Source organism: Pseudomonas sp. F01002, from assembly GCF_004402115.1.
Lineage (GTDB): Bacteria > Pseudomonadota > Gammaproteobacteria > Pseudomonadales > Pseudomonadaceae > Aquipseudomonas > Aquipseudomonas frigoris.
Window position 1 is genome coordinate 420 of sequence record NZ_SOPU01000030.1, and the last position, 57671, is coordinate 58090.

The window sequence follows — 57671 nt, forward strand, 5'->3', positions numbered from 1 at the left end:
AGTTAAGGATCGATACGACGCTGTTGATGAATAAAATCAACAATATCGCCGTCGGGTGTATACCCACTGACGGTCTCTCGTAAGATTTGGCGAACCCGCGAATAGTCGTCATCTCGAACCGCGTTAAGAAGTTCATTGAGTTTCGTCTTAAGCGCTTCCCAAGGGAGATAGTCTTCGTTTGCACTCATTATCATAGGGTGTTGTGTCGCGACGACGTTATCACCAATGAGGAGCTCTTCGTAAAGCTTTTCACCAGGACGCAAACCCGTAAACTCGATTGAGATATCACCTTGCTGATTTTTCTCCGAGCGCACACTAAAACCAGATAAATGAATCATCTTTTCAGCAAGTTCGACAATCCTTACTGGCTCCCCCATATCCAAAACAAATACGTCACCACCTTGACCCATAGATCCAGCCTGGATGACTAACTGAGCGGCTTCAGGAATAGTCATAAAATAGCGAGTGATTTTTGGATGGGTTACCGTTAGCGGCCCTCCGGATTTAATCTGTTTATGAAAAAGCGGTATCACTGAACCAGAGGATCCTAATACATTGCCAAATCGGACCATGGTAAACCTTGTTTTATTCACTTGAGAAACGTTAGCGACATCACCAAACATTACTGGCGCTACTTCTTGGCTTAGCGCCTGAAGAACCAACTCCGCAAGACGCTTTGTACTACCCATGACATTTGTAGGGCGCACAGCTTTATCCGTGGAGATAAGCACAAAATTGGAAACTCCCGCCTGGACAGCCGCTTGAGCAGTATAGAGAGTCCCGATGACATTATTTAGAACTCCCTCTGCGATATTATGCTCCACCATTGGAACGTGTTTATAAGCTGCCGTATGGTAGACCGTGTCGACACGCCAGCTTTTCATCACATCCAAGAGCTTTTCCTGACTTCGAACAGAACCCAAGATAGGCAGCAATTTTATGGGCAATGACTCACGAGCAACTCGTTGCTCTAGTTCAGACAAAATACTATATAGATTAAACTCACTATGTTCGAACAATAGTAAAGTGGTTGGTCTTAATGCTACTATTTGGCGGCAAAGCTCTGAGCCTATAGAACCACCGGCACCTGTGACAAGAACCGTTTGATTTTTTATACATTGCTCGAGTAACCCGCTCTGCGCGGGCACTGAGTCACGCCCCAACAAATCAGCAACATCAACTTCTTGAATATCATCTACTTTTACCCGACCACTGGCTAAGTCCATAAAACCAGGAACACTACGAACGTGTAATGGAAAACCTTCCAAAAACCCTAGAATCTCGCGACGCCGCCCCCTGTTAGATGATGGGATAGCCAACAATATTTCCTGCGCCCCCGTAACATCAATCATCTGTTGGATATGTTTTGGTTTATAAACGTGAAGGCCTGAGATAACTCTATCTGCGATAGTACTGTCATCGTCTATAAAGGCTACTGGTCTCATAACCCGCCCCATACGCAGGGCAGCTACAAGTTGATTTCCCGCGGCCCCCGCGCCATACACTGCAACCCTAGTTAAACCATTGTCCCGACTAGTAAATGGGACATGTTGAGCTGCGGAAAACCAATCCCCCAGAAAATATTGACGCATCGCTAAACGCAAACCGCCTACCATCATCAGACTTAACCACCAGTAGTTAAAAATGATAGAGCGCGGGACAACGTTTTCGTGGTTGCTATACCAATAAACTACTATACCGAGAGTTAGCGACGATAAAGAAACAGCCTTGACAATCGCAATTAAGGCATCGTTTCCAAAATATCGCATTACAGCCCGATACATTCCGAATCGAACAAATAGAGGAATAGCGATAATAGGCGCGCAAATAAAAAGCCATATGTGGTATATCAGCGGATTGATAAACTCATCCAATCCCAACCTTACAACGAATGCCATCCATAGGGCTAGCCAGACCAACACCGTATCGGTCAAAACTTGAATTAGCCTCTTCTGGCGCCGCGGTAAGCCTAGAAGGAACTCTCTCAATCTATCCATATATCCTCCGAACACCTTACTACCTCTGCCAGCCTACATGATTGCTAATATTTAGATGCCCAAGAGAGCTGTTGAAAATAACCTGAACATAATTAGGTTAGCGGGCTTCTACCGCACCTGCATTATATTTCACAGCAATGAAAATTAATGGCACGTAGGCAAACAGTAACGCAACCACTCCATCAAAAAAATCGATTACCACAAGGTACGCCAAAGGGAGCAGCCAAAAAATATTGATCAGCCCAACGGCCAAAGTCACCGAAAAATGATTGCCAAAACGACGCGAAGCGAATTGGTAAGCATGGCTACGGTGTGCTTCATAAACTTTATCTCCTCTTAGCAAACGACGAATCAACGTGAAAGTCGCATCAACGATAAAGACACCGAGTAATATCAGCCAGCACCAAAAAAAATTTGAAAAAACGTTGGCTGCCTGTAAAGAGAAAATTGCGAGCGTTATACCCAAGAAGCCGCTCCCTGCGTCGCCCATGAATATTCGTGCAGGTGGAAAATTCCAATATAAAAAACCTGATACAGCAAAAGCTAATAACAAAGGTCCCCATATTAACTGCGGAAAGCCACTTACAAAGTACAGCAAAACAGCGCTTAAGCAGACAGTCACCGCTTCGATGCTAGCAATTCCGTCGATACCATCCATGAAGTTATAAAGATTCAACATCCAAACCAGATATATTGCTGCAATTATATAAGCGAAAGGGCCGATGTTGACATCGACTCCAAATATAATTAATGGTGGCAAACTAGCCACCCAATATAACGCCCAGCAAGCGGCTATGAAATGTCCAAGCAATCGCCAACGCGCAGCCACATGCCCATGGTCATCGAGAAATCCCAGTAGCGCAACCACTCCACCTGCTCCGATTAATCCGAAGGCTTGTGCCCAGGAGAGATAGCCTTCAATAGAAAGGAGAGGAAGAAATAAAAGAAAACTCAGAACGATCGCTACCCCACCACCCCGCGGCGTAGGATTCAAGTGCGAACTGCGAACATTAGGAACATCAATAAGGCTGTGTGACAACGCATAAACGCGAAGCAATCTAGTTAGAAAAAGCGAACAAATAAAAATAACAGGCAGCAAATACCAGGCGTTCATAGTTTACGGCTTCCTTGGAAATATTTTGCTGTTTTTATTAATGCGTCGTCAATGCTAATTGGCGGCACCCAGCCCAATAATTCTTTATTTTTTTTAATATCGACCTGAAGGGAACCACAAAGGCGATCAGCCAATTTCTGCTGACCAAAAATCCGTGCAATCAACCTGAGTAACCCGACAGGCACTGGCAAAAGCCTGGATTTCTTACCCATTGCACTGGCAATTTTTCTTAACAGCTCAGTTGTGGAAAGGTCTTCTCCGTCACTGACTAAAAACACTTGATTCGCTGCTGCAGGGTGGATCATACAATGAAATATGAAATCGACGAGATTATCCAGCGACAAAAAGCTTCGCTTATTGTTAATTCGTCCAAAAGGTAGCGGTATACCTTTTTCCACAACTCCCATCATACTTAAAAAATTCGCTTTAACGCCCGGACCGTAAACTAGCACCGGTCTAATGATTACAACTTGCATAGAGGTTTTGGCTGCGATTTCCAATAAGCCCGTTTCTGCTTCAAGTTTCGAAATACCATACTCATCCACTGGTGAGGCGGCTGAATCTGCAGTATAAGGAATACCAAGGGGTGTACCTTCACCATTTACTTTAACCGAACTTATGAAAATGAATCTTTTTACGCCTGCTGATGCGGCTTGCAATGCGAGATTCAATGTGCCATCGACGTTCACTCTACGAAACTCAGTCATAGAATCAGCAGCTAGATCCTTCATAATATGCACTCGAGCTGCAGAGTGAACAACTAGAACCACCCCTTCAAGCGCTTGAGTCCAATTCTGTTCCGCATTCAATCCGTTAAATAATACGGACTCAAACGCCATACCAGAGAAGGTATTTGGATTGCGAGTCGCCACACGTAGATCGAATAGTCCACGACGAGAGAGGTCATGCAAAACTGCATCCCCCACAAACCCCGAAGCGCCTGTCAATAGTACTTTTTCCCGATAAGAATCCATTTGTTCACCGAAACCAGCATATCAAAGAACTATTCATTGAAAATAGCTCATCAATCGTTCATTGACCAATCGAACATCAAAATTTTTCTGGGCAATTTTAAAACCCTGCAATCCCATTGCCTCAATTTGCGTGGGATTGTTTATAAAATGCATCATTTTTTCCGCAAGTGCCTCCGCAGACCATGGCGGGACTATAAAGCCGTTGAGCCCATCAATAACTGTCTCTCTACAACCTGGTACATCGGTCGTAATTACCGGACGACCAATTGCCATTGCTTCCTGCGTGCTTCTTGGAACTCCCTCCCTATACGAAGGAAGGACAAATACACTGGAACTGGCGAGCCAACCAGCAACATCATCGACATGACCGCGATGATCCACCAACCCTTCACTGATAAGTGCACTGACACCGTTAGAAGTCAAACCGCCAGGGTTAGACTCATCAAGACCACCTAACATTACAAACCTAGTACTCGGAGACTTACGTTTTACTAATCTTGCCGCTTGAATGAACTCATTAACACCTTTTTCCGCAAGTAAGCGACCAACAAATATGAAACTTATGGGCTCTACTGGGGGAACAGTATAAGGATAATTTGACAGATTCAAACCTATACCACCAAGCACGCTGACTTTAGACACTTTGATTTTATACTTTTCTACCAAGTCAACAGGATCATCTTTGTTCAAGAAAATCAGCCGTTCCAAAAAAGGAAAGGAAACTCGATAAAGAAAGACTTGAATGAACTTCAACAACCTTCCTTTGAGTGCCACTCCCTCGGGTCGCTCTGTAAAGACGTATCCGAGCCCCTCAAGCATACCTATCCGTCGCTTAACTCCAGCCATCACAGCGGCTAAAGTTCCAAAGATTACAGGCTTCGAAAAATAACTAAATACTATATCAGGTGAGATGACCTTTAACAACTTGACTAACTTGTAAGTGTTAATGATATCGCCTAGAGGGTTCAATCCTGTACGACTAAACACATAATCAACAGGCAAGGCTCCTAAAGCCCTCACTTTCGCTCGAGTGTCATCGTCAAAATCAAGCGCAAATGCAAACACTTGATTCCCTTTTCCTACAAGGGTTTTAATCAAGTCAGCTCTGAATCCTAGGACACAGGCCGCTGTAGTCCCCATTAACACTATCTTCATTTAAACAAACGTCCATAAAGTCATCGCAGGCGATCGGAGCTCATCGCAATGTGCTCCACGGCTGCTGCCACTACATTGAAGTGTAATACAGTACCCGCATACACTGAATTAGCATCGATACAAGATACCACGCATTAAGCAAGAGGTGCGATAATGGGTGCTTTTTGAGCCTCTAGCCTGCGTCATGGTGCATACAGATTCGCCCAGGTGGTTACAACGGCATCTAGCGAATAGTTATCAATTACTCTCTGCCTTGCGCGTCGACCGAGTGCTCGGGCCGCTGATGTATCCATATCGAGTGCTAATCTGATAGTAGCTGCCAATTCTTCCACCTTGCCCGGCCGAACTATAAGCCCCCCTTCCTCGCCAACAACCTCCTTTACACCACCACAGTCCGTGGCGACAACAACTCTTTCGGTTGACATCGCTTCAGCTACCACAAGACCAAACCCTTCCCATGCAGACGAAAGGACATAGACATCTGCGGCACTATAAAATCCTGCAACATCTTCCCGGATTCCGAAAAATTTGACGCGATTAAAAATTTCTAATTCTTTGCATAGCGCAATAAGTTCGCTCTTTAACTCTCCGTCACCAATAATCCAAAGCGTTATGGCCTTGTCAACTCTGCATAAAATTTCAAATGCACCCAACAAGCAGGGATAATCTTTTGCGGTAACTAATCTTCCAACGGCTAAAATCACTTTCTCATTCGCAGAGATCCCTTCAGCGCTTCTAATATTAGAGCGAGACAATTCATCGAAACTGAATTTATCCGTATCAATTCCGTTCGGTACAACAAGCATCTGACCGTGCCTCACTGCCCCTTTAGACTCAAAAGCTTCAACCGCACCGCGACTGACGTTCGTAGTTACATCTGCGAGAAAATTTGTCATCCTATAGGCATACATCCTGAGCCTACCACCTTCATTATTACTGTGAGCTGTGCATATAAGTCGCGGAACATGAGTCACTAATCGGACCAGACGCGCTAACAAATTTGCATGAACCATATGAGAATGCACAACATCTGGTTTGAAGGATTTAATTAAAGCTCTTAACGACAAAAAGCTTCGAACCCCCCCGCAGATCGATTTCGTACTCCCCAACCCTATGGCCCTAACAGACTTATCAGACGATATCAATCGTCCAGAACCAGTTAGATAGACAATCAATACATTATGATTACGGGAAATAAGCCGTCGAGCCAAATCTAATACCTGGCGCTCGGCTCCGCCTACATCTAAACTAGTGATAAAAAATAATATATTCATGAAAACCTGTTAAGCAATGTATATAAATAGCACTGTACGGAACGAATAAGATATTTTGCTTTAAAAAATATACTTGTTTCCCTTCCTATTTGCGACCAGTAAAAAACCAGGAAACCCTTAGGGTTTTTGCGCAAATTAGAAGAAAAATTTCGAGAATAACCATCATCAAGGTAATCACAGAGATATAAAATTTCATTTGGAAAAAAATATATTAGCCCCTCGTCACCTATCTTATTCCAAACATACAGTTCCGGAACAAACTTCTCTCCTGGAAAAACGGGGAATTTATGCCTTATTAGCATTTCGGTTTTAAAGACATAGGCCAAATCGCCTTTGAAAAGATGTCCTGCTCCAGTAGGTGTCAATATAATTGGCATATCGCCAACATTTAATTTAACGCCTAACAATTGCATATCAAAATAGGCTTTCCGATAGCATAAGCCGACCGTACCTTCATCACTTGGTTGATCTATCGAGCTTAAAATCGTTGCAATCGCTTTTGGGACTAGAGCATCGTCACTATCAACTATGAACAACCATGGTGTACTTACGTGAGCGGCACCACTATTTAATGCAACATGCTTTCCACTATTTAATTGTTCAACAACACGAATTTTGAACGGAGCAGAACTAGCGAAGCCCGTTAAAATACTTTGCGTGTCGTCTAGACTACCGTCATCAACGATCAACCATTCAAATTCCATGCAGGTCTGGGCACATAGGCTCTCAAAAAGCCGTGGAAGTGTTGTTGCTCTGTTATAAGTTGCTGTAAGCACAGTAATCACAACTTTACCTCGCCCGACGATTTAATCGTTATATCTACAACCACAAATATTAACGCAAGCAGCAAACATGCTTCAGTGATAACGAACCCCATCACTATCCCGTTAACGCCATACCAAATTGATAGTAATGTTGCAAACAACATGGACATTATGGAAAAAAACATCATGAAACCACTGGTTATTTTATCCCGGCCCATCGGTATTAATATGCAGAGCCCGATCGCTTGATTGGCTAGCCTAAAAGGAATAATCCATACAAATATCTTTAGTATGCTGCTTGCTATTATAAAACCCGAACCTAAAACTGCTTGAATTAAAAAATCGCCTACGAAGAATATTGAACCAGCGGCAAGGATACCCATCGCAAACATACCAGCCACAATCATCAATGACAGCCTAATCGTATTATCTCTAGATGATCGATATTGGCGATTTAAATACGGAAAAAATCCTATAAGAATTGGATTTACGAACCCTACAAAACCACGAATTATTTTTTCAGCCGGGACGTAAGAAGCAACAGCCACATGCCCAGATGTTGCTCCAACTAATGATGGGCCAGCACTAAGCAATATATTGTTTGAGCTTTTATAAATAAAAACATGAAAACCGACTCTTAACTGCTGTATCCCCCCAAATAAACACAGGCGTATTTTACCAACCCTTTTGATACACATAACATTACCGACAAATGTATTCAACAGCCCAAATCCGGCCATTATTCCAAGCGCTAATTTCGCACCACCCTCATCTTTAACAAACCAATATAAAAAAATCAAACTCGCGAAACGTAAAATCACCTCCAATATCACCACCACACTAATTTTTTCTAATCCTTGGAAAAACCAGAACGGGCTAAAACCGAAAGCTAAAAAATATAGAAATCCGAAAAATACTAGCGGACCGTCAAAAAATAAAGAGCCATTTAAGATATATAGCACCGCGCTACACAGAAGAACAATTAACACGATGATCAATTTGGCAGAAAACACCTCTCCATAGATTCTGGATAGTTCTCCCTTGTCATCGCGTGCGATTGCAACCTGGCGCGACCCACTTAAAGAAAAACCGTATTCTACAATTAACGATGACATGAGTGCTATAGATTGAATAAGTACTACCTTTCCATATTCTTGAACGCCCAACGCTCGGGCCAACACCGGAATTTCAAGTATTGGAATTAGATAAGCACAAAGTTGAGCAAAAAATAGAAAACCCATATTCTTAATTAGATATTTCAAAATCAGACTCTCAACTCTGTATCAGCGCTAGAACCCCTTCTAACACTTGAATGTATATTCGACAGGCGAGACAGCCAAGACAACATAATGGCCCAGTACCCCCACTCTGACATTTCCGAACTCAAAGGATGAAAGAGTAAGATAAAGCAATAGCACGACGCACCAAGACAAGCAGCCAACTTGTAATGTATAAGAGGTCCTTGATTAGGTCCACCAATCGACTCCCGCATTGCAAACACAACCATTGGACTCATAACCATTATCAGCAGTCCAATTTCACCTAATAAACCAAAGTCACCTAGGATTGCCAAATATACGTTATGTATCACCATCGGAGTTCCGGTAACCAATGAAGTCGAACTTTGAAATCCACAACCTAGTGGTAAACATGCTTCCGCGTTAACGATACCATCACTAATCATTTGCGACCTAATAGGGTCTCCTTCAAACAATCTATTGAGTACTAAAATTGATTTACCATCAAGAAACCCATATATTAAATCTAAATTAAAAACTGCAAATACACCCACCACCATTAATACGATCGACAAAACGGATAAAAATTTAGTTGTATTGATTAAAAATACCAGCATAGCAAATACAGCTACGATTACCGAAAACCACAAAAAACCCGTACGACTTGAATCCTCTAAAAGTAGATACACTGATGCCAACAAAATACAAATCGCTGGAATCATTTTCTGAAAAGAACTACTGAGAATTCTTGCCACTATAAAAGCTGCAAAGAACGCATTGGTTTTCCACAACACACCTGGATACGCAATCATACTTCCTTGGCGGCCATCCCCAAGTAAAATGTAATAACCGACGAATACGTACTTACATAGCAGAAAAACAGAAAAACCAACTAAAGTTGAGATTGCGGCGATATAATAAAATTGATTCACTTGAAGAAATTGCGAATTTGAATAAACTACCACCAGCAAGGCATAAATCATCAAATATTTTATCCCTTGATAAGCCGTATAAATATCAGCATTAACTAGACCTACGATTAACAGCGCGAAAACTAACACCAAAAAACCACAGGTAACACCAAAAAAAGCGGCGTCAAAATACGTTTTTTTTATACAACCAGAAAAAATTCCAACAATGAAAACCATCCCCCAGAGAATCCAATAGCCTAAAGGAGAAATAACATTTCGCAGATCCCCAAGAACTACCAGTAAGCACGCAAATAGAACAATATAGAATGGCATTTTTCTTTCGCTAATCATATTAGCCACTTCCCGACCACTCATTGATACCAATATCAAGTCTCTTTACAAATACAGCTATGTAAAGTTATATAATACTTCCCAAAGGTCACAAAACCTAATACCTCACTCATACCAATAAAAGCCGACTATTCAATTGATATTTGAGCGTGCTAACATATTAGGCAGTACTGTTGTATATGCCGTTTATGGTATATAGTCCAAGCCGAAATTCAGATTAAATTGAAATCAATCAGGCTTGTGACCTCATATGATTCCTATCGGAAAGATATAGTATTAGCGCGAGCATAATGCCTGCCAACAAACCCGATATTAACCCTAATGCTAAGATTAATGATTTTCTTGGTTTTATTGGAGCGTCAGGACGATCAACTTCGCCATCTTCCCTGTAAACCCAAACATTAGATGGATTGACATCGAGGCTCTTATAAAACTCGTACTTTGACTGAAGATCACGTAAATGCGTTACAAATGGATCATCTGACTTGCGTTGTTCCAAGTTTTGAATTTCCGCCTTCAACGCCTTTGAACCACGCATGTAGATAATTTGACCATCCAAGCTCCCCGCCACCTCAACCGATGGGTTGCCCGTAATTATTGGTGGTTTTTCTAGACCTATAGCCTCAGCAACACGAAGTGCTTCTCGTAATTTCGTAATAGAGTCTTGCCGAAGCTGTATACCGCTTTCTCGCATGGAGTTGATTTGCTGAAGAAGATTACGAGCTCTCACTTGGCTTTCGGTGGAAATGTTCTTTATCATTTCCTCCTTTGCCAGTACTCCCGCACGGTCAACATAAGCTTGGACCCACGTAGAAGCTAAGTCAGGATCATTAGCTTGTGCAGTTACAGCAGATTGATCACCCGCGTCTTTAACCGGAAGAGTAACTGTCAACACCTTTGAAAATCGAGAATATAAAGCGTCTTTTGATCCCTTCTGCTCTTCGTCTGACAGACTCGGCACGTATACTGTGTTAAAAAACTCTCTACGGAGGGATTCAGAGTTGAGTACTCGAAGGAAGACCGTATAAATATCCTTAATAGCTAGAGGCGTAAGATCGGACTCACGCGTACGCCCGTAATTGAAATTAGCTATGTCGTTTTGCGTAGGCGGAATAAGGAAGAGTTTAGCTTCGAAAACCGGCTTAGCCATAAATGCATACGAGGCAGCTAATAGCGTTGCCATGAAAGCAACGCCCAATATTAGCCACTTTCTTCGCCAAATCGAGGTGATCAACGCCTGAAGATCGATCTCAGAATCTCTATATGATTCGGATGAACTGCTCTGCATACCCCACTCGCCCTTTTCCTGTACGGGCACATCACCGTAGTGATGCGCTCGATTTGCTCAAATACTTTCTATGTATTGATAAAGATAATTTTTTCAAGACCAGTTCTTCATCGCTCGCGTATTGTACCAGCGACAGGAGCAATCGTTGGTGACGACAGAATATTTTCTATAGGCACAATCTCAGCTAGGTCGCTTGTTTTGCCCAGATACGCATCGGACAACGAACAAAGTGAGGGGGCCGACTACCATGCCTAGCAGAAGTGATACTGCGACGTACAGCGATATTGGGAGAGAAGGTGTTGACCAGCCAAAAAATAGCAATGTTGATGGCTGTTGATTTTCCAACACAAATACAAGTGATGTTATAGCTACACATAACACGAATACAATTATTCCTATACGCCTGAATGCATGCATGCCATATCTTCCATATCCGATGCTCAATTCTCTTCCTCATCCTCATTCACCCGATCCCTAAGCTCCTTCCCCGGCTTGAAATGCGGCACGAACTTGCCGTCGAGGCTGACGGACTGACCGGTTTTTGGATTGCGACCTACGCGCGGTGCGCGGTAGTGCAAGGAGAAGCTGCCAAACCCACGGATCTCGATGCGATCACCGGTGGCCAGACATTGGGACATTTGTTCGAGCATGGTCTTGATGGCCAGCTCCACATCCTTGGATGAGAGCAGCCCTTGATGGGTGACAATTCGTTCGATCAACTCCGACTTCGTCATATTTTTCCCTTCTTTTTCAAGCAGCTAGATCAGCGCTTCAAAGGTTTTAGCACGCCCGGATGAATTTGAACAGCCCGAGTTTTGACATATCTTTACCCAGAAAGAGATGCCCGATTTCAGATCACTGGAACGCTGATCATGCCCTTTCGGACTCACCTGCAGATAACCAGCATGGTGCGCGTCAGATAGCCCGCAGGATTGAAGCCAAAGGGGTACTCATCCTCGTCTTTGGCATCATCGGACCTGGCTACAACTTTGTAGCCCGCCGCCTTGCACTCCTTGTTCGCTCGCTTGCGACACTTCTCCCATCCCGACCCCAATCCTGAACAATCGATCTCGATGCCACTGACCCCACGCACCGCATGAGTCTTGGCATTAGTGGTACAGCCCGCCAGTGTCAGTACTGCTATGACGACAATGAGCTTGTTCATTCACTTCCTTAGGCCGGACACGCCGCCCGATGGTCGTTCGCTGCAAGCTAAAGACTAGCTGTAAATAAACGATTGATCCTGTTAAAGAAAGAGACAACTTGCCGGGAGGATTGGTTTCACGGCAAACAATCGCAGCGCCACGAAACCATCAAAATCACCAAATCACAGGCGCAAAAAAGGGCGACCGAAGTCGCCCTTTTTCTATGGTCTGACAGAACTTAGTTCTGTTTTTCCATTTGTGCACGCAACAGGTCGCCCAGAGTGGTAGGACCAGCAGCGATGCTATCCGAAGGCTTGTCTTTCAAGCTCTGGATTGCTTCTTTCTCTTCAGCATCGTCTTTCGACTTGATGGAGAGCTGGATTACACGGCTCTTGCGGTCAACGCTGATGATCTTGGCTTCTACTTCCTGGCCTTCTTTCAGAACGTTGCGCGCGTCTTCAACGCGGTCACGGCTGATTTCGGAGGCTTTCAGAGTCGCTTCGATATCGTCGGCCAGAGTGATGATGGCGCCTTTAGCGTCAACTTCTTTCACGATGCCTTTAACGATGGCGCCTTTGTCGTTCTCTTGAACGTACTCGGAGAACGGATCGCTTTCCAGTTGCTTGATGCCCAGGGAGATGCGCTCGCGCTCTGGGTCAACCGACAGGATAACGGTGTCCAGCTCGTCGCCCTTCTTGAAGCGGCGAACGGCTTCTTCGCCCACTTCGTTCCAGGAGATGTCGGACAGGTGAACCAGACCGTCGATGCCGCCGTCCAGACCAATGAAGATACCGAAATCGGTGATCGACTTGATGGTGCCGGAGATTTTATCGCCCTTGTTGAACTGGCCAGAGAAATCTTCCCATGGGTTAGATTTGCACTGTTTGATGCCGAGGGAGATACGACGACGCTCTTCGTCGATGTCCAGAACCATAACTTCCACTTCGTCGCCGACTTGTACGACTTTCGAAGGGTGGATGTTCTTGTTGGTCCAGTCCATTTCGGAAACGTGTACCAGGCCTTCAACGCCTTCTTCCAGCTCAGCGAAGCAGCCGTAGTCGGTCAGGTTGGTTACACGAGCGGTAACGCGAGTGCTTTCTGGGTAACGGGCTTTGATAGCAACCCATGGATCTTCGCCCAGTTGCTTGAGGCCCAGGGAAACACGATTGCGTTCGCGATCGTACTTCAGAACCTTGACATCGATCTCGTCGCCAACGTTGACGATTTCGGAAGGATGCTTGATACGCTTCCAAGCCATGTCGGTAATGTGCAGCAGGCCATCGACGCCACCCAGATCGACGAATGCGCCGTAATCGGTGAGGTTTTTGACGATACCTTTGACTTGTTGGCCTTCCTGCAGGGATTCCAGCAGAGCTTCACGCTCAGCGGAGTTCTCGGCTTCGAGGACGCTACGACGGGAAACGACAACGTTGTTGCGTTTCTGGTCAAGCTTGATGACCTTGAATTCCAGCTCTTTGCCTTCCAGGTGCGTGGTGTCGCGCACAGGACGGACGTCAACCAGAGAACCTGGCAGGAACGCACGGATGCCGTTAACGTCGACAGTGAAGCCGCCTTTAACCTTACCGTTGATAACGCCCTTGACCACTTCTTCGGCTGCGAAGGCTGCTTCCAGAACAATCCAGCATTCAGCGCGCTTGGCTTTTTCACGGGACAGCTTGGTTTCACCAAAGCCGTCTTCAACCGAGTCCAGAGCAACGTGAACTTCGTCACCGACGTTGATAGTCAGTTCGCCAGCATCGTTGTAGAACTGCTCAAGCGGGATGAGTGCTTCAGACTTCAGGCCAGCGTGAACGGTTACCCAGCGAGCTTGGTAATCGATATCAACGATAACACCGGTGATGATGGAGCCTGCCTGAAGGTTCAGGGTTTTTAGGCTTTCTTCAAAGAGTTCCGCAAAGCTTTCGCTCATTTTAATTCCTGTTGAATAAGGGCGAAGGATACGCCCATCTCCACATCCCAGACGACGTGGGTTATGTTCATTTGAAGAAACGACGCAGGACTATGACTGGTCCCCTGAGTCGCTTCTTGGTCACCCGGCGATATCGCGAATGGCGATTTCACTCATGATGCGTTCCAGCACCTGATCGATGGATAATTCCGTGGAATCCAGCTGTATGGCGTCAGCCGCCGGTTTGAGCGGGGCTACCGCTCGCTGGGTGTCACGCTCATCGCGGACACGTATCTCATCTAGCAGACTCGACAGACTAACACCATCGACTTTGCCCTTCAACTGCAAGTATCGACGGCGCGCACGCTCCTCGGCACTGGCAGTCAGGAAAATCTTCAGCGGCGCATCGGGAAAAACCACCGTGCCCATGTCGCGTCCATCGGCCACCAGACCCGGAGCCTCCTGAAACGCCCGCTGGCGCTGGAGCAGCGCATCACGCACGGCCGGCAGCGCAGCGACCTGGGAAGCCCAGGCGCCGACTTGTTCGTTGCGCAAATCATCAGTGACATCGTCACCTTCGAGAATGATCCGCTGCGGATGACCTTCGGTCGCGCCGACGAATTGCACGTCCAGATGAGCGGCCAGCAGCTTCAGCGACTCCTCATTGGTCAGATCGACGCCATGATTACGCGCGGCGAATGCCAGCAGACGGTACAGCGCACCGGAATCCAGCAGGCACCAGCCCAGGCGCTTGGCCAGAATTCCGGCAATAGTGCCCTTGCCCGAACCGCTAGGCCCGTCGATGGTGATGACCGGTGGCTTGATAATCACGACTGAGCCTCTTGTGCAACACGGATACCGACCTGCGCGCACAGCGCGAGGAAGTTCGGGAACGACGTCGCGACGTTGGCACAGTCATGAATGCGGATCGGTGCAGTGGCGCGCAGCGAAGCCACGCTGAAGGCCATGGCAATCCGGTGATCGCCGTGTCCGTGCACTTCGCCGCCGCCGATCTGGCCGCCGTCGATGATGATGCCGTCTGGGGTCGGCTCGCACTTGACGCCAAGCGCCAGCAAGCCATCCGCCATGACCTGAATCCGGTCCGACTCTTTAACCCGCAGCTCTTCGGCGCCACGCAGGATGGTGCGCCCTTCGGCACAGGCCGCGGCCACGAACAGCACCGGGAATTCGTCGATGGCCAGCGGAACCAGCGCTTCGGGAATCTCGATACCTTTGAGTTTAGCTGCACGTACGCGCAGATCCGCAACCGGCTCACCGCCGACTTCACGCTGGTTTTCCAGGGTGATATCAGCGCCCATCAGACGCAGGATGTCGATCACGCCGGTACGGGTCGGGTTGATGCCGACGTGCTCAAGCACCAGCTCCGAGCCTTCGGCGATCGACGCGGCCACCAGGAAGAACGCGGAAGACGAGATGTCGCCCGGCACTTCAATGTGGGTCGCAGTCAGCTTGTTACCGGACTCGACCGAAGCGGTCGCCCCGTTGACGGAAACCGGGTAGCCGAAGCCACGCAGCATGCGCTCGGTGTGGTCGCGGGTTGGAGCCGGCTCGGTGACGGTGGTCTTGCCTTCGGCGTACAAACCCGCCAGCAGCAGGCAGGATTTAACCTGGGCACTGGCCATCGGCATGGTGTAGGTCAGGCCTTTGAGCTTGTTGCCGCCGCGAATGGTTATCGGTGGACGACCTTCAGCAGCAGTCTCAATCACGGCGCCCATTTCACGCAGCGGATTGGCCACGCGATTCATCGGACGCTTGGACAGCGAAGCATCGCCCGTCAACGTGCTGTCGAAGTTCTGCGCAGCCAACAGGCCAGACAGCAGACGCATCGAAGTGCCGGAGTTGCCCAGATAGATCGGGCCCGGCGCAGGTTTCAAGCCATGCAGGCCGACGCCGTGAATGGTCACGCGACCGTGGTGCGGACCTTCGATCACGACGCCCATGTCGCGGAAGGCTTGCAAGGTTGCCAGGGCGTCTTCGCCCTCGAGGAAACCTTCCACTTCGGTAACGCCTTCAGCCAGGGAGCCGAGCATGATCGAACGGTGGGAAATCGATTTGTCGCCCGGTACTCGAATCCGCCCAGTCAGGCGGCCACCAGGTTGTGCCAGGAAAATCAGGTCGTTGGAATTCATAGCGTCCACATAAGCCCGGCGGGCCAGGATTTTACTGAAATGTTCGCGGGCAACCCGGGCGCGAGTGAACACGCCCAACAATTGGTGCCCATCCCCTGCATCGACCGCGTCGCGCAAGGCGTCGAGGTCGCTGCGAAATGTATCGAGAGTGCGCAGGACAGCTTCGCGGTTGGCGAGGAAGATGTCGTGCCACATGACCGGGTCGCTACCCGCAATTCTTGTGAAATCGCGGAAACCGCCCGCAGCGTAACGGAAGATCTCAAGGTTTTCATTGCGCTTGGCCAACGAATCGACCAAACCGAATGCCAACAGGTGCGGCAAATGGCTGGTCGCCGCCAACACTTCGTCGTGACGCTCGACCTGCATGTGCTCGACATCGGCGCCTAATTCGCGCCACAAACGGTCGACCACTGCCAGCGCTGCCGGATCAGTCTGATCCAGCGGCGTCAAAATCACTTTATGGCGACGAAACAGCTCGGCATTGGAGGCTTCCACCCCGCTCTGCTCGGAACCGGCAATCGGATGCCCCGGCACGAAACGCGCCGGCATGCCGCCAAACGCTTCGGTTGCCGCGCGCACCACATTGCCTTTGGCGCTGCCGACGTCAGTCAGAATCGCTTGCCCCAGGTCCATGCTGGCCAATCGGCCGAGCATTTTTTCCATGGCAAGGATCGGCACGGCCAGTTGAATCACGTCGGCGCCCTGGCAAGCAACGGCCAGGTCTTCTTCGCAGCGATCCACCACACCCAACTCAACCGCCAGCTTGCGCGACTGCGGGTCGAGATCGACCCCGACCACTTCGCGGCACAGGCCGCTTTCACGCAAACCCTTGGCAAACGAACCGCCGATCAGCCCCAGACCGACCACCACCAGGCGACCGATCATAGGTTCAGCAGATTGCAGTGCAGTGACATCAACCACGAGCCAGAACCTTGGTCAGCGCTTCGAGGAAGCGGCTGTTTTCCGCCGGCAAACCGATGGTGATGCGCAAGTGATTCGGCATGCCGTAATTGGCCACCGGACGCACAATCACGCCTTCGCGCAGCAAGCCCTGGAAGACCGGAGCCGCAACACGGCCCAGATCGACGCAGATGAAGTTGCCCTTGGACGGAATCCAGCTCAATCCCAGCTCACGGAAACCCGCGTCCAGCTGCTGCATGCCGGATTCGTTCAGGCGACGGCTTTCAGCCAGGTACTCGGTGTCTTGCAACGCAGCGCACGCAGCGGCGAGGGCCAGGCTGTTGACGTTGAACGGCTGACGCACGCGGTTCAGCACATCCGCAACCACCGCCGTGGACAAGCCATAGCCGACCCGCAACGCCGCCAGACCGTAAGCCTTGGAGAACGTACGCGAAACCAGCAGGTTCGGGTACGCCGCCAGGAAGTCGAGGCCATCCGGCAAATCGCTGCCTTCGGCGTATTCGATGTAGGCCTCGTCCAGCACCACCAGCACGTGTTCCGGTACGTCCTGCAGGAATTCGTCCAGCGCCTCGGCGTCGAACCAGGTCCCGGTCGGGTTGTTCGGGTTGGCGATGAAGACAACACGGGTATCGGCATCGATTGCGGCCAGCATGGCCGACAGATCATGGCCCCAGTCTTTGGCCGGGATCACTTTGGCCGTAGCGCCGACGGCTTGGGTGACGATCGGATAGACCGCAAACGCGTGCTCGCTGAACACCGCGTTCAGACCCGGCGCCAGGTAGGCACGGGCGACCAGTTCCAGGATGTCGTTGGAACCGTTGCCCAGCGTCACCTGATTGAGCTCGACGCGGCACTGTTCGGCCAGCAGGGTCTTGAGCGCAAAACCGTTGCCGTCCGGATAACGGGTCAGCTCGGCCAATGCTTCGCGAATCGCCGCCAGAGCCTTGGGACTGGCGCCCAACGGGTTTTCGTTGCTGGCCAGTTTGACGATGCTGGCCGGATCGATGTTCAGCTCGCGCGCCAGTTCGTCCACGGGCTTGCCCGGAACGTAAGGCGAAAGTTGTTGCACGCCCGGCTGTGCCAGAGCGAGGAAGTCACCACTCATTTGCTACCGCCCTTAGAGAACTGCTTTCGGGTAGGAACCCAGCACTTTGAGTGCCACTGCTTCCTGACTGATCTTTTCCAACACACCTTTGACCAGTGGGTCGCGGTGGTGGCCGACGAAGTCGATGAAGAACACGTAGGTCCATTTACCGCTGCGCGAAGGACGCGTCTCGATTCGCGTCAGGTCGATGCCGTTGTCGTGGAAAGGCACCAGCAACTCGTGAAGCGCGCCGGGCTTGTTGCTCATGGAGACGATGATCGAAGTCTTGTCGTCGCCGGTCGGCGGCACTTCCTGGCTGCCGATCATCAGGAATCGCGTGGAGTTGTCCGGGCGATCCTCGATTTTCTCGGCCAGACGGGTCAGCCCGTACAAGCCTGCGGCCATGTCGCCGGCAATCGCCGCCGAATTCCACTCACCCTTGACCCGTTTGGCCGCTTCGGCGTTGCTGGACACCGCCACGCGCTCGACATTCGGGTAATGCGCGTCCAGCCACTTGCGGCACTGGGCCAGGGACTGGGCGTGGGAATAGATGCGGCTGATGCTGTCGGTCTTGGTGTTTTCACCGACCAACAGGTGGTGGTGAATCCGCAACTCGACTTCGCCACAGATCACCATGTCGTGTTCGAGGAAGCTGTCGAGGGTGTGGTTGACCGCACCCTCGGTGGAGTTTTCCACCGGAACCACGCCAAAGTTCACCGCACCGGCCGCCACTTCACGGAACACTTCGTCGATCGCTGCCATTGGCTTGCTGATCACGGCGTGACCGAAGTGCTTCATGGCCGCGGCTTGGGTGAAGGTGCCTTCAGGGCCGAGGTAAGCCACTTTCAGCGGCTGCTCGAGGGCCAGGCACGAGGACATGATTTCGCGGAATAGCCGCGCCATCTCTTCGTTGCCCAACGGCCCCTGGTTACGCTCCATGACGCGCTTGAGCACCTGAGCTTCACGCTCAGGACGATAGAACACCGGCACTTCACCTTCGGCCAGCGAGGCCATCTTTACTCGCGCAACTTCCTGGGCGCAGCGTGCGCGCTCACTGATCAGCTCCAGGACTTTCTCGTCCAGGGCATCAATGCGCAGGCGCAGTGCCTTGAGTTCTTGCTCAGACATTAGCCGTGTTCCTTCTCGAACTCTGCCATGTACGAAATCAGTGCGTTGACCGCAACGATGTCGACGGCGTTATAGATGGAGGCACGCATGCCACCCACGGAACGGTGACCCTTGAGGTTCAACAGGCCACGCTCTTCGGCACCGACCAGGAATGGCTTGTCGAGACGGTCGTCAGCCAGGCGGAACGGCACGTTCATCCACGAGCGATCCGATTTGTTGATCGGGTTGCTGTACAAGCCGCTGGCGTCGATGAAGTCGTACAGCGTGCGCTGCTTCACTTCGTTGAGCTTGCCGATGGCTTCAACACCACCCTGCTCTTTCAGCCACTCGAATACCAGACCCGAGAGGTACCAGGCCAGGGTTGGCGGGGTGTTGTACATCGAGCCGTTGTCGGCCGCGACCTTGTAGTCGAGCATGGTCGGGCACAGGGAACGGGCGTGCCCCAGCAGGTCTTCGCGAACGATGTTGACGACGATACCGCTCGGGCCGATGTTTTTCTGGGCACCGGCGTAGATCATGCCAAAGCGCGAAACATCGATCGGACGCGACAGGATGTCCGAGGACATGTCGGCGATCAGCGGAACATCGCCGGTTTCCGGGATCCACTGAAATTCCAGACCACCGATGGTTTCGTTCGGCGCGTAGTGAACGTAGGCCGCATCTTTCGACAGGTTCCATTCGTTCTGACCGGGAATAGCGAAATAGTCGTAAGGCTTGGCGGTGGCGGCGACATTGACGTGACCGTAGCGCGAAGCTTCTTCGATGGCTTTCTGCGACCAGATACCGGTGTCGATATAGTCGGCGGTGCCGCTTTCCGGCAACAGGTTCAGAGGAATCTGAGCGAATTGCTGGCTGGCGCCACCTTGCAGAAACAGCACTTTATAGTTCGAGGGGATATTCAGCAGATCACGCAGATCCTGCTCGGCCTTGGTGGCGATGGACACGAACTCATCGCTGCGATGGCTCATTTCCATGACCGACAGGCCTTTGCCATGCCAATCAAGGAGTTCACCCTGGGCGCGCTGCAGGACAGCTTCGGGAAGTGCCGCAGGACCGGCACAGAAGTTATAGGCTCTCTTGCTCACATCCAATCTCGCTCTGATTTGGTGGTATCACGCAAACATATCAGTCGACGCAGATCCAATGTAGGAGCGGGCTTGCTCGCGAAAGCGGTGTAACAGGCGACATCGATGTTGAATGTCAGTCCGTCTTCGCGAGCAAGCCCGCTCCCACACTCGATCTCCATGGGCGTCGATAATTTCATTGCAGACAAACAACAAGGGGGCGAATTCTCATCCGCCCCCTGTCTGTCCGCTTACTCCTGCGGTTCTTCGTCAGCGGCGGCGTCGAGTTGCTGATCTTCAACAACGTCGTCGATTACGACTTCGCCGTCGAACACTGCACCCTCTTCACCTTCCAGCTCTTCACCTTCAACTTCCGACGGCTCCTGAACCCGCTCCAGACCTACCAGCGTTTCATCGCTGGCCAGTTTGATCAGGGTCACGCCCTGGGTGTTACGACCCAGACTGGAGACTTCGTCAACACGAGTACGCACCAGGGTGCCCTGGTCGGAAATCAGCATGATTTCCTCGCCGTCGAGCACCTGGACTGCACCGACCAGACGGCCGTTACGGTCGTTGCTGACCATGGCGATAACGCCCTGACCGCCACGTTTGTACTCAGGGAACTCGGAGATCGCCGTGCGCTTGCCGAAACCACGGGCCGAAGCGGTCAGGATCTGGCTGCCTTCTTCCGGGATCAGCATGGAAATCAGCTTCTGGCCTTCCGGCAGACGCATGCCGCGGACACCGCGAGCGGTACGGCCCATGGCGCGAACGTCGGTTTCCTTGAAGCGAGTGACCTTGCCGCCGTCGGAGAACAGCATGACTTCGCGCTCGCCATCGGTAATGGCGGCAGAAATCAGTACGTCACCTTCGTCCAGCTCCAGCGCGATCAGACCGACGCTGCGTTGACGGCTGAAGGATTCCAGCGGGGTCTTCTTCACGGTGCCTTTGGCAGTAGCCATGAAGATGAAGTGACCTTCGGTGTATTCGTCGACCGGCAGCATGGTGGTGATGTATTCATCACTGTCCAGCGGCAGCAGATTGACCAGCGGACGACCACGGGCAGCGCGGGACGCTTCCGGGATTTCGTAGGTTTTCAGCCAGTACACCTTGCCTTTGCTGGAGAACAGCAGCAGCGTGGTGTGGCTGTTGGCGACCAGCAGGTGAGCGATGTAGTCCTCATCCTTGACGCCAGTAGCCGATTTGCCTTTACCGCCACGACGCTGAGCCTGGTACGCAGCCAATGGCTGGGTCTTGGCGTAGCCACCGTGGGAAATGGTCACGACGCGCTCTTCTTCCGGGATCATGTCACCCAGGGTCAGGTCGAGACGGGCATCGAGAATCTCGGTGCGACGCACGTCACCGTATTCGGCGCGGATCACTTCCAGCTCTTCGCGGATCACTTCCATCAGGCGCGTGGCGCTGCTGAGGATGCGGATCAGCTCGCCGATCTGGTTGAGGATCTCTTGATACTCGGCCAGCAGCTTTTCGTGTTCCAGGCCGGTCAGGCGGTGCAAACGCAGTTCCAGAATGGCTTGCGCCTGCTCTGGCGACAGGAAGTACTTGCCTTCGCGCAGACCGTATTGCGGGTCCAAGGTCTCTGGACGGCACGAATCGGCACCGGCACGCTCAACCATCGCGACCACGGCGGAGGATTCCCACGCAGTCTTGATCAGCGCTTCCTTGGCTTCCGACGGGGTTGGCGAGGCCTTGATCAGGGCGATGACCGGGTCGATGTTCGACAGGGCAACCGCTTGGCCTTCCAGAATGTGACCCCGTTCGCGGGCTTTACGCAGTTCGAACACAGTACGGCGGGTAACGACTTCGCGACGGTGACGAACGAAGGCTTCCAGCAGGTCCTTGAGGTTCAGGATGCGTGGACGGCCGTCGATCAGCGCGACGATGTTGATACCGAACACCGCTTGCAGCTGGGTCTGGGCGTAGAGGTTGTTGAGAATCACCTCAGGCACTTCGCCGCGACGCAGTTCGATCACGACGCGCATACCGTCCTTGTCGGACTCGTCGCGCAGTTCGGTGATGCCTTCGAGCTTCTTCTCTTTTACCAGCTCGGCGATCTTCTCGATCAGACGGGCCTTGTTCAGCTGGTAAGGGAGTTCGGTGATGACGATCTGCTGACGGCCACCGACCTTGTCGATGTCTTCGATCATCGAGCGGGCGCGCATGTAAATGCGGCCACGACCGGTGCGGTAGGCTTCGATGATGCCGGCGCGACCGTTGATGATCGCGGCGGTCGGGAAGTCCGGACCGGGGATGTATTGCATCAGCTCATCGATGGTCAACTCAGGGTTGTCGATGAGTGCCAGGCAACCGTCGATGACTTCACCGAGGTTGTGCGGCGGGATGTTGGTCGCCATGCCCACGGCGATACCGCTGGAGCCGTTGACCAACAGGTTGGGAATACGGGTCGGCATGACCGCCGGGATCATTTCGGTGCCGTCGTAGTTCGGCACCCAGTCCACGGTTTCTTTGTGCAGGTCAGCCAGCAGCTCGTGCGCCAGCTTGGTCATGCGCACTTCGGTATATCGCATGGCGGCGGCGTTGTCGCCGTCCACGGAACCGAAGTTGCCCTGACCGTCTACCAGCAGGTAACGCAGCGAGAATGGCTGCGCCATCCGAACGATGGTGTCGTACACCGCGGTATCACCGTGAGGGTGATACTTACCGATCACGTCACCGACAACACGGGCAGATTTCTTGTACGGCTTGTTGAAGTCGTTGCCCAGCTCGCTCATCGCGAACAGCACACGCCGGTGCACGGGCTTCAAGCCATCGCGCGCATCCGGCAGTGCCCGCCCGACAATTACGCTCATCGCGTAGTCGAGGTAGGACTGCTTCAGCTCGTCTTCGATATTGACCGGGAGGATTTCTTTGGCCAGTTCGCCCATGAGAAGCCTGATTCCTTTTTCTGGTGAAACTTCGTCACATCCATATGGGACGAACGAAGCTCGCCGCTGCAGGCTGAGTGCCATGCACCGACTTACGACAAATCAATAAGTTGAACCATGGATTTGCGCAGTAAAGACAACCCCGTGGGAGTGCCTCGGAAAACGCCGGATGTTATCACAAGAGCCGCCACGCACCTATCCCCCAGACGCGCATGGTGCATAGTTAGTTGACCGGTGACAGGCTTGAAGGGGACGAGAGAGGCTTAGAGGGTTGCCGAATACAGAATTCAAGCTGATTTGTTGACTTTGCGGGCCCTATCGCGAGCAAGCTCGCTCCCACACTGACCGTATCTAACTGAAGATCTCGGTCAAATGTGGGAGCGAGCTTGCTCGCGATAGCGTCTCATCAGGCACCAGATATCTTTAATGCAGACGCTTGCGGCACATCAACTGCGCCATTTTCGCGGTGTCCGGGCGCTCGACGATGCCTTTTTCGGTGACGATCGCATCGATCAAGTCAGCCGGGGTCACGTCGAACACCGGGTTGAACGCATCGACATCGGCCCCGACCCGCTTGCCGCCGACTTCCAGCAACTCGCGACCATCGCGCTCTTCAATCGGGATGTCATCACCGCTGGCCAGGTTCATGTCGATGGTCGAACTCGGCGCCACCACCATGAAACGCACGCCGTGGTGCATGGCGTTCACCGCAAGCTGATAAGTGCCGATCTTGTTGGCCACGTCGCCATTGGCGGTGATCCGGTCAGCGCCGACAATCACCCAGGTAATGCCTTTGGTCTTCATGATGTGGGCGGCGGCGGAGTCGGCATTGAGCGTGACGGGAATGCCTTCGTTGGCCAGTTCCCATGCGGTCAGCCGCGAACCTTGCAGCCATGGACGGGTTTCGTCGGCATAGACGCGCTCGACCATGCCTTCAATGAAAGCGCCACGAATCACGCCAAGCGCCGTGCCAAAGCCGCCGGTGGCCAGAGCGCCGGTGTTGCAGTGGGTCAAAATCGCCTGGGCATTGCCCTGGTGCTTGCGGATCAGATCCACACCGAGTTGCGCCATGGTCAGGTTGGCTTCGCGATCACTCTCGTGAATGGCGATAGCCTCCGCCTCCAGCACCGCCAGCGGATCGGCGTGATGCTTCAGACGTTCAAGCCGGTCGCGCATGCGGCCCAGGGCCCAGAACAGGTTGACCGCGGTCGGACGGGAATCGGCCAGCAGCGCGAAATCCTCTTCCAGCGCCGCCTGCCAGTCACCGCCCTTGGCAAACCGCGCGCGGGCCGCCAGCACAACACCGTAGGCGGCACTGATGCCAATTGCCGGCGCGCCGCGCACCACCATCGAACGAATGGCCTCGGCCACGCCAGCAGCGCTGGTGTAGGCGATCCAGGTTTCCTCGAACGGCAAAATACGCTGATCCAGCAGGTAAAGGGCGCCATCACGCCAATCGATGGCCTTCACCTTCTCCGCAGCCAACAGTCGATCGCGCATCCGTCACCCCGTACTCATGAACAAAAGCCGTCGATTATAGCGATCCCCCTGCGAAGACGCTCGGGTATACTTCGCCATCCTTTACAAAAGCTCTGGAACCGATTCTCGATGCCGAACACTGCCGCTGCGCTCGACTTGCTATTGCTGCCGACCTGGCTGGTACCCGTCGAACCCGCTGGCGTTGTCCTCAAAGAGCACGCCCTGGGCATCCGCGACGGACGCATCGTATTCATCGGCCCACGTTCGGCTGCGTTGAAGCTTGACGCAACCGAAGTCCGCGAATTGCCGGACATGTTGCTCTGCCCCGGTTTGATCAATGCCCACGGGCATGCGGCGATGACGCTGTTCCGTGGCCTGGCCGATGATCTGCCCCTGATGACCTGGCTGGAAGACCACATTTGGCCGGCCGAAGCCAAGTGGGTCGATGAAGCTTTCGTACGTGACGGCACTGACCTGGCGATCGCCGAGCAGATCAAAGGTGGCATCACCTGTTTCTCTGACATGTATTTCTTCCCGAAGGTTGCCAGCGAGCGCGTCCATAACAGCGGCATTCGCGCACAAATCGCGATTCCGATCCTCGATTTCCCGATCCCGGGCGCCAGCACGGCGGACGAAGCCATTCGTCAGGGCATCGAATTATTTGGCGATCTCAAGCATCACGAGCGCATCAAAGTCACCTTCGGCCCCCATGCACCCTACACGGTGGGCGACGAGAACCTGGAGAAAATCCGGGTGATCACAGAGGAACTGGACGCCTCGATCCACATGCACGTCCACGAAACCGCCTTCGAAGTGCAGCAGTCCGTCGAGCAACACGGCGAGCGCCCATTGGCCCGCCTCGGGCGCCTGGGTTTATTGGGGCCGCGCTTCCAGGCCGTCCACATGACTCAGATCAGCGATGAAGATCTGGTGTTGCTGGTAGAAAGTAACACCAACGTGATTCATTGCCCGGAATCCAACCTGAAGCTGGCCAGCGGGTTCTGCCCGGTGGAGCGCTTGTGGCAGGCTGGCGTCAATGTGGCGATCGGCACCGATGGCGCGGCCAGCAACAATGACCTGGACCTGCTCGGCGAAACCCGCACCGCCGCTTTACTGGCCAAAGCTGTTGCCGGCTCGGCCACTGCGCTGGACGCCCATCGCGCCCTGCGCATGGCCACGCTCAACGGCGCCCGCGCCCTGGGCATTGAATCCGAAGTGGGATCGCTGGAAGTCGGCAAAGCGGCAGACATCGTCGCGTTCGACCTCTCCGGCCTGGCGCAGCAACCGGTCTACGACCCGGTTTCGCAGCTTATTTATGCCACCGGCCGTGACTGCGTGAAACACCTTTGGGTCGCCGGCAAGCAACTGCTCGACGACCGCCGCTTGACCCGCTTGGATGAAGAACAGCTCTGCGCCACGGCCAAGGCCTGGGGCCAGCGCATCAGCGGCCATACCGAATCGTAAGCCCCCCGGACTTACCACCGGGGCAACAGGATTTTTCAAGTTTTAGAGGACTTAACCATGAGCAACGTCGACTACGCCGAAATCGCCAAATTCGAAGCCCTGGCCCATCGCTGGTGGGACCGCGACAGCGAGTTCAAACCGCTGCACGACATCAACCCGCTGCGGGTCAACTGGATTGACGAACGGGTCAACCTGGCCGGCAAGAAAGTCCTCGACGTCGGTTGCGGCGGCGGCATTCTCAGCGAAGCCATGGCCCAGCGCGGCGCTACCGTCATGGGCATCGACATGGGCGAAGCGCCGCTGGCGGTCGCGCAACTGCATCAACTGGAATCCGGCGTGAGTGTCGAATACCGGCAGATCACCGCCGAAGCCCTGGCTGAAGAAATGCCTGAGCAGTTCGACGTGGTCACGTGCCTGGAAATGCTCGAGCACGTGCCGGACCCGTCCTCGGTGATCCGCGCCTGCTTCCGCATGGTCAAACCCGGTGGCCAGGTGTTCTTCTCCACCATCAACCGCAACCCGAAGGCGTACCTCTTCGCCATCGTCGGCGCGGAATACATCATGAAGCTGCTGCCGCGCGGCACCCACGATTTCAAGAAATTCATCCGCCCTTCGGAGCTGGGTGCCTGGAGCCGCATGGCCGGCCTGACCGTCAAGGACATCATCGGCCTGACCTACAACCCGCTGACCAAGCACTACAAACTGGCCTCCGACGTGGACGTCAACTACATGATCCAGACCCTTCGCGAGGAGTAAGCCGATGCGTATCAGAGCAGTTCTTTTCGACATGGACGGCACCCTGCTCGACACCGCGCCGGACTTCATTGCGATTTGTCAGACGATGCGCGCCGATCGCGGCTTGCCGCCGATGAACGACAAACACATTCGCGACGAGATCTCCGGCGGCGCCAAGGCGATGGTCGCCGTGACCTTCTCCATGGACCCGGAATCACCGGGTTTCGAGGAATTACGCCTGGAGTTTCTGGAGCGTTACCTCGCCGGTTGCGCGGTTCACAGCAAACTCTTCGACGGCATGGGCGAACTGCTGGCCGACATCGAAAAGGCCAACCTGATCTGGGGCGTGGTCACCAACAAGCCGCTGCGGTTCGCCGAGCCGATCATGCAGCAGCTTGGCCTGGCCGAGCGCTCGGCGCTGTTGATCTGCCCGGACCATGTGAAGAACAGCAAACCGGACCCCGAGCCGTTGATCCTGGCGTGCAAGATGCTCGACCTGGACCCGGCCAGCGTGTTGTTCGTAGGTGATGACTTGCGCGATATCGAATCCGGTCGCGATGCCGGCACCAAGACGGCCGCCGTGACTTATGGCTACATTCATCCGGACGATAACCCGCGGCATTGGGGCGCGGATGTGGTGGTCGATCATCCGCTGGAGTTGCGAAAAGTGCTAGATAGCGCTTTGTGCAGCTGCTGATTCAAATCAAAAGATCGTCCGAACGCGGCCCGAACCTGCGGCAGCTCCTACAGAGGACCGCGATCGGTGTAGGAGCTGCCGAAGGCTGCGATCTTTTGCGGCCCTGTTAACGGATTATGTTGAGGTTTCTTATGTTTGATTATTCCGCCCGCCCAGAATTGCTCAAGGACCGGGTCATCCTGGTCACCGGCGCTGGCCGTGGCATCGGCGCTGCCGCCGCAAAAACCTTCGCTGCACATGGCGCCACCGTGCTGCTGCTGGGCAAGACCGAGGCCAACCTGACTCAGGTCTACGACGAAATCGAAGCCGCCGGCCATCCACAACCGGCCGTAATCCCGTTCAACCTGGAAACCGCCCTGCCCCATCAATACGATGAGCTGGCAGCGATGATCGAAACCGAATTCGGCCATCTCGACGGTTTGCTGCACAACGCGTCGATCATTGGCCCGCGTACGCCGATCGAGCAGCTGTCCGGCGAAAACTTCATGCGTGTCATGCACGTCAACGTCAACGCCATGTTCATGCTCACCAGCACCCTGTTGCCGCTGCTCAAGCTGTCTCAGGACGCTTCGGTGGTGTTCACCTCCAGCAGCGTCGGCCGCAAGGGTCGTGCGTATTGGGGCGCATACGGCGTGTCCAAGTTCGCCACCGAAGGCTTGATGCAAACCCTGGCCGACGAAGTCGACACCGTGGCACCGGTGCGCTCCAACAGCATCAACCCGGGTGCCACCCGCACCAGCATGCGCGCCCAGGCTTACCCGGGTGAAAACCCGCTGAACAACCCGACGCCCGAGGAGATCATGCCGGTCTACCTCTACCTGATGGGTCCGGACAGCACCGGCATCAACGGCCAGGCGTTCAACGCTCAGTAACGCCCGCGCGTCGCTTTTGTGCCGCGACGACTTCCCGTCGCGGCATTCAAAGTGCGTCGTAACCACACCCATTACACGTCAAACAACTGTCATAGAAATCGGCAACATCTTTCAACACAGCTCAATACTTTGATTTAGAACGCTTTTTATCCGACTGAACTGAATGGCACGAGTTTCGCTCTAAATTTGCTCAGACACGCAGTGTGAAAGCAAACGGGCGGACGCCTGAGCCGACAGGTTACTTATCGTCGGCAAAGCGGACTAAACTTGGGCCAAATGTCCTACGGGACTGATGGACCAGTATGACGCGCAGCCCAAAGCCGCTCTCACCCAGCCTGTAAGACAGCCTTACTGCTTAGGGGCGCACGCCATATGAAATCACCTTCCCAGACCAACGCAATTGACTTCGATAGCGCCAAATTGCAACGCCTGGGCTTTGGTCAGCAGCCTACCCTCATCGAGAGGCCCGTCAGCCTTTCGCAACTGCGCCAGCAACTGAGCCTGCAGCTGCAAACCAGTCTTGAGCCGCAACGCATTCTCGGGCTCTTCTTCCGTGAGATTCAGCGACTTGTACCGCTTGACGCCTTGACGTACGAGCACACGTCCAGCGACTTGCGCCTGGAATTCGGCCTGCGCGGCCATCATTCGATCAGCTACAGCCTCAGCCATGAAGGCGAGGATCTGGGTGAACTGGTATTCCGCCGCAATCAGCGTTTCAGTGAGCAGGAACAAGGCAACCTCGAGTCACTGCTGTCCGCATTGCTGTATCCGATGCGCAATGCCTTGCTCTACCGCGCTGCCACCCAAAGCGCCTTGCGCGATCCGCTCACGGATACCGGCAACCGCATCGCCATGGATCAGACCCTGCAACGGGAAATCGAGATGTCGCTTCGGCATCTGCAACCCTTGTCGCTGCTGATGCTGGACATCGATTACTTCAAACGCATCAACGACAACCACGGACACAGCGCCGGCGATGACGTGCTCAAGGCCGTTGCAGCCTCGATCAAAAACCAGTTGCGCAACGTGGACATGGTCTTCCGGTTTGGTGGCGAAGAGTTCCTGATCCTGCTTTCCAACACGAGCCGTGAGGCGGCAGCCTTGGTTGGCGAACGGCTACGATTTGCAGTGCAGGCAGAGGAATATTCGGCCGACGGCCATGCGATCGAGCTGACGGTCAGCCTTGGCTGCTCGACGCTATTGCCCGGCGAGTCTGCCGAGAGCCTGTTGCGACGAGCCGACAGTGCGTTGTATGTGGCCAAGCGCGAAGGACGTAACCGGTTGGCGATGGCGGGTTGAATGCCCAGAGCGGGCACGCTTGGTTAGCGGCCCGCAACGAAAGGAATTAGCGCACAGCGCCGCGCAACTCCCCCACCATCCCTTGCAACCGGGCTGGCTCTGCCACTTCAACCGACACCGCAGGCCCTGCCACCAGCGTCACCCGTGACCACAACCGGCGAAACACGCCCTTTTGCGGATCGCGGCTGAAGAAACTCCCCCACAAGCCCTGCAATGCCAACGGAATCACCGGCACCGGCGTTTCTTCGAGAATCCGCGTCACCCCGCCCTTGAACTCGTTGATCTCGCCATCGGCGGTCAATTTGCCCTCAGGGAAGATGCACACCAACTCGCCGTCCTTCAGATACTGAGCAATGCGCGTGAAGGCTTTTTCGTAGATCTGAATGTCTTCTTGACGCCCCGCGATCGGAATGGTCCCGGCCGTGCGGAAGATGAAGTTCAGCACTGGCAAGTTGTAGATCTTGTAATACATCACAAAGCGAATCGGTCGACGCACCGCGCCGCCAATCAGCAAGGCGTCGACGAAGGACACGTGATTGCACACCAGCAACGCCGCGCCTTCATCGGGAATCAGCTGTAGATTGCGATGCTCCACGCGGTACATGGAATGGCTGAGCAGCCAGATCATGAAACGCATGCTGAACTCGGGGACGATGCTGAAGATGTAGGCGTTGACGCCGATGTTCAGCAGCGACACCACCAGGAACAGCTGCGGGATCGACAGTTTGACCAGGCTCAGCAAGACGATCGAGACAATCGCCGAGACCACCATGAACAGCGCATTGAGAATATTGTTGGCGGCAATCACCCGCGCCCGCTCGTTCTCGGAGGTACGAGACTGAATCAGCGCGTACAGCGGCACGATATAGAAACCGCCGAACACCCCAAGCCCCAGAATGTCGATCAACACCAGCCAGGCGTGGCCAAAACCCAGGACTTCGATCCAGCCATGGCCTGTAACGCTGTCCGGAATTCCACCGGAATGCCACCACAGCAGCAAACCAAACACGGTCAGACCGAACGAGCCGAACGGCACCAGACCGATCTCGACTTTGCGGCCGGACAGTTTCTCGCAAAGCATCGAACCCAACGCGATACCGACCGAGAACACGGTAAGAATCAGCGTCACCACGGTTTCGTCGCCGTGCATCCACTCCTTGGCATAGGCCGGGATCTGCGTCAGATAAATCGCCCCGACAAACCAGAACCACGAGTTGCCGACAATCGAGCGTGACACCGCTGGCGTCTGCCCCAAGCCCAGCTTCAACGTGGCCCAGGACTGGCTGAAAATGTTCCAGTTCAGACGCATTTCCGGGGAGGCGGCTGCGGCCCGTGGAATGCTGCGGCTGGCCAGATAGCCGAGCACCGCGACACCGATGATCGCCGTGGAGACGATCGGCGCGTAATGACTGGACGACATCATGATCCCGGCGCCGATGGTCCCGGCGAGGATCGCCAGGAAGGTGCCCATTTCCACCAGGCCGTTGCCACCCACCAGCTCTTCGTCACGCAAGGCCTGCGGCAGGATCGAATATTTCACCGGCCCGAACAGCGCCGAGTGAGTGCCCATGGCGAACAGCGCCACCAGCATCAGCGACAGGTGATCGAACATGAAACCGACCGCGCCTACCGCCATGATGGCGATTTCCCCGAGCTTGATCAGACGAATCAACGCGTCCTTGGCGAACTTCTCCCCGAACTGCCCGGCCAGCGCCGAGAACAGGAAGAACGGCAGAATGAACAGCAGCGCACACAGGCTGACCCAGATCGAGCGATCACCCTCGATAGTCAACTTGTAGAGAATGGCGAGGATCAGCGACTGCTTGAAGATGTTGTCGTTGAACGCCCCGAGCGACTGCGTGACGAAGAACGGCAGGAAGCGCCGGGTGCGAAGCAAGGTGAACTGTGAGGGGTGACTCATCTTCCATGTGTCCCTGATGTTGGGTAGAGAGTGGCGTGGATGCAGTTATTGGAATATCGAACGACGATCCAGGCCACACATTACCTAAAACTTGCAGGTTATTTCTTTAATCCTGCAATGCACGGCGAGACAAACAACTCGCCCCGCCACGCGCCCTGCACCGTCCGTTTAGCGACGATCAGCCACATCACCGCCAGCAACATCACCAGCACACAGCCAAAGGCACTGAAAAACGTCAGGTTCAAGGTGCTGGCCAGTTTCAACGTCGCCAGGGAATAGACGCCCAGCGGGAAGGTGAAACCCCACCAGCCGAGATTGAACGGAATACCGACGCGCAGGTAACGCAGGGTGATGAGCACCGCGATCAGCATCCACCACAGACCAAAGCCCCACAGGGTGATTCCGGCCACCAACCCGAGCCCTGCGGCGATTTCACCGATGCCCGGCAGACCGTTGGCAGCGAAGATCGCCGGTGCGTCCGCGCCCAGCAGCAACATGCCCAGCGCCCCGGTGCCGATCGGGCCGAGCGCTAGCCAGCTGGAGGCGGCCATGTTTTCGTGGGGCAATTTATGCAGTGCCATGCGCAGCAACAGAATGGTCAGAATGCTGAACGCCACCGGTAGGGAAAAGGCCCAGAGCACGTAGCTGGTCACCAGCGCCACCAGTTGAGAATGGGCATCGGCCAGGTGCGGCGCCAGCAGACCACCGCTGGCAGCCGCCACTTCTGCTGCCACCACCGGCAACAGCCAGACGGCGGTCATCTGATCGATGCTGTGTTCCTGACGGGTGAACATCAGGTAGGGAATCAGCACGCCGCACGCCACAGACATCGCCACATCCAGCCACCACAGCACCTCGGCGACATGAATCACGCCCTCGCCCCAACGCGGCAGACCGAACACCAGAAAACCATTGATGATGGTCGCCAGGCCCATGGGGATGGTGCCAAAAAACATCGAAACCGTGGAGTGACCGAAAATCCGCCGCGCCTCATCGAAAAACAGCGCCCAACGCGCCGCATACATAACCGTGAATAAAACGAACAGCACAATATTGAACAGCCAAAGGGCTTCGGCAATCGCGTGTAAACCGGCATTTTCGCCAGGCAGCTGCGCCAGCGCCAACGCCAGCACACCAGTGCCCATGGTGGCGGCGAACCAGTTCGGCGTGAACTGGCGGATGACTTCACGCGGATGCTGCAAATGACTGAAAGGTTTGAAACCGGCTGGGGCGGTGTTGGGGCATGTCATGGTGAACTCCTGTCCTCTGTTGAGGTGGAGCTCATGGTAGATCCGAATCGAATATCGATATAACGGGTAATATCTCTAACTGTTATCTGTTTTGCAGATATGGCGTCAAACGCTGCCTTCAGTTTCGATCACCAGGATTCTTGCCGCACCCTGCGGATGGGCAACGTGTTCGGTGCCGACGTCGGCATAGAAGATATCTCCTACACCCAACACCACTTCTTTCTCCTGACCTGCTTCGCGATAACGCATCTGCACGACGCCATCCAGCACCACGAACACTTCTTGCCCATCATTGATGTGCCATTGATAGGGCTGATCGGTCCAGTGCAAACGCGTGGTGATGCCGTTCATGTTGGCGATATCCAAAGCGCCCCAGGCACGGTCAGCGGTGAAGGATTTGCTGCGGATGATTTTCATGCGTCGGTCCGTCGAAAGGTATGGCGGTGCCAAGGCTAACGGTCATCGAACATCGACGCCACAGACTTTCATGGACTGCTGACGCATCAAGGCGAACAAAGCGCCGACCGAGAGAATAATCAGCACCGCGCCGTAACCATCGGTGGTGGCCACCAGCCCAAAGGTCCGGGTCAAATTTCCGGCCAGCAACGACGGCAAGCAGAACGCCAGATAACTGAGCACGTAGTAAGCCGACATCAACCCCGCCCTTTCATGGGGCAAGGCCAGCGGCACGACGCTACGCAACGCACCGAGGAAACCGGCACCGAAACCGCATCCGGCCACCAGCGTGCCGACAAAAAAAGAGTCAGGCTGGCGCTGTGCACCGCCATCAGAATCAGCGCGACGCCGACAGGCAGCAGACTGCCGCCCAAGCGCAACACCTTGTCGGCCGGCCGATTGCGCAGGGTGTAGATCATCAACGCACCGGTCACCGTCAACACGGCCACCGTCGCACCGCCAATCAGATTTGAGGTCGATCCCGTGGCCGTGCGCACCAACGACGGGGCCAAAGAAGCGTAAAAACCACCGAGCGCCCACACCGCGATATTGATCGGCAGCACCAGCCACAACGCGCGCCGCGCCTGGATCGGCACATGCAGTGTCGGACGCAGCGAAGCCCAGACTCCCGGTTGGGGGCTGACGCTTTCCGGCAAGCGCCAGACGTACAGCGCTTGCATCACAAACAGCGCGAACAGCACCCAATAGGTCAACTGCAATGGCAACGGCGCAAACTCGGCCAATAAGCCGCAGCCCATGGCGCCCAACGCCATGCCCAGCAACGGCGCAACACTGTTGACCAGCGGCCCTTGCTGGCGATCGGCGTCCAACAGCGCCGCGCTCAATACGGCAGTGGCCATCCCTGTAGCAAAACCTTGAAGCACTCGCGCACTGATCAACCAGGCGACACTGTCTGCATTGATAAACAGCAGCATCGCCAGCATGTTCAACATCACAGCGGTGAAGATCACCGGTTTGCGCCCCAGGTAATCCGAGAGCGAACCAACCGTGAGCAACGCTGCCAGCAAGCTGATGGCGTACACGCCGAAAATCAGGGTCAGGGTCGCTGCCGAGAATTGCAGGTGCTCCTGGTACAAGTGATACAACGGCGTCGGCGCGGTGGAAGCGGCAAGAAAACTGAGTAAGGTGATCGCCAGGAACCACAGGCTTGAACGATTAGATGTTGAACTGGACATGGGCACACTCCGCTAAAGCTAACTTTTTGCTTTTGCGGAGTGTGCTACCGGCTAGCGCTTAAAGCAAATTCTTTGTGTTAAGGTCCGATGCATGGCTATTAAAGAAGGTTTACGCCCGGGCGGCCGCAGTGCCCGGGTGCAAGAGTCGGTTCATTCGGCAGTCCGCGATCTTCTCGAAGAGCAGGACCGCACCACCGTGACCGTTCCGCAAATCGCTGCGCGTGCCGGCGTCACGCCGTCGACCATCTACCGGCGCTGGGGCGATCTGTCGGTGTTGTTGGCGGACGTCGCCCTCGCCCGCATGCGCCCCGAGAGCGAGCCGGCCAATACCGGCAGCCTGCGCGGTGACGTGCGCGCCTGGGCCGAGCAGTATCTGGACGAGATGAGTTCCGAACCCGGCCGCAACATCTTGCGCGACGTGCAATGCAGCACCACACCGGCCCTTTGCGCGACGATCATTGGCGGGCAGTTGCAGACGGTTCTGGATCGTTACCCCGATCAGCCGAAGCCGAACGTTGATCGGCTGATTAACATGGTGGCCGCGCCGACGGTGTTTCGCATCCTGTTTTCAGCGGCGCCGCTGGAGGTTGAGGAATTGCATCGGTTGATCGAGATTGCGTTGAGTCAGTGAGGCCTCATCGTCGGAACGCCGCCCGGAGCAAGCTCGCTCCCACATTGGATCTTCAGTGAACACATCATTTGTGAGCAACATAGATTCAGTGTGGGAGCGAGCTTGCTCCGGGCGGCGTTCCGACGATGAGGCCTGCACAAACACCAAAGATCCAACTGACAAACACCCTGCGACACCCCGCCGCGCCGCGACCTTGGTCGACACTGACTAACCCCTGCCATCGTGCGAGACTGTCTGTCCGGGCGCGAATCCCGGGTGTCTTTTGTCTGGAGTTCCCATGTCGCTGTCCAGCGGGCTGATCGCCGCCGTCGCCCTGGCCTATATGGCCATCATGTTCGCCATCGCCTTCTACGGCGACCGTCGCAGCACACCGTTGCCGCCGCGAGTGCGCGCCTGGGTGTACAGCCTGTCGCTGGCCGTCTATTGCACCAGCTGGACCTTCTTTGGCGCCGTGGGCCAGGCTGCCGAACAACTCTGGTCTTTCCTGCCGATCTACCTCGGGCCGATCCTGCTGCTGGTGTGCGCGCCGTGGGTCCTGCAAAAAATGGTGATGATCAGCAAGCAGGAGAACATCACCTCCATTGCCGACTTCATCGCTGCGCGTTATGGCAAATCCCAGTCGCTGGCGGTGGTGGTGGCGCTGATCTGCCTGGTCGGCGTGTTGCCCTACATCGCGCTGCAACTCAAGGGCATCGTGCTCGGGGTGAACCTGTTGATCGGCGCCGGTGCCGACGCCATGGGCACGCGCGCCCAGGACACGGCGCTGATCGTGTCGCTGGTACTGGCGCTGTTCACCATCGTCTTCGGTACCCGCAACCTCGACGCCACGGAACACCACCGCGGCATGGTGCTGGCGATTGCGTTCGAATCGCTGGTCAAGCTGTTTGCTTTTCTCGCGGTCGGCGCGTTCGTGACCTACGGCCTGTACGACGGTTTCGACGACCTGTTCGACCAGGCCATGCTCGCCCCGCGCCTGGAAGAATATTGGAAGGAAACCATCAACTGGCCGTCGATGGTGGTGCAGACCGGCGTGGCGATGATGGCAATCATCTGCCTGCCCCGGCAGTTCCACGTGACCGTGGTGGAAAACATCGACCCTCAGGATCTGCGCCTGGCCAAATGGGTGTTTCCGGCCTATCTGGCGCTGGCGGCGCTGTTCGTCGTTCCTATCGCCCTCGCCGGTCAGATGCTGCTGCCGAGTTCGGTACTGCCGGACTCGTTTGTCATCAGCCTGCCGCTGGCCCAATCCCACCCTGCCCTGGCGATGCTGGCGTTTATCGGTGGCGCCTCGGCGGCGACCGGCATGGTGATTGTCGCCAGCGTGGCGCTGTCGACCATGGTATCCAACGACATGCTGTTGCCATGGCTGCTGCGGCGCAACAACGCCGAGCGGCCGTTCGAAGTGTTCCGCCAGTGGATGCTCTCGGTGCGCCGAGTGAGCATTGTGGTGATTCTGCTGCTGGCCTACGTCAGTTATCGCCTGCTCGGCTCAACGGCGAGCCTCGCGACCATTGGCCAGATCGCCTTCGCCGCCGTGACCCAACTGGCCCCGGCCATGCTCGGCGCGCTGTACTGGAAACAGGCCAATCGTCGCGGTGTGTTCGCCGGTCTGGCTGCCGGGACGTTCCTGTGGTTCTACACCTTGATCCTGCCGATTGCCGCCAACAGCCTTGGTTTGTCGTTGAGCAGTTTCCCCGGCCTGGCCTGGTTGCACAGCAACCCGATGAAACTGCCGCTCACCCCGTTGACACAAGGCGTAGTGTTGTCGCTTGCAGCCAACTTCACGCTGTTCGCCTGGGTGTCGTTGCTGTCACGTACGAGGGTTTCGGAACATTGGCAGGCGGGTCGCTTCATCGGTCAGGAAATCAGTGCCCGCCCTAGCGCCCGTTCGATGCTGTCGGTGCAGATCGACGATTTGTTGCAGCTGGCCGCACGCTTCGTCGGCGAAGAACGCGCCCGTCAGAGTTTTATCCGCTTCGCCTACCGTCAGGGCAAAGGCTTCAACCCGAACCAGAACGCCGATGGTGAATGGATCGCCCATACCGAACGTTTGCTGGCCGGTGTGTTGGGTGCTTCTTCGACCCGGGCGGTGGTAAAAGCCGCCATCGAAGGTAGGGAAATGCAACTCGAGGACGTCGTCCGAATCGCCGACGAAGCCTCGGAAGTGCTGCAGTTCAACCGCGCGCTGCTGCAAGGCGCGATCGAGAACATCACCCAAGGCATCAGTGTGGTCGACCAGTCGCTGAAACTGGTGGCCTGGAACCGGCGCTACCTGGAGTTATTCAACTACCCGGATGGACTGATCAGGCTTGGCCGCCCGATTGCCGACATTATTCGCTACAACGCCGAACGCGGCCTGTGCGGTCCCGGCGAAGCCGAAGTGCACGTCGCCCGCCGCTTGCACTGGATGCGTCAGGGCCGCGCCCATACTTCTGAAAGACTTTTCCCAAATGGCCGTGTGATCGAACTGATCGGCAACCCGATGCCGGGCGGCGGTTTTGTCATGAGTTTCACCGACATCACCGCGTTCCGCGAGGCTGAGCAGGCGCTGACCGAAGCCAACGAGGGCCTGGAGCGTCGGGTCACCGAGCGGACCCACGAACTGTCGCAACTCAACGTCGCCCTGACCGAAGCCAAGGGCACCGCGGAGTCGGCCAACCAGTCTAAAACCCGTTTCCTGGCGGCGGTCAGCCATGACTTGATGCAACCGTTGAACGCTGCGCGACTGTTCTCGGCCGCCCTTTCCCACCAGGAAGACGGCCTCTGCGGTGAGGCGCAGAAACTGGTCCATCATCTGGACACGTCACTGCGCTCGGCCGAGGACTTGATCAGCGACCTGCTGGACATTTCCCGCCTGGAAAACGGCAAGATCAACCCTGATCCAAAACCGTTCGTGCTCAATGAGATGTTCGACGTCCTCGGCGCCGAGTTCAACGCACTGGCCCGCGATCAGGGACTGAAATTCCGCGTCAGGGGCAGCACGTTGCGCATCGACAGCGACATCAAACTATTGCGGCGAATCCTGCAGAACTTCCTGACCAATGCCTTCCGCTACGCCAAAGGCCCGGTACTGCTGGGGGTTCGCCGACGCAAGGGCGAGCTGTGCCTGGAAGTGTGGGACCGGGGGCCGGGCATTCCTGTGGATAAACAGCAGGTCATTTTCGAAGAATTCAAACGCCTCGACAGCCACCAGACGCGCGCGGAGAAAGGCCTGGGGTTGGGCCTGGCGATCGCTGACGGGCTGTGTCGCGTGCTGGGTCATACCTTGCGCGTACGCTCCTGGCCGGGGCGCGGCAGCGTGTTCAGCGTCAGTGTGCCGTTGGCTCGGGCGCAGTCCGCGACCCCGACCAAGGTCGCCGAGCTCAATGGCAAATTGCTGAGCGGCGCGCAGGTACTGTGCATCGACAACGAAGACAGCATCCTGATCGGCATGAACAGCTTGCTCACGCGCTGGGGTTGTCAGGTCTGGACCGCGCGCAACCGCGATGAATGCGCGGCGCTGCTCAGCGACGGGATGCGACCGCAATTGGCGCTGGTGGATTACCACCTGGACGATGGCGAGACCGGGACCGAGCTGATGGCATGGCTGCGAACCCGACTGGGTGAGCCAGTGCCAGGGGTTGTGATCAGCGCCGATGGGCGACCGGAGACGGTGGCCCAAGTGCATGCGGCGGGGCTGGATTACCTGGCTAAACCGGTGAAACCGGCGGCGTTGCGGGCGTTGCTGAGCCGGCATTTGCCGTTGTAGCGTTTGTTTCCTACGTCAAAAAATCGCAGCCTTCGGCAGCTCCTACAGAGTTTTGGGTACACCCGTAGCTGCCGAAGGTTCGGGCCGCGTTCGGACGATCTTTTGATTTTATTCCGGCAATTCGGCCAACCCATCCACATCCGTCATCGCCCGCTCCAGCAAGTCAGCCGGCAGGCTCTTGCTCGCCCGCGCGCCAAGCAACTTGAGCTGCTCGCTACGACTGACCAGATTGCCCCGACCTTCTGTCAGCTTATTGCGCGCAGAGCTGTAGGCTTTATCCAATTGTTGTAGGCGATTGCCGACTTCATCCAGATCCTGGATGAACAACACGAACTTGTCGTACAGCCACCCGGCCCGCTCGGCGATTTCCCGGGCGTTCTGACTCTGGCGTTCCTGCTTCCACAGGCTGTCGATGACGCGCAGGGTCGCCAGCAACGTGGTCGGGCTGACGATCACGATGTTGCGGTCGAAGGCCTCTTGGAACAGCGTCGGCTCAGCCTGCAATGCGGCGGAAAACGCCGCTTCGATCGGTACGAAGAGCAAGACGAAATCCAGGCTGTGCAGACCGTCGAGACGCTTGTAATCCTTGCCGGCCAGCCCTTTGACGTGAGTGCGCAAGGACAGCACGTGCTGCTTGATGGCGATCTGGCCGATGGCATCGTCTTCGGCCGCGACGTATTGCTGATAGGCCGTGAGGCTGACCTTGGAGTCGACCACCACCTGCTTGTCGCCCGGCAGATAAATGATCACGTCTGGCTGGAAACGCTCACCGTCCGGACCCTTGAGGTTGACCTGGGTCTGGTACTCGCGCCCCTTCTCCAGGCCCGCGTGTTCAAGCACTCGCTCAAGAATCAGCTCGCCCCAGTTACCTTGGGTTTTCTGCCCTTTCAAGGCGCGGGTCAGGTTAGTGGCTTCGTCGCTCAGGCGCAGGTTCAGCTGTTGCAGCCGCTCCAGTTCCTTGGCCAGGGAAAAACGTTCACGGGCTTCTGCCTGATAACTTTCTTCGACGCGTTTTTCGAAGGACTGGATGCGTTCCTTCAACGGATCGAGCAACTGACCGAGGCGTTGTTGACTGGTTTCGGCAAAGCGCTGCTCGCGCTCGTCGAAGATCTTGCCGGCCAGCTCGGCGAACTGCGCTCGCAACTCGTCTCGCGAGCCCTGAAGGTCGTTGAGGCGCTGCTGATGGCTTTCCTGCTGCTCACGCAGCTCGGCGTTGAGCGAGGCGGCCTGGGCGTCCAGACGACGCAACTCAGCCTCTTTGCCGGCGCGTTCCAGATTCCAGGCGTGGGCGGCATCGCGTGCGTCGTCACGCTCGATCTGCAACAGTTCGACTTCACGGCGTACGGCGGCCAGGTCTGCCTGTTTGGCGGCGTTGGCCTGGCCCAGATCACCTATTTCATCGCGACAGGCTTCGAGTTGGGCGTTCAATCCGTCCTGGGCCAAATGGGCGGTGGCCAGACGCTCTTCCAACAGTGCAACGTCTGACTGCGTGGCGCTCGCTCGGCGCTGAAGTTGCCAGGCCAGTACCAGTAACGGCAGCGCAGCGCCCGCCAGACCAAGCAATGCGCTGGTCAAGTCCATAGCCATAGCCACTCCTGCCAATGAAATAAAGCTTGAAGGTTAACCAAGGCGTCAGGTCTTGGACAGCTCAGTCTTCGATCAGACCCAGTTCCTGCTGGGCGCGCCGATCCCCTGCCCGCGCGGCCGAACGCAAAAGGTGCTGGCCGATACGGCGATCCCGGGCATTCCCGCATTCACGGCACATCAGTTGACCGAGTCGGCTTTGCGCGGCCACGACCCCTTCACGGGCTGGCTGCTTGAGCAAATGTCCGGCGAAGTGTTTGACGTTGGGGTTTTCGCCCAGACGCGGGCTGTCCAGCAGCCACTCGGCCACACGCATCGAAAAGCGCTTGGGCGGGGTAACGTTGGGAGGTGTGGAGATTGCAGGGACTGATACGCAGCGAAACTTCATAAAGCACTGTGGGGCAGATCGGAAGGCGCGCCACTCTACTCTTTTTTTCTTACAGGTAAAGCCTAAAAAAACCCGGCACGCCCGTCCTAGAGCAAGCGCTCGGGACAATCCACAGAAGCTGTGGATAACTCAGTGGACAACCGCCTTTGAACTCTCGCAAAGCCCTATGGAATGGGGCCCGCAGTCAAACTGACGATTTTTTCACCAGCAAAAAAAAGCGATGTTTTTCATTGACTTAAATTTTGGTTCCAGGCACCCACTGCGTTTGAAGGGAAGATGACAGCGGCGTGACACCCCGCGTGACTTATGTGCACAAGTACCTTCGAGGCAGTTATATCGATGCGCTTTTACGGCGCATTTTTCGCCTGCACCTGGGGATAAACCTTGGCAAACCCATGATCCAGGCTGGTCCTGGCCCGATGAGCCGTGACTACCAATAGTCGGAATTTGTGCTATTACAGGGCAAGTCTGCGGCTAACGGCTTTTTCCGAGCGCCAATCCGGACGTTGAATGAGGGCGTTCAGAGAACTTTTTTGCCAACACACTTCCCTTCAGCAATTCAATCCGTTAGTATCCGCGGCGTTAGTACCAAGCTGAAAGTCAATTCTGGTCGAACAAATCCCCCCGGTCAGCCTTCCCAAAGGAAGCCTCCACCGACAAAGCGGGATCGACCACCTCGATGGTTTCCAGGTAAACCTTGCGTCAACACAGCCTTTGAATCGAAAGCAAAGGGTGTTGCGAAGCTCACTTACTCTGACCGAACCAACCTGCAAATTGATCAGGATCTTCACCCCGGGCCCAGAACCTTTGCCCTTGATGTGTTGCCTGCCCTCCTAAGTACCTACCTGCCAGCCCAAGCGCGCCAATTTATCAGCGCTTCAAACTGGCTGCTTTGTTCCAGTCGGGTTCTTCGTTCGACCAATGGTGGTCGTCGTCACTGGAACGTTTTAACTTTGCACGGTTCTTATCCGTGTCGCTTGTAGGAACACCCAATGACTATGTCTACTCAAATCCACACCCAGGATGCCATTCGCACCCTAACCAACGCTTTTGCACCAATGAACTGCCTGATCATGGCTGCTCGCAAAGGCTGCTTCAGCTTCACTCTGGTCAACGAACACGGCATCGCTCGTCACAGCGAACGCCTGTACCCCGATCAATACTCCAGCGCCGAGCCGCTGCAGGCCGTGATCGAGCGTACCCGTCAGGCACTGGTTGCCTGATACGCCAGAAAGACTGAAAACCTCAAAAGCCTCGCTCAAAAAGCGGGGCTTTTTATTGCCCGAAATTTCACTTTTCGCCGCTGCCGCCTAAGCACAAACCGATATAACGGTTATAACTCGCAGCCGATAATATTTTAAAAACAGGCCTTTACGGCGCGAATATGACACTACACTTCAACTCAAGCGGCTTGAGCCGCTTCCGGCGAGCCTGAGTCGATTCACCCGCTGCCAAGGCCCCTTCAGGTATCGCCGACCATTTCACGTTTCGAGGGCTTTATGGGTATCGCTGCCAGCGAACTGTGCCGTTATGTGATTCGCCCGACATTGATTTACCTCGGGCGCCATAGCGCAACTGCCGAATCCCTGCTGCTGGGCATCGCCGCCAGCCAGTCAGCCCTTGGTACTGCCCTGCATGACCGCCGTGGACACGGCCTGTACCGAATCGCCGAACCCCGCCATCAAGCAATTTGGGACCACTACCTGGCACTTGACCCGGAACGCGCAAGCCTGGTTCGCGGCCTGGCCAGCCAACATGCTTTCCTGAGTGGTCCGCACCTCGAATTGACCGTCAACCTGCGTTACGCCACAGCCATCGCCTGGCTTCTGGTAGAAGAACAGAACACCCCCCTCCCCGAAGCAGACGACCTACTGGGAATGGCCCGCATCTGGCGCCAGACCTTCCAGCCTCAAGGACGCCTGAGAGACTTCACCTGCGCCTGGCAAACCTGTGTTTCACCGCTGAATCAGGTCGCCTGCTGATCTGCTGCTTCCACAAGATCGCGCAACTGCTGCGATTTTGGTCGGATTGTCCTACAAAACCGCTCTAAATCAAGCGATACGGCCTATAGCGCTGGGACGAAAATGTTGGTAATTTTCGCCCCGGTGATCATCAGGAGTTCTAATAATGAAAAAAGTAATGCTCAAAACCACCCTTAGCCTCGCCGTTACCTTGGCATCCACCCAAATCTTCGCAAGTGGCTTCGCCCTTAACGAACAAAGCATCAGCGGGATGGGGACAGGTTTTGCCGGGCGATCTTCTTCTGCCGACGATGCATCCACCGTTTTTGGCAACCCTGCCGGCATGTCTCGCCTCAAGCGCGAACAAGTGACCGGTGGTGTTGCATTTATCGACGCGCACACTGACATCAGTGATGCCAGCTCCCGCCCGAATAGTGGTACCAACAAAGGTGACATGGTCCCTTTCATGGGCGTGCCCATGGGCTACTACGTAAAGCCAATCGATGACCAGTGGGCAGTCGGTTTCGGCGTCTACGCTCCATTCGGTCTGGTGACCGACTACGAGAACGGCTTCGCCGGCAAATACTTCGGCAGCAAGAGCGAAGTCAAAATCGTGACTCTCCAGCCAACCGTCAGCTACGCCTTCAACGACAAGGTGTCGATCGGTTTCGGTCCGACCATCAACCGCATCGACGGTACTCTGGAATCGAACCTGTCGCTGACCCAACGTGCACCGGACGGTGAAGTCAAGATCAAGGGTGACGACACGGCGCTGGGCTACAACATCGGTATCCTGGTTCAAGCCACCGACTCCACCCGCGTCGGCCTGACCTACCACTCGAAAGTGAAGTACAAGCTTGAGGGTAACACCAAGGTCAACTACGGCTTCCTCGCGAACCTGCGTCAGAACCCGAACCAGAAGTACGACGCGTCGCTGGATATCACCACGCCTGAGTCGGTCGACTTCTCGGTCACTCATCAGCTGGACGACCAGTGGACTCTCTACGCAGGCAGCACCTGGACTCGCTGGAGCCGCCTGAAGGAAATCAGCGTCGAGAACAGCGGTGTTCCTGCCGCCCTGGCCCCCCAGTTCGGCACCATCACTGAAGAGCAGAACTGGCACGACACCTGGGCTCACGCCATCGGTGCTTCCTATCAGTTGAACAAGCAGTGGGTGCTGCGTACCGGCCTGTCCGTTGACCAGGCACCGACCAACAACGAAAACCGTTCCCCACGCATCCCGACGGGCGATCGCAAGATTTTCAGCCTGGGCGCCGGCTGGAGCCCGACCGACGACCTGACCATCGACGTAGCGTATTCGTACCTGCGCGAAGAGTCGGTCAAGGTCAACAACAGCAACGGTGCCCCTCGTAACCAGAGCTACAACGCCAAGTACGAAAACAGTGCGAACGGTTTCGGTGTCGGTGCGACCTACCGCTTCTGACGGTTCCTCACTCGCCGCCTGAATTGAAAAAGCCCCGCTCTCTTGTACAGAGGCGGGGCTTTTTAACGGGTGTCGATCAGGGTTGCGAGGCCAGGGCTTTCTCCACCGCAGCGATGAACTCGGGATCGTCAGGCGTGGTCAGGCTGGAGAAATTGGCGATCACCTTGCCCTTGCGATCGACCACATATTTGTAGAAATTCCACTTCGGCGCGGTGCTCTGCTTGGCAATGATCTTGAACAAATGAGTCGCATCATCACCGCGGACTTTCTGCGGTTCAGTCATGGTGAACGTCACGCCGTAGTTCACATAGCAGACCTTGGCGGTCTCTTCGCCATCCTTGGACTCTTGCTTGAAGTCGTTGGACGGAACGCCGATCACCTCCAGTCCCTGATCCTTGTAGCGCTGATTCAGTGCCTCAAGGCTTTTGAACTGCGGGGCAAAACCACAGAAGCTCGCGGTATTGACCACCACCAGCGGTTTTCCGGCGAAGCGCTGGCACAGGTCGATGGATTCCTTGGCGCGCAGCTTGGGCAACGAGCCTTGCAAAAGCTCCGGGCACTCTGCCGCTTGAGCCCATCCACTAAACGCTACCAGTAACGCGGGAACAGCGAGCCAGCGCATCAGCATGTCGGTGCATCCTTGAGAAGTCGTCAACAACGAAGTTACTCGCCCTCCTATCCTGCTAGCAAGCACCCATGCCCAGTTGCATCAACGCGAGCCCACCCTGATGCCAGCCCCACCACGACAGGGCCAGCAGCAAGGCGCAGACAGCGACGACAGCGATCCGCGGCCAGAGACTGTTCATATCGCACTCATCTGTGTTTGCAGACGCGCCACCGGCCGCTCACGCACCGGCCAGTTCAGGGCGGCGGCCAACAGGCTCAAGAGAATCGCTACCTGCCAGATCAAGTCATAGCTCCCGGTTCGGTCGTACACCACCCCGCCCAACCAGCCGCCGAGGAACGATCCGAGCTGGTGAAACAGGAAAACAATCCCACCGAGCATGGACAGATTTCGCACGCCGAACAAGGTTGCGACGGTGCCGTTGGTCAAGGGCACGGTCGACAGCCACAGGAAGCCCATCGCCATGCCAAACAGGTACGCGGTGGTCGTCGTGACCGGCGCCCACAGGAACAACCCGATCACCACTGCCCGCAGCAGATACAGGCCGGTGAGCAAGCGCGGCTTGGACATCCGCCCGCCGAGCCAGCCCGCCGTGTAGGTCCCGAATATATTGAACAGCCCGATCAACGCCAGCACCGTCGTACCGACGCTCGCCGGAAGGTGCTGATCCACCAGATAAGCCGGCAAGTGCACGCCGATGAATACCACCTGAAAACCGCAAACAAAAAAGCCGAACGCCAGCAGCCAGAATCCCGAGTGGGAACAGGCCTCGCGCAGTGCCTCGGACAGTGTTTGTTCATGACCGAACACCGGTAGCGGCTTGTCCTTGAGCATGCTCACCAGCGGCACGATCAGCGCCACCAACAGGCCCAACACCAGCAATGCCGCGGACCAGCCGAGCCAGCCGATCAATCCCAGCGTGCCGGGCAACATGGCGAACTGGCCGAAAGAACCGGCTGCGCTGGCAATGCCCATGCCCATGCTGCGTTTCTCCGGCGGCACTGCGCGGCCGACCACGCCGAGGATCACCGAGAAGGAGGTGCCGGACAGACCGATGCCGATCAACAGGCCGGCACTCAGGGACAAGGTCACGGCCGAATCCGACAGGCCCATGAACATCAGGCCCAATGCATACAAGACACCGCCGACCAGCACCACTTTCGCGGCGCCAAAGCGGTCGGCCAGCGCGCCGGTGAATGGCTGCGCCAGGCCCCAGATCAGGTTCTGCAAGGCAATGGCGAAGGCAAACGTCTCACGCCCCCAGCCGAACTCGGCACTCATCGGCGCCAGAAACAGCCCGAAGCCGTGTCTTACACCCAAGGACAATGCGAGAATCAGCGCACTCCCCAATAAAACCCAACCGCACGTACGCCACATCGATGTCATTCTTATTCTCCGGTAGCGGGTATATACCCGCTTAAGATCGGAAAAACCGGCATCACGCCAGTTCGTCCAGCAGTCGCAGCAAGGTTTCGCGTTTCTCGGCACCCAAACGGTCGATCAACCGCTGTTGCGCCGCTTCCCACGCGGGCAAGGCCGCTTTCAGGCGCTCAACACCGGCCTCGGTGAGCATGACAATGCGGTTACGCATGTCTTCGCCCTCGACCAGCATCAGCAGGCCTTCGCCTTCCAGCACCCGCAGATTGCGCCCCAAGGTACTGCGATCCAGCCCCATGGCCTCGGCCAACGTGGAAATACTCGGTTTATCCAGACGCTGCAGATTACACAGCAGAGAATACTGGGCAACGTTGATCCCGAAGCCGTCGAGCGCGCCGTCGTAGTGCCTGCTGACGCCTCGGGCGGCGCGACGCAGGTTGATGCATAAACATTGGGAGTCGAGCATGGTGCGTGTATATACCCGCGGTTGTGTTAAATCAAGTTACATGATGTGGGAAGTTCAGCAGATCGCCAATCCCACCAGCACCGCGACTTCAAGGATTTCCAGCAACGCCCCCGCTGTATCGCCCGTCGTGCCGCCCAATCGGCGCAGCATCACGTGCCGCAGCCGGGCAAACACCAGCGCCGCCAGCACCACTGCCAACACGCCGCTGAGGCCGGCAATCAAAACACACGCCAACGCACTGACCGCCAACACCTGCTTGCCCGCCAGACGTGGCAGATGATCGGCCAGCGCCTGCCCCAAGCCACCGGCACGCACATAAGGCGTGGTCAGGAACAAGCCCAGCATCGCGCTGCGCCCGATCAACGGGACAATGATCAGGACAACGGCGTGTTGCTGCTCGATCAATGCCAGCAACGCAGCGAATTTGAGCAGCAACACCAGCACCAACGTCACCACCGCGATCGGCCCGCTGCGCGGGTCCTTCATGATCGTCAACGTGCGCTCTCGATCGCCGAACCCACCGAGCCATGCATCGGCACTGTCGGCCAGGCCGTCCAGGTGCAACGCGCCGCTGAGCAATCCCCAAACCGTCAGCAACAGCGCTGCGTGAAGCAACAACGGGGTGCCGAGCAGCAGCCAGTTGAACGCCCACAAAATCCCGCCGAACAGTAGGCCGACCAGCGGATAAAACAGCAACGACCGCCCTAAATCCTGTGGTTCCGGCATGCCCGGCAGACGAATCGGCAGACTGCTCAAAAATTGCAGGGCGATCCAGAACGGCAACATGGTCAGATCGCTTCCCTTAACAACACGCCAGATTCCACCGTCAGCGAAAACAACGCGCCATGCCCGACTTCGACGTTGAGCAACTGCTCACGAGGCAACCCCCGCGCCTGAGCCAGCAACAAGCGCATGACCCCGCCGTGGCTAATCAGCAACACCCGCTCGCCTGCGCAGGTAGCCTGCAAGCGCTCAACGGCTGCCAACACCCGCGTGGAAAAATCCACCATCGGCTCACCCTGAGGCGGCGTAAACGAATAAGGATCGGCCCAGAACAATCCCAACGCCTCGGCATCGGTGTCCATCAGCGCGGCGGCGCTTTGCCCTTCCCAGGCGCCGAAGTGCAGCTCTTGCAGGTCTTTATCCAACTGCACCGGCAACCCCAGTTGCACGCCAAGTTCTTCGGCGAACCGCGCACACCGTTGCAACGGCGAGCTGACCAAACGATCCCAAGGCCCCTGCTCGACCACCGCCGCGCGCATCTGCGCCCAGCCCTTTTCAGTCAGCGCATCGTCAAGGCTGCCGCGCAAACCGCCGCCGAGCTCGGTTTCACCGTGGCGCAACAGGTCCAGGCGCAAGGTCATGCCGGACGATCCGCCACAGCGGCCTCGGCGAAAGTCGCCATCTGCCCGTGAAGGTCGCACGCCAGACGCAGCAACGGCACGGCCAACGCCGCGCCACTGCCTTCGCCCAGACGCAGGCCGAGATCCAGCAGCGGTTCGGCGTTCAGGGTTTCCAGCACGTGACGATGACCCGGCTCGGCGCCGCGATGACCGAACAACAGCCACTGACGGCATTCAGGATTCAAGCGCACCGCCACCAACACCGCGACGCTGCAAATGAAACCGTCCACCAGCACCGCGACGCCTTCCTGGGCACACGCCAGATACGCGCCGACCAGTGCCGCGATTTCAAAACCGCCGAGGTTGAACAGGGTTTGCAGTGCATCGCCACGTTGAGCGCTGTGCAACGCCAAAGCGCGCTTGATAACCTGGGCTTTATGACTGACGCCCGCCGCGTTCAAACCCGTGCCCGGCCCGGCCAGATCCACCACCGGGCAATCGAGCAAGGCACAGGCCAATGCGCTGGCCGCGGTGGTATTACCGATGCCCATCTCGCCACCGATAAACAACTGCGCACCCGCCGAGATGGCGCGCTGCACGCTGTCGCGGCCAGCCTGCAAAGCGAGTTCGCCTTGAGCCGGCGTCATCGCCGAACCTTCGACGAAATTCGCCGTGCCCGGGCCGATGTTCACGTGACGCACACCCGGCAAATTCAACGACGGCGTCACCGTGCCGAGGTCGACAACTTCCAGGGAAGCCCCGAGTTGCCGCGCCAACACGCTGATCGCCGCCCCGCCGCTGACGAAGTTGTGCAGCATCTGCCCGGTGACTTCCTGGGGAAATGCCGACACCCCTTCAGCGACCACGCCATGGTCACCGGCAAAAATCGCGATCCACAGCTGATCCAGTCTCGGCTTGACCTGCCCTTGTAACCCGGCCAATTGGACGGCCACCGACTCAAGCCGACCGAGGGAGCCGGCCGGTTTGGTCAGCTGCTGTTGACGGGCCTGCGCCTGCTCGACCGCTTGAGCATCGATCGGTTTGCACGGGTTAAGCCACCAGGATTGAGTCATAACGCAGTTCCTTTCAAAGTCAGGGGCAGACCGGCGACGGTCAGGACGACGCGTTGACAGCGCTCGGCCAACGCTTGATGCAGCCAACCGGCTTCATCGACATAGCGGCGAGTCAATTCGCCCAGCGGCACGACACCCATTCCGGTCTCGTTGCTGACAAAAATGATTTCACCCGGCAACGACGCCAGGCACTCCAGCAATGCATCGCGTTCGGCTGACAGCCGCTTGGTGTCGTCGAGCATGAGCAGGTTAGTCATCCACAGGGTCAGGCAATCCACCAGCAGGCAACGTTCGGCACTGGCGGTTTCGCGCAGGATGCGGGCGAGTTCCACAGGCTCTTCGATCAACGCCCATTCGGCTGGACGACGGGCGCGGTGATGGGCGACCCGCTCGTTCATTTCACCGTCGAGGGGTTGGCTGGTGGCAATGTAGGTCACCGCCAGATTGCTGTCGGAGGCGAGTTTTTCGGCCAGGCGGCTTTTACCGGAACGGGCGCCGCCGAGGATCAGTTGCAGCATGGTTCATTCCTTCAAATTGGCGGTGTGGCGACGGGCCTCATCGCGAGCAAGCTCGCTCCCACATTGGAATGCGATCACCTGTGGGAGCGAGCTTGCTCGCGATGAGGCCATCAAATTCAACCTAAAACCCGCAGAGCTCACGCAACAGCCGTGTATCCAGATGCTTCTCCACCAGATCCGCCAGCCGCTCGATATCGCGCTCACGCAACGCGTGATAATCCACGTCCTGCACCGCCTGCAAACCTGCCCAGCGCAACAGCGCACTGCACGCCGGGGGCGATTCAAACAGCCCATGCAGATAGGTGCCGAAAATCTGCCCGTCCACGCTTTGCGCACCGTCGCAGCGACCGTCATCCAGCTGCACCGCGGCGTTTTCCAACGCCGGCCCGGTGGTCACGCCGGCATGAATTTCATAGCCGCTGACCGGCGCATCTTCCAGCGCCAGACGTCCGCGCACATTGCGCAACTGCTTCTCTTCTTCGAGCTGCGTTTCAAACGCCAACAAGCCCAAACCGGCGCTGGAACCCGGTGCGCCTTCGAGGCCTAGCGGGTCGTGTACCTGCTCGCCGAGCATTTGCAGACCGCCGCAAATCCCCAGCACTTTACCGCCATAACGAAGATGACGACTGATCGCGGTGTCCCAGCCATTGGCCCGCAGATACGCGAGGTCGCTGCGCACGCTCTTCGATCCGGGGAGAATAATCAGGTCCGCCGGCGGAATCGCCTGACCGGGGCCGACAAATTGCAGATCCACCTGCGGATGCAAGCGCAGTGGATCGAAATCGGTGTGGTTGCTGATGCGCGGCAGCACCGGCACCAGCACTTTCAGCACCTGGTCGGCCTTGTCGGTCTGACGCTGATCGATGCCGTCCTCGGCTTCCAGGTGCAGATCCATCACGTAAGGCAGAACGCCGATCACCGGTTTGCCGGTGCGCGCTTCCAGCCAGTCGAGACCCGGTTGCAGCAAAGCGATATCGCCGCGAAACCGGTTGATGATGAAGCCTTTGACCCGCGCCTGCTCGCTGGGCGACAGCAGTTCCAGTGTGCCCACCAGATGCGCGAAAACCCCGCCGCGATTGATGTCGGCGATCAGCACGACCGGACAATCCACGGCCTCGGCAAAGCCCATGTTGGCGATGTCACCGGCACGCAGATTGATCTCGGCCGGCGAGCCCGCGCCTTCGACCATGACCACTGGATACGCTGCGCTCAGCCGTTCATGGGAGGCCAGCACTGCTTGCATGGCGATGGCTTTGTAGTCGTGATACGCGACCGCGCTCATCGTCGTGACCGCGCGACCATGGATGATCACTTGGGCGCCGGTGTCGCTGTTGGGTTTGAGCAGCACCGGGTTCATGTCGGTGTGCGGCTCAAGGTTGGCGGCCTGAGCCTGCACCGCTTGCGCGCGACCGATCTCGCCACCGTCGGCGGTCACCGCACTGTTAAGTGCCATGTTCTGCGGCTTGAACGGCACGACGCTGACGCCCTGACGCGTGACCCAGCGGCACAACGCTGTCACCAGCGTACTTTTACCAGCGTCGGAAGTGGTGCCCTGCACCATCAACGTAGTCATTGGGTTTCCTTGGCGTAGGCTTGTAGGGCTTTTTCGAGACGGGTGAAATCCGCGTCATCGGCGGGCAAGCCGAAACGCAGGCTGCTGTTGTGCGTGAACAACCGCAGCAAAATGCCGCGCCGAGCCATGAACTCATGCAGGTCTTCGGCGCGGTCGGTGATCAGCCATTGAAACAAGGCGCAGCCGCCCTGTGGTTTGAAACCGTGCTGTTCCAGCAGCAGCGCCAGACGCTCGCTGGCCTCTTCAGCGCGAACCCGTTGCCGGGCATGCCCTTCGGTATCCCGCAGACAGGCCTGCCCCAACACCCGCGTCGGTCCGCTGACCGCCCACGGCCCCACTTGCTCGGCCAGCAACTTGAGTAACTTGCGCTCGGCCAGTACGAAACCCAGGCGCACACCGGCCAGGCCGAAAAACTTGCCGAAGGAACGCAGCACGATCAACCCGACCTGATTGGCAAAAGGTGCCAGGCTCAGCGGCGGCGTGTTGTCCATAAACGCCTCGTCCACCACCAGCCAGCCACCGCGCTGCGCCAGCCGCGAATGCCAGTCGAGCAGCCGACTCGGCGTCAGGCTCAGGCCGGTTGGGTTGTTCGGGTTGACCACCACCAACACGTCGAGACTGTCGAGAAAGAAGTCGACTTCCTGCTCCAGCACTTCACGCACGATGTAGCCATTACGGCGCCACGCTTCGGCGTGTTCGGCGTAACACGGCGAGAGCACGCCGACCTTGCCGACCCGGCGCAAACGCGGCAGCAACTGGATCGCCATTTGCGAGCCCGCCACCGGCAGCACCTGAGCGGCGCCGTAGTAATCACAGGCCGCCTGCTCCAGACCGTCATCGGTTTCCGGCAACCGCGCCCAGGCCCGCAACGGGATCTGCGGGACCGGAAACGGCCAGGGCGCGAGGCCGCTGGACAGGTCGAGCCAATCGGCTTCGGCGATACCGTAATCGAGCGCTGCCTTGCGTAACCGACCACCGTGCTCAAGCATAAAATTCAGCCCCCACGCAGAGGATCAGCAACCATAACCATACCCCGCGCTGGACCAATTGCCAGCCGCGGTCGATGGAGTCGGCGTCCGCCGGCACGCCTTCGCCCAGTGGCGGACGCTGATGCAGTTCACCGTGATAAATCGCCGCCCCGCCCAACTCGACTCCGAGCGCACCGGCACCGGCCGCCATCACCGGACCGGCATTCGGGCTGTCCCAGGTCGGGCCCTGGGTGCGCCAGCATTTCAGCGCCAGTCGGGTTTTACCCAGCAGCGCGTAGGTCAGCGCCACCAGGCGTGCAGGAATATAGTTGAGGACATCGTCGATCTTTGCCGCGGCCCAGCCGAAACGCTCGAATCGTTCATTGCGGTAACCCCACATCGCATCCAGCGTGTTGCTCAAACGGTAGAGCACCACACCAGGCGCGCCGGCCACGGCAAACCAGAACAGCGCAGCGAATACCGCATCGCTGCCGTTCTCCAGCACCGATTCTGTGGCGGCGCGGGCGACTTCGGTTTTATCCAGTTCGCTGGTCTGGCGGCTGACCAGATAACTGACCCGTTTGCGCGCCTCGTCTAAATCATCGCTGCGCAGCGCCTTGGCCACCGGCTCGACGTGTTCACCGAGGCTGCGCATGCCGAGGGCGCAATAGAGCACGAGAATTTCGACGATCCAGCCGACATAGGGCGCCCAGGAAAACGCCGTGGCCAGCAAGGTCAGCGACAACACCGCGATCACCCAGGCAGTGACGCCATGACTGCGCCAGCCGCGACCTTCACCATTGAAACGTTGCTCGATGCGGTCGGCAAAACGGCCGAAAGCCACCAGCGGATGCCAGCGTTTGGGTTCACCCAGCAGCGCATCCAGCGCAACCGCGGCGACACTCAACAACGCCACACTCATTGACTCACTCCCCAATAATTTTCATACAGCAGCTCACTGAGCGAACGCGCCTGCGCCCAGCCTTCGAGTACCAGCATCGGCGCCGGATAGAATTCCTTGACCGGGCCGAGACAAAGAACAGCCAACGGCTTGGCCCCGGCGGGCAACCCCAGCAAGTCCGCCAGCGCTTGCGGCTCGAACAGCGAGACCCAGCCCATGCCCAATCCTTCAGCGCGGGAGGCCAGCCAGAGGTTCTGGATCGCGCAGGACAACGAGGCCATGTCCATTTCCGGCATCGTGCGACGGCCGAAGATGTGACGCTCGCGATCATCCATCAGCGCAGCAACCAGCACTTCGGCGCAGTCGTTGATGCCTTCGACTTTCAGCTTCATGAATTCGTCGGTGCGCTCGCCGAGGGCTTCGGCGGTGCGGATGCGTTCTTCTTCCACCAGTGACTGGATCTTGCCGCGCAGGGCTCGATCACTGATGCGGATGAACCGCCAGGGCTGCATCAGGCCGACACTCGGCGCCTGATGCGCGGCTTCGAGCAGGCGCCGCAGTAACTCGGGCTCGACCGTGCCACCGCTGAAATGACGCATGTCGCGGCGTTCGCCGATGGCTCGGTAGACGGCTGCGCGTTCGGCTTCGGAAAATGCGTTGTCCGTCATGGCCTCTTCGCGAGCAAGCCCGCTCCCACAGTGGACCGCATTTCTTCAGACAACACACTTTCTAATGTGGGAGCGGCGGTGCGACGATTCGACTTGCTCGCGAAGGCGGCTTGAAGGTCAGGCGCAAACAGCGCGGCAACCGCGGATGGATTGGACGGGAAATAGAAATGCACATAAGAAGCCGTCATCCGCCCTTCGCGGTAAACCGCCTCTGCCCCGCGCCCACCGTTCGGGCTCAAGCCACGAGCAATAGGTTCAAGCTCGGTACTGGTCAGTGAGTGGTGATAGGTGTGCCCGCGCAGCGAACCTTCCGGTAATTCGACTGCCTGCAACGCCAACGCGGCCAGACGCTTTTGCATCACCGCATCACCGGCCAGCAAGCCGACTAATTCAGCGCGAGTGCCCTCGACATCGGTCAACGAATCGAGCAGATAGAGCATGCCACCACACTCGGCCAACATCGGTTTCCCCGCCGCATGGTGAGCGCGGATTGCGGCCAGCATCGTGGTGTTCTGTGACAGCGCCACATGGTGCAATTCGGGATAACCGCCCGGCAGATAAAGACTGTCTGCCGGCGGCAATTGCGCATCACGGATCGGCGAGAAAAACAGCAACTCAGCGCCCATGGCTCGCAGCAAATCCAGGCTTGCACCGTAGGTGAAGGCAAACGCTTCGTCACGGGCCACGGCAATTCGCACACCGGCCAGCAACGGTTCTGCAGCGATCACATCAGGCGCGGCGAATTCCACCGCCGGTGGCAGCGCGACCTCGCAGCTGCTGGCCAGTGCATCGGCCGCCGCATCGAGGCGCAGGTCGAGATCGTTCAACTCACTGGCCTGAACCAGACCCAAATGGCGACTCGGCAATTCGATCCCCGTTTCCCGGGACAAGGCGCCGTACCAGCGCAAACCTTCAGTCAGGCTGCCTTCAAGTAATTGCGCATGACGCAGGGTGCCGACGCGGTTGGCCAGCACACCGGCAAACGGCAAGTCCGGCTGATAACGCGCCAGCCCCAACGCCAGTGCGCCAAAGGTCTGGGCCATCGCCGTGCCGTCGATCACACCGAGCACCGGCACACCGAAGTGTCGCGCCAGATCAGCGCTGGACGGCGTACCGTCGAACAGTCCCATGACGCCTTCGATGAGGATCAGATCGGCTTCGCCGGCGGCCTCCCACAATAGTCGACGACTTTCCTGCTCCCCGACCATCCACATGTCCAGTTGATACACCGGCGCACCGCTGGCGCGCTCGAGAATCATCGGGTCGAGAAAGTCGGGGCCGCATTTGAACACGCGCACCTTGCGGCCCTGATTGCGATGCAAACGGGCCAGTGCGGCGGTGACGGTGGTCTTGCCCTGACCGGAGGCCGGCGCGGCAATCAATACCGCCGGGCAATGACGTGGTTGACTCACAATTCGACGCCTTTTTGCGCTTTGATCCCGGCCTGGAATGCGTGCTTGATCACGCCCATCTCGGTGACGGTGTCGGCCAGTTCGATCATCTCCGGCTTGGCGCCGCGACCGGTCACCACCACATGCTGCATCGGCGGACGGGCCTGCAAGTCGCTGAGCACTTGATCGAGGTCCAGATAACCGTGCTTGAGCGCAATGTTCAATTCATCCAGCACCACCAGGCCGATCGACGGGTCACGCAGCAATTCGCGCGACACCGCCCACGCGGCTTCGGCGGCGGCGATGTCACGCTGGCGATCCTGGGTTTCCCAGGTGAAGCCCTCACCCATCACATGAAAGCGCACCTGTTCCGGAAAGCGCCGAAAGAACAGTTCTTCGCCGGTGCTGCTGCGCCCCTTGATGAACTGCACCACGCCACACTGCATGCCGTGGCCCATGGACCGGGCGAGCATGCCGAAGGCCGAGCTGCTTTTGCCTTTGCCGTTGCCGGTCAGCACCAGCAGCAGGCCACATTCATTCGGGGAATTGGCGATGCGTTCGTCGATCACGGCTTTTTTGCGCAGCATGCGCGCCAGATGACGTTCGTCACGATCGGGGGTATCAGTCATGGGGGAGCTCTCCGTTGAGGCTGGATAACGGCGGGCAGGCACAAGAATAGACGGCAAGAAGCCTGGCATCGCCCACCGTGATGCCGCTGGATGGATCAGGCCGGTCTCCGGGCTCATGAGCGGCGTTGGCCTGGCTGCGCGCCTTCCCATGTTGATATCAACACAGTGGCTCAAGGCGCAGCCTTCACTCATTTACCGTTGCGGGGGCAGCGCCGGGATCATGGCTCTTCGTCGCTTGAAGAGAGTCACTCACCGGCTTCCCTGTTTCACTCTGTCGACCAAGGTCACAGAGCACCTGAAACAAGCCGCGAAGGTTAGAGGGTTGGGGATGGAGCGTCAATTGAAGACGGGCGGCCTGCGGGCGAATAACTGCCGTCGATCAATTATCTGGCGCCAATCTTGTGCCACACTCTCAGCAGTGATATCAAAGAGCCACAATCTCACAACACAATAACAAGGGTGAGCCACATGCAAGGCATGATCATCAGCAATCCGAAGCTGGAATTCCTGCGCCCGGTGCTGGAACGCTGGTTTGACTGTATCGACCGCTACAACGCCGTGCGCGGCGATAACGACACGCCTTACTGGTTCGACGAAAAAGCCAACCTGAGCCTGCTTTCCGCCGCGGCCTGGATGGCAGAAATGATCACGCTGCAACAAACGCCGACCCGTAAGCAGACCGAGGAAGGCGAACGCAATGGCCGCGCCGATCTGTTTATCGCGACCAGCGAAGAACGCGCTTACCTTCAGGCGACCCAGCGCTGGCCACGCGTCAACAGCCTGAACCTGACTCAAGCATTGCAGGACATCACCAGCGACGCCAAGCGCATCAGCTACGCCAGCGACCTGAAACTCGGCTGCCTGTTCGTCGCGCCGCAAAAAGCCCAACAAAGCGCCACCCCGGAAGAACTCCAGGACATGGTCGACGACCTGCAAAAGGAACACTCCTGCGCGGTGGCCTGGTACTTCCCCTATGCCTATCGCAAGTTGCGCAACGATGCCGGCAACTATCACCCCGGCATTGCCGTGCTGTTCAAGGAAGCCCGCGGCTGACCGGTTGAACCATCGCGCATTTGCGCTTCTCTATTGATTAGGTCAATGCATTCATAGGGAAGATCAGCATGCGCAAGCCCCCGCTCGTTCTCGTCATCGTGCTCGCCGGAGGGCTTGCCGCCTGTGGTGAAACCTCCAGGCTGCAAGTCTCCGACGGCACCGGCCCGTCACCCAAGCTGCCAGAACCAAACAAAACCCTGATCCCGACAGTGAACATCGCCCCGGCGATTGGCTGGCCGAACGGCGCGAAGCCTATCGCCGCGACAGGGACTCAGGTGGCGGCGTTTGCCGAAGGTCTCGATCACCCGCGCTGGCTTTACGTATTACCTAACGGCGACGTGCTGGTGGCCGAAACCAACGCACCACCCAAACCCGATGACGGCAAAGGCATTCGTGGCTGGGTCATGGGCAAAGTCATGGACCGTGCCGGCGCCAAAGTACCGAGCCCGAATCGCATCACGCTGCTGCGGGACAAGGACCACGACGGCATCGCCGAAACCCGTATGGTGTTCCTGGAAAACCTCAACTCGCCCTTCGGTATCACCCTGGTCGGCAATGACCTCTACGTCGCCGACACGGACCGCTTGC

50 protein-coding genes, 1 pseudogene and 1 riboswitch (1 of these 52 only partly in view) are annotated in these 57671 nt (G+C 56.5%); of the genes and pseudogenes, 12 read left to right on the plus strand and 39 right to left on the minus strand.

From position 1 onward, the window contains the following. Positions 1–2: 2 nt before the first annotated feature. The 19 genes from E3W21_RS24590 to mtnA form a co-directional block, all read right to left on the minus strand. Positions 3–1997, minus strand: coding sequence for a nucleoside-diphosphate sugar epimerase/dehydratase (locus E3W21_RS24590; RefSeq protein WP_134422166.1), 1995 nt, complete (start codon positions 1995–1997; stop codon positions 3–5). A gap of 97 nt (positions 1998–2094) precedes the next feature. Then, positions 2095–3111 (minus strand): glycosyltransferase family 4 protein, encoded by a 1017-nt coding sequence (locus E3W21_RS24595; protein ID WP_134422167.1) that lies wholly within the window; start codon positions 3109–3111, stop codon positions 2095–2097. Beyond that, a complete protein-coding gene (locus tag E3W21_RS24600; RefSeq protein ID WP_134422168.1) occupies positions 3108–4085 on the minus strand; it encodes an SDR family oxidoreductase in 978 nt (325 codons plus the stop codon). Before E3W21_RS24600 ends, E3W21_RS24595 begins: the two co-directional genes overlap by 4 nt. 33 nt (positions 4086–4118) lie before the next feature. Beyond that, on the minus strand, positions 4119–5240 hold the full coding sequence (locus E3W21_RS24605) for a glycosyltransferase family 4 protein (protein ID WP_134422169.1): 1122 nt from the start codon (positions 5238–5240) through the stop codon (positions 4119–4121). Positions 5241–5422: 182 nt separating this feature from the next. Then, entirely contained in the window at positions 5423–6514 is a 1092-nt protein-coding gene (locus E3W21_RS24610; RefSeq protein WP_134422170.1) for a glycosyltransferase, read from the minus strand. After that, positions 6511–7299, minus strand: coding sequence for a glycosyltransferase family 2 protein (locus E3W21_RS24615; RefSeq protein WP_134422171.1), 789 nt, complete (start codon positions 7297–7299; stop codon positions 6511–6513). Before E3W21_RS24615 ends, E3W21_RS24610 begins: the two co-directional genes overlap by 4 nt. Then, positions 7296–8540: an oligosaccharide flippase family protein gene (locus E3W21_RS24620; RefSeq protein ID WP_134422172.1), complete on the minus strand. Its 1245-nt coding sequence runs from the start codon at positions 8538–8540 to the stop codon at positions 7296–7298. Before E3W21_RS24620 ends, E3W21_RS24615 begins: the two co-directional genes overlap by 4 nt. 2 nt (positions 8541–8542) lie before the next feature. Next, on the minus strand, positions 8543–9787 hold the full coding sequence (locus E3W21_RS24625; protein WP_134422173.1) for a hypothetical protein: 1245 nt from the start codon (positions 9785–9787) through the stop codon (positions 8543–8545). Between the two features lie 223 nt (positions 9788–10010). After that, positions 10011–11066 carry an LPS O-antigen chain length determinant protein WzzB gene (locus E3W21_RS24630; protein ID WP_134422174.1) on the minus strand — a complete coding sequence of 352 codons (1056 nt, stop codon included), beginning with the start codon at positions 11064–11066 and terminating at the stop codon, positions 10011–10013. Between the two features lie 440 nt (positions 11067–11506). Further along, a complete protein-coding gene (gene ihfB, locus E3W21_RS24640; protein ID WP_134422175.1) occupies positions 11507–11800 on the minus strand; it encodes an integration host factor subunit beta in 294 nt (97 codons plus the stop codon). Between the two features lie 152 nt (positions 11801–11952). Continuing rightward, on the minus strand, positions 11953–12231 hold the full coding sequence (locus E3W21_RS24645) for a hypothetical protein (RefSeq protein ID WP_134422176.1): 279 nt from the start codon (positions 12229–12231) through the stop codon (positions 11953–11955). Between the two features lie 218 nt (positions 12232–12449). Continuing rightward, positions 12450–14141: a 30S ribosomal protein S1 gene (rpsA, locus tag E3W21_RS24650; RefSeq protein ID WP_008148721.1), complete on the minus strand. Its 1692-nt coding sequence runs from the start codon at positions 14139–14141 to the stop codon at positions 12450–12452. A gap of 120 nt (positions 14142–14261) precedes the next feature. Continuing rightward, on the minus strand, positions 14262–14951 hold the full coding sequence (gene cmk, locus E3W21_RS24655; protein ID WP_008148720.1) for a (d)CMP kinase: 690 nt from the start codon (positions 14949–14951) through the stop codon (positions 14262–14264). Next, positions 14948–17155: a bifunctional prephenate dehydrogenase/3-phosphoshikimate 1-carboxyvinyltransferase gene (locus E3W21_RS24660; protein WP_256661652.1), complete on the minus strand. Its 2208-nt coding sequence runs from the start codon at positions 17153–17155 to the stop codon at positions 14948–14950. The genes cmk and E3W21_RS24660 overlap by 4 nt, the downstream gene beginning before the upstream one ends. Before the next feature lie 28 nt (positions 17156–17183). Continuing rightward, on the minus strand, positions 17184–18296 hold the full coding sequence (hisC, locus tag E3W21_RS24665) for a histidinol-phosphate transaminase (RefSeq protein ID WP_134422178.1): 1113 nt from the start codon (positions 18294–18296) through the stop codon (positions 17184–17186). 12 nt (positions 18297–18308) lie between these two features. Next, positions 18309–19403: a prephenate dehydratase gene (gene pheA, locus E3W21_RS24670; RefSeq protein WP_007899727.1), complete on the minus strand. Its 1095-nt coding sequence runs from the start codon at positions 19401–19403 to the stop codon at positions 18309–18311. Further along, a complete protein-coding gene (serC, locus tag E3W21_RS24675; protein ID WP_134422179.1) occupies positions 19403–20488 on the minus strand; it encodes a 3-phosphoserine/phosphohydroxythreonine transaminase in 1086 nt (361 codons plus the stop codon). Before serC ends, pheA begins: the two co-directional genes overlap by 1 nt. 230 nt (positions 20489–20718) lie before the next feature. Next, positions 20719–23373, minus strand: a complete 2655-nt coding sequence (gene gyrA / locus E3W21_RS24680) for a DNA gyrase subunit A (protein ID WP_134422180.1) — start codon at positions 23371–23373, stop codon at positions 20719–20721. A gap of 423 nt (positions 23374–23796) precedes the next feature. Continuing rightward, positions 23797–24873 (minus strand): S-methyl-5-thioribose-1-phosphate isomerase, encoded by a 1077-nt coding sequence (gene mtnA, locus E3W21_RS24685; protein ID WP_129442395.1) that lies wholly within the window; start codon positions 24871–24873, stop codon positions 23797–23799. A 108-nt stretch (positions 24874–24981) separates the two neighbouring features. Between mtnA and E3W21_RS24690 the strand changes: the two genes are divergently transcribed. The 5 genes from E3W21_RS24690 (at position 24982) to E3W21_RS24710 (ending at position 29919) form a co-directional block, all read left to right on the plus strand. Beyond that, positions 24982–26316, plus strand: coding sequence for a TRZ/ATZ family hydrolase (locus E3W21_RS24690; protein WP_134422181.1), 1335 nt, complete (start codon positions 24982–24984; stop codon positions 26314–26316). Positions 26317–26373: 57 nt separating this feature from the next. Next, positions 26374–27072, plus strand: a complete 699-nt coding sequence (ubiG, locus tag E3W21_RS24695; RefSeq protein ID WP_134422182.1) for a bifunctional 2-polyprenyl-6-hydroxyphenol methylase/3-demethylubiquinol 3-O-methyltransferase UbiG — start codon at positions 26374–26376, stop codon at positions 27070–27072. Positions 27073–27076: 4 nt separating this feature from the next. Further along, positions 27077–27748 (plus strand): N-acetylmuramic acid 6-phosphate phosphatase MupP, encoded by a 672-nt coding sequence (gene mupP / locus E3W21_RS24700; protein WP_134422183.1) that lies wholly within the window; start codon positions 27077–27079, stop codon positions 27746–27748. A 131-nt stretch (positions 27749–27879) separates the two neighbouring features. Next, on the plus strand, positions 27880–28620 hold the full coding sequence (locus E3W21_RS24705; protein ID WP_033055825.1) for a YciK family oxidoreductase: 741 nt from the start codon (positions 27880–27882) through the stop codon (positions 28618–28620). Positions 28621–28992: 372 nt separating this feature from the next. Next, positions 28993–29919 (plus strand): GGDEF domain-containing protein, encoded by a 927-nt coding sequence (locus E3W21_RS24710; protein WP_129442386.1) that lies wholly within the window; start codon positions 28993–28995, stop codon positions 29917–29919. Between the two features lie 46 nt (positions 29920–29965). Here E3W21_RS24710 and E3W21_RS24715 read toward each other — a convergent pair whose 3' ends face one another. From E3W21_RS24715 to E3W21_RS24730, 4 genes and pseudogenes are all read right to left on the minus strand, one after another. Then, a complete protein-coding gene (locus E3W21_RS24715) occupies positions 29966–31840 on the minus strand; it encodes an MFS transporter (RefSeq protein WP_134422184.1) in 1875 nt (624 codons plus the stop codon). A 98-nt stretch (positions 31841–31938) separates the two neighbouring features. Then, positions 31939–33090, minus strand: coding sequence for a TDT family transporter (locus E3W21_RS24720; RefSeq protein ID WP_134422185.1), 1152 nt, complete (start codon positions 33088–33090; stop codon positions 31939–31941). 105 nt (positions 33091–33195) lie between these two features. Beyond that, on the minus strand, positions 33196–33507 hold the full coding sequence (locus E3W21_RS24725) for a cupin domain-containing protein (RefSeq protein WP_134422186.1): 312 nt from the start codon (positions 33505–33507) through the stop codon (positions 33196–33198). A gap of 42 nt (positions 33508–33549) precedes the next feature. Further along, positions 33550–34742: pseudogene (locus tag E3W21_RS24730) on the minus strand (MFS transporter). 91 nt (positions 34743–34833) lie between these two features. Between E3W21_RS24730 and E3W21_RS24735 the strand changes: the two are divergent. Together E3W21_RS24735 and E3W21_RS24740 are read left to right on the plus strand one after the other, a co-directional pair. Then, a complete protein-coding gene (locus E3W21_RS24735) occupies positions 34834–35373 on the plus strand; it encodes a TetR/AcrR family transcriptional regulator (protein ID WP_134422187.1) in 540 nt (179 codons plus the stop codon). A gap of 277 nt (positions 35374–35650) precedes the next feature. Then, the gene (locus E3W21_RS24740; protein ID WP_134422188.1) at positions 35651–39121 is read left to right on the plus strand and encodes a PAS domain-containing hybrid sensor histidine kinase/response regulator; all 3471 of its coding nucleotides are present in this window, start codon (positions 35651–35653) and stop codon (positions 39119–39121) included. Positions 39122–39229: 108 nt separating this feature from the next. Here the strand turns inward: E3W21_RS24740 and rmuC are convergent, their stop codons facing one another. Next, entirely contained in the window at positions 39230–40594 is a 1365-nt protein-coding gene (rmuC, locus tag E3W21_RS24745; RefSeq protein ID WP_165353327.1) for a DNA recombination protein RmuC, read from the minus strand. 175 nt (positions 40595–40769) lie between these two features. After that, positions 40770–41093, minus strand: a complete 324-nt coding sequence (locus E3W21_RS24750; protein ID WP_134422189.1) for a sel1 repeat family protein — start codon at positions 41091–41093, stop codon at positions 40770–40772. A 998-nt stretch (positions 41094–42091) separates the two neighbouring features. On the opposite strand from E3W21_RS24750, the gene E3W21_RS24760 reads away from it, so the two are divergent. From E3W21_RS24760 to E3W21_RS24770, 3 genes are all read left to right on the plus strand, one after another. Further along, positions 42092–42316, plus strand: a complete 225-nt coding sequence (locus E3W21_RS24760; RefSeq protein WP_007898912.1) for a hypothetical protein — start codon at positions 42092–42094, stop codon at positions 42314–42316. A gap of 276 nt (positions 42317–42592) precedes the next feature. Further along, the gene (locus E3W21_RS24765) at positions 42593–43075 is read left to right on the plus strand and encodes a hypothetical protein (RefSeq protein ID WP_134422190.1); all 483 of its coding nucleotides are present in this window, start codon (positions 42593–42595) and stop codon (positions 43073–43075) included. 145 nt (positions 43076–43220) lie between these two features. Further along, positions 43221–44498, plus strand: a complete 1278-nt coding sequence (locus E3W21_RS24770) for an OmpP1/FadL family transporter (protein WP_129442359.1) — start codon at positions 43221–43223, stop codon at positions 44496–44498. Between the two features lie 76 nt (positions 44499–44574). Here E3W21_RS24770 and E3W21_RS24775 read toward each other — a convergent pair whose 3' ends face one another. From E3W21_RS24775 to cobO, 14 genes are all read right to left on the minus strand, one after another. Next, positions 44575–45126: a glutathione peroxidase gene (locus tag E3W21_RS24775; RefSeq protein ID WP_134422191.1), complete on the minus strand. Its 552-nt coding sequence runs from the start codon at positions 45124–45126 to the stop codon at positions 44575–44577. 55 nt (positions 45127–45181) lie between these two features. Further along, positions 45182–45304, minus strand: a complete 123-nt coding sequence (locus E3W21_RS31985; protein WP_008148682.1) for a hypothetical protein — start codon at positions 45302–45304, stop codon at positions 45182–45184. After that, positions 45301–46509 carry an MFS transporter gene (locus E3W21_RS24780; RefSeq protein ID WP_134422192.1) on the minus strand — a complete coding sequence of 403 codons (1209 nt, stop codon included), beginning with the start codon at positions 46507–46509 and terminating at the stop codon, positions 45301–45303. The genes E3W21_RS31985 and E3W21_RS24780 overlap by 4 nt, the downstream gene beginning before the upstream one ends. A 52-nt stretch (positions 46510–46561) precedes the next feature. After that, positions 46562–46966 (minus strand): MarR family winged helix-turn-helix transcriptional regulator, encoded by a 405-nt coding sequence (locus tag E3W21_RS24785; RefSeq protein ID WP_033055842.1) that lies wholly within the window; start codon positions 46964–46966, stop codon positions 46562–46564. A 54-nt stretch (positions 46967–47020) separates the two neighbouring features. Beyond that, positions 47021–47752: an adenosylcobinamide-GDP ribazoletransferase gene (locus tag E3W21_RS24790; RefSeq protein ID WP_134422193.1), complete on the minus strand. Its 732-nt coding sequence runs from the start codon at positions 47750–47752 to the stop codon at positions 47021–47023. 2 nt (positions 47753–47754) lie between these two features. After that, the gene (cobC, locus tag E3W21_RS24795; RefSeq protein WP_134422194.1) at positions 47755–48330 is read right to left on the minus strand and encodes an alpha-ribazole phosphatase family protein; all 576 of its coding nucleotides are present in this window, start codon (positions 48328–48330) and stop codon (positions 47755–47757) included. After that, the gene (gene cobT / locus E3W21_RS24800) at positions 48327–49382 is read right to left on the minus strand and encodes a nicotinate-nucleotide--dimethylbenzimidazole phosphoribosyltransferase (protein ID WP_134422195.1); all 1056 of its coding nucleotides are present in this window, start codon (positions 49380–49382) and stop codon (positions 48327–48329) included. Before cobT ends, cobC begins: the two co-directional genes overlap by 4 nt. Then, complete coding sequence (gene cobU / locus E3W21_RS24805; protein ID WP_134422196.1) at positions 49379–49900, minus strand: bifunctional adenosylcobinamide kinase/adenosylcobinamide-phosphate guanylyltransferase; 522 nt, start codon at positions 49898–49900, stop codon at positions 49379–49381. The genes cobT and cobU overlap by 4 nt, the downstream gene beginning before the upstream one ends. Positions 49901–50021: 121 nt before the next feature. Further along, positions 50022–51473 carry a cobyric acid synthase gene (locus tag E3W21_RS24810; protein ID WP_134422197.1) on the minus strand — a complete coding sequence of 484 codons (1452 nt, stop codon included), beginning with the start codon at positions 51471–51473 and terminating at the stop codon, positions 50022–50024. Next, on the minus strand, positions 51470–52462 hold the full coding sequence (gene cobD / locus E3W21_RS24815) for a threonine-phosphate decarboxylase CobD (protein WP_134422198.1): 993 nt from the start codon (positions 52460–52462) through the stop codon (positions 51470–51472). The genes E3W21_RS24810 and cobD overlap by 4 nt, the downstream gene beginning before the upstream one ends. Beyond that, positions 52455–53363 carry an adenosylcobinamide-phosphate synthase CbiB gene (gene cbiB / locus E3W21_RS24820; protein WP_134422199.1) on the minus strand — a complete coding sequence of 303 codons (909 nt, stop codon included), beginning with the start codon at positions 53361–53363 and terminating at the stop codon, positions 52455–52457. Before cbiB ends, cobD begins: the two co-directional genes overlap by 8 nt. After that, the gene (gene bluB / locus E3W21_RS24825) at positions 53360–54010 is read right to left on the minus strand and encodes a 5,6-dimethylbenzimidazole synthase (RefSeq protein WP_134422200.1); all 651 of its coding nucleotides are present in this window, start codon (positions 54008–54010) and stop codon (positions 53360–53362) included. The genes cbiB and bluB overlap by 4 nt, the downstream gene beginning before the upstream one ends. Beyond that, positions 54007–55422 carry a cobyrinate a,c-diamide synthase gene (locus E3W21_RS24830; RefSeq protein WP_134422201.1) on the minus strand — a complete coding sequence of 472 codons (1416 nt, stop codon included), beginning with the start codon at positions 55420–55422 and terminating at the stop codon, positions 54007–54009. Before E3W21_RS24830 ends, bluB begins: the two co-directional genes overlap by 4 nt. After that, on the minus strand, positions 55419–56030 hold the full coding sequence (cobO, locus tag E3W21_RS24835; RefSeq protein ID WP_046048017.1) for a cob(I)yrinic acid a,c-diamide adenosyltransferase: 612 nt from the start codon (positions 56028–56030) through the stop codon (positions 55419–55421). Before cobO ends, E3W21_RS24830 begins: the two co-directional genes overlap by 4 nt. Before the next feature lie 80 nt (positions 56031–56110). Continuing rightward, positions 56111–56344, minus strand: a riboswitch (cobalamin riboswitch). A 154-nt stretch (positions 56345–56498) separates the two neighbouring features. Here cobO and E3W21_RS24840 point away from each other — a divergent pair. Continuing rightward, entirely contained in the window at positions 56499–57083 is a 585-nt protein-coding gene (locus E3W21_RS24840) for a hypothetical protein (RefSeq protein ID WP_134422202.1), read from the plus strand. A 68-nt stretch (positions 57084–57151) separates the two neighbouring features. Beyond that, positions 57152–57671 carry the 5' portion of a sorbosone dehydrogenase family protein gene (locus E3W21_RS24845; RefSeq protein ID WP_134422203.1) on the plus strand. The gene runs 794 nt beyond the window's last position, so the window shows 520 of its 1314 coding nt (coding positions 1–520); the start codon lies at positions 57152–57154; its stop codon lies beyond the right edge, outside the window.

Coding starts and splice junctions, on each gene's coding strand:
- E3W21_RS24590 (WP_134422166.1), bottom strand. CDS start 1,997: ATGGATAGATTGAGAGAGTTCCTTCTAGGCTTACCGCGGCGCCAGAAG.
- E3W21_RS24595 (WP_134422167.1), bottom strand. CDS start 3,111: ATGAACGCCTGGTATTTGCTGCCTGTTATTTTTATTTGTTCGCTTTTT.
- E3W21_RS24600 (WP_134422168.1), bottom strand. CDS start 4,085: ATGGATTCTTATCGGGAAAAAGTACTATTGACAGGCGCTTCGGGGTTT.
- E3W21_RS24605 (WP_134422169.1), bottom strand. CDS start 5,240: ATGAAGATAGTGTTAATGGGGACTACAGCGGCCTGTGTCCTAGGATTC.
- E3W21_RS24610 (WP_134422170.1), bottom strand. CDS start 6,514: ATGAATATATTATTTTTTATCACTAGTTTAGATGTAGGCGGAGCCGAG.
- E3W21_RS24630 (WP_134422174.1), bottom strand. CDS start 11,066: ATGCAGAGCAGTTCATCCGAATCATATAGAGATTCTGAGATCGATCTT.
- ihfB (WP_134422175.1), bottom strand. CDS start 11,800: ATGACGAAGTCGGAGTTGATCGAACGAATTGTCACCCATCAAGGGCTG.
- E3W21_RS24645 (WP_134422176.1), bottom strand. CDS start 12,231: ATGAACAAGCTCATTGTCGTCATAGCAGTACTGACACTGGCGGGCTGT.
- rpsA (WP_008148721.1), bottom strand. CDS start 14,141: ATGAGCGAAAGCTTTGCGGAACTCTTTGAAGAAAGCCTAAAAACCCTG.
- E3W21_RS24660 (WP_256661652.1), bottom strand. CDS start 17,155: ATGATCGGTCGCCTGGTGGTGGTCGGTCTGGGGCTGATCGGCGGTTCG.
- hisC (WP_134422178.1), bottom strand. CDS start 18,296: ATGAGTGGTGACTTCCTCGCTCTGGCACAGCCGGGCGTGCAACAACTT.
- pheA (WP_007899727.1), bottom strand. CDS start 19,403: ATGTCTGAGCAAGAACTCAAGGCACTGCGCCTGCGCATTGATGCCCTG.
- gyrA (WP_134422180.1), bottom strand. CDS start 23,373: ATGGGCGAACTGGCCAAAGAAATCCTCCCGGTCAATATCGAAGACGAG.
- mtnA (WP_129442395.1), bottom strand. CDS start 24,873: ATGCGCGATCGACTGTTGGCTGCGGAGAAGGTGAAGGCCATCGATTGG.
- E3W21_RS24690 (WP_134422181.1), top strand. CDS start 24,982: ATGCCGAACACTGCCGCTGCGCTCGACTTGCTATTGCTGCCGACCTGG.
- ubiG (WP_134422182.1), top strand. CDS start 26,374: ATGAGCAACGTCGACTACGCCGAAATCGCCAAATTCGAAGCCCTGGCC.
- mupP (WP_134422183.1), top strand. CDS start 27,077: ATGCGTATCAGAGCAGTTCTTTTCGACATGGACGGCACCCTGCTCGAC.
- E3W21_RS24705 (WP_033055825.1), top strand. CDS start 27,880: ATGTTTGATTATTCCGCCCGCCCAGAATTGCTCAAGGACCGGGTCATC.
- E3W21_RS24710 (WP_129442386.1), top strand. CDS start 28,993: ATGAAATCACCTTCCCAGACCAACGCAATTGACTTCGATAGCGCCAAA.
- E3W21_RS24715 (WP_134422184.1), bottom strand. CDS start 31,840: ATGAGTCACCCCTCACAGTTCACCTTGCTTCGCACCCGGCGCTTCCTG.
- E3W21_RS24720 (WP_134422185.1), bottom strand. CDS start 33,090: ATGACATGCCCCAACACCGCCCCAGCCGGTTTCAAACCTTTCAGTCAT.
- E3W21_RS24725 (WP_134422186.1), bottom strand. CDS start 33,507: ATGAAAATCATCCGCAGCAAATCCTTCACCGCTGACCGTGCCTGGGGC.
- E3W21_RS24735 (WP_134422187.1), top strand. CDS start 34,834: ATGGCTATTAAAGAAGGTTTACGCCCGGGCGGCCGCAGTGCCCGGGTG.
- E3W21_RS24740 (WP_134422188.1), top strand. CDS start 35,651: ATGTCGCTGTCCAGCGGGCTGATCGCCGCCGTCGCCCTGGCCTATATG.
- E3W21_RS24750 (WP_134422189.1), bottom strand. CDS start 41,093: ATGAAGTTTCGCTGCGTATCAGTCCCTGCAATCTCCACACCTCCCAAC.
- E3W21_RS24760 (WP_007898912.1), top strand. CDS start 42,092: ATGTCTACTCAAATCCACACCCAGGATGCCATTCGCACCCTAACCAAC.
- E3W21_RS24765 (WP_134422190.1), top strand. CDS start 42,593: ATGGGTATCGCTGCCAGCGAACTGTGCCGTTATGTGATTCGCCCGACA.
- E3W21_RS24770 (WP_129442359.1), top strand. CDS start 43,221: ATGAAAAAAGTAATGCTCAAAACCACCCTTAGCCTCGCCGTTACCTTG.
- E3W21_RS24775 (WP_134422191.1), bottom strand. CDS start 45,126: ATGCTGATGCGCTGGCTCGCTGTTCCCGCGTTACTGGTAGCGTTTAGT.
- E3W21_RS31985 (WP_008148682.1), bottom strand. CDS start 45,304: ATGAACAGTCTCTGGCCGCGGATCGCTGTCGTCGCTGTCTGCGCCTTG.
- E3W21_RS24780 (WP_134422192.1), bottom strand. CDS start 46,509: ATGACATCGATGTGGCGTACGTGCGGTTGGGTTTTATTGGGGAGTGCG.
- E3W21_RS24785 (WP_033055842.1), bottom strand. CDS start 46,966: ATGCTCGACTCCCAATGTTTATGCATCAACCTGCGTCGCGCCGCCCGA.
- E3W21_RS24790 (WP_134422193.1), bottom strand. CDS start 47,752: ATGTTGCCGTTCTGGATCGCCCTGCAATTTTTGAGCAGTCTGCCGATT.
- cobC (WP_134422194.1), bottom strand. CDS start 48,330: ATGACCTTGCGCCTGGACCTGTTGCGCCACGGTGAAACCGAGCTCGGC.
- cobT (WP_134422195.1), bottom strand. CDS start 49,382: ATGACTCAATCCTGGTGGCTTAACCCGTGCAAACCGATCGATGCTCAA.
- cobU (WP_134422196.1), bottom strand. CDS start 49,900: ATGCTGCAACTGATCCTCGGCGGCGCCCGTTCCGGTAAAAGCCGCCTG.
- E3W21_RS24810 (WP_134422197.1), bottom strand. CDS start 51,473: ATGACTACGTTGATGGTGCAGGGCACCACTTCCGACGCTGGTAAAAGT.
- cobD (WP_134422198.1), bottom strand. CDS start 52,462: ATGCTTGAGCACGGTGGTCGGTTACGCAAGGCAGCGCTCGATTACGGT.
- cbiB (WP_134422199.1), bottom strand. CDS start 53,363: ATGAGTGTGGCGTTGTTGAGTGTCGCCGCGGTTGCGCTGGATGCGCTG.
- bluB (WP_134422200.1), bottom strand. CDS start 54,010: ATGACGGACAACGCATTTTCCGAAGCCGAACGCGCAGCCGTCTACCGA.
- cobO (WP_046048017.1), bottom strand. CDS start 56,030: ATGACTGATACCCCCGATCGTGACGAACGTCATCTGGCGCGCATGCTG.
- E3W21_RS24840 (WP_134422202.1), top strand. CDS start 56,499: ATGCAAGGCATGATCATCAGCAATCCGAAGCTGGAATTCCTGCGCCCG.